General features: G+C 68.6%; 57 protein-coding genes and 1 pseudogene (1 of these 58 cut by a window edge). 21 read left to right on the top strand and 37 right to left on the bottom strand.

Features of this window, described 5'->3' with window-relative positions:
• Window positions 1-835 carry the 3' portion of a helix-turn-helix transcriptional regulator gene (locus A5713_RS16120; RefSeq protein WP_082972993.1) on the top strand. The gene continues 260 nt to the left of window position 1, outside the view, so the window shows 835 of its 1,095 coding nt (coding positions 261-1,095); the start codon falls outside the window, past its left edge; it ends in the stop codon at window positions 833-835.
• A 304-nt stretch (window positions 836-1,139) separates the two neighbouring features.
• Entirely contained in the window at window positions 1,140-1,655 is a 516-nt protein-coding gene (locus tag A5713_RS16115; protein ID WP_082972992.1) for an STAS domain-containing protein, read from the top strand.
• On the opposite strand, the gene A5713_RS16110 is transcribed toward A5713_RS16115, so the two are convergent.
• Window positions 1,652-3,010, bottom strand: coding sequence for an FAD-dependent oxidoreductase (locus tag A5713_RS16110; protein ID WP_068097061.1), 1,359 nt, complete (start codon window positions 3,008-3,010; stop codon window positions 1,652-1,654). The genes A5713_RS16115 and A5713_RS16110 overlap by 4 nt on opposite strands.
• A gap of 131 nt (window positions 3,011-3,141) precedes the next feature.
• On the opposite strand from A5713_RS16110, the gene A5713_RS16105 reads away from it, so the two are divergent.
• The gene (locus A5713_RS16105) at window positions 3,142-4,098 is read left to right on the top strand and encodes an alpha/beta fold hydrolase (RefSeq protein WP_068096996.1); all 957 of its coding nucleotides are present in this window, start codon (window positions 3,142-3,144) and stop codon (window positions 4,096-4,098) included.
• Here A5713_RS16105 and A5713_RS16100 read toward each other — a convergent pair.
• A complete protein-coding gene (locus tag A5713_RS16100; RefSeq protein WP_068097059.1) occupies window positions 4,093-5,439 on the bottom strand; it encodes a flavin monoamine oxidase family protein in 1,347 nt (448 codons plus the stop codon). The genes A5713_RS16105 and A5713_RS16100 overlap by 6 nt on opposite strands.
• Before the next feature lie 198 nt (window positions 5,440-5,637).
• On the opposite strand from A5713_RS16100, the gene A5713_RS16095 reads away from it, so the two are divergent.
• Both A5713_RS16095 and A5713_RS16090 read left to right on the top strand, forming a co-directional pair.
• Window positions 5,638-6,876 carry an MFS transporter gene (locus A5713_RS16095; protein WP_082972995.1) on the top strand — a complete coding sequence of 413 codons (1,239 nt, stop codon included), beginning with the start codon at window positions 5,638-5,640 and terminating at the stop codon, window positions 6,874-6,876.
• Between the two features lie 4 nt (window positions 6,877-6,880).
• The gene (locus A5713_RS16090; RefSeq protein ID WP_068096993.1) at window positions 6,881-8,239 is read left to right on the top strand and encodes an LLM class flavin-dependent oxidoreductase; all 1,359 of its coding nucleotides are present in this window, start codon (window positions 6,881-6,883) and stop codon (window positions 8,237-8,239) included.
• A gap of 189 nt (window positions 8,240-8,428) precedes the next feature.
• Here the strand turns inward: A5713_RS16090 and A5713_RS16085 are convergent, their stop codons facing one another.
• Window positions 8,429-9,079: a TetR/AcrR family transcriptional regulator gene (locus A5713_RS16085; protein WP_068096990.1), complete on the bottom strand. Its 651-nt coding sequence runs from the start codon at window positions 9,077-9,079 to the stop codon at window positions 8,429-8,431.
• 213 nt (window positions 9,080-9,292) lie between these two features.
• Here A5713_RS16085 and A5713_RS28345 point away from each other — a divergent pair, with 213 nt between their 5' ends.
• Complete coding sequence (locus A5713_RS28345) at window positions 9,293-9,454, top strand: hypothetical protein (protein ID WP_197516388.1); 162 nt, start codon at window positions 9,293-9,295, stop codon at window positions 9,452-9,454.
• A 377-nt stretch (window positions 9,455-9,831) separates the two neighbouring features.
• Here A5713_RS28345 and A5713_RS16080 read toward each other — a convergent pair whose 3' ends face one another.
• From A5713_RS16080 to A5713_RS16070, 3 genes are all read right to left on the bottom strand, one after another.
• A complete protein-coding gene (locus A5713_RS16080; protein WP_068097056.1) occupies window positions 9,832-10,977 on the bottom strand; it encodes an LLM class flavin-dependent oxidoreductase in 1,146 nt (381 codons plus the stop codon).
• 19 nt (window positions 10,978-10,996) lie between these two features.
• The gene (locus A5713_RS16075) at window positions 10,997-12,244 is read right to left on the bottom strand and encodes a cytochrome P450 (protein WP_369804475.1); all 1,248 of its coding nucleotides are present in this window, start codon (window positions 12,242-12,244) and stop codon (window positions 10,997-10,999) included.
• A gap of 72 nt (window positions 12,245-12,316) precedes the next feature.
• The gene (locus tag A5713_RS16070; protein ID WP_068096984.1) at window positions 12,317-12,985 is read right to left on the bottom strand and encodes a TetR/AcrR family transcriptional regulator; all 669 of its coding nucleotides are present in this window, start codon (window positions 12,983-12,985) and stop codon (window positions 12,317-12,319) included.
• Window positions 12,986-13,192: 207 nt separating this feature from the next.
• Between A5713_RS16070 and A5713_RS16065 the strand changes: the two genes are divergently transcribed.
• The 7 genes from A5713_RS16065 (at window position 13,193) to A5713_RS16035 (ending at window position 20,177) form a co-directional block, all read left to right on the top strand.
• On the top strand, window positions 13,193-14,380 hold the full coding sequence (locus tag A5713_RS16065) for a cytochrome P450 (protein ID WP_068096981.1): 1,188 nt from the start codon (window positions 13,193-13,195) through the stop codon (window positions 14,378-14,380).
• A 52-nt stretch (window positions 14,381-14,432) separates the two neighbouring features.
• Entirely contained in the window at window positions 14,433-15,269 is an 837-nt protein-coding gene (locus A5713_RS16060; RefSeq protein WP_068096977.1) for a mycofactocin-coupled SDR family oxidoreductase, read from the top strand.
• 31 nt (window positions 15,270-15,300) lie between these two features.
• Window positions 15,301-16,467: a zinc-binding dehydrogenase gene (locus tag A5713_RS16055; RefSeq protein ID WP_082972990.1), complete on the top strand. Its 1,167-nt coding sequence runs from the start codon at window positions 15,301-15,303 to the stop codon at window positions 16,465-16,467.
• A 56-nt stretch (window positions 16,468-16,523) separates the two neighbouring features.
• Window positions 16,524-17,075, top strand: coding sequence for a nuclear transport factor 2 family protein (locus A5713_RS28790; protein WP_197516387.1), 552 nt, complete (start codon window positions 16,524-16,526; stop codon window positions 17,073-17,075).
• The gene (locus tag A5713_RS29245) at window positions 17,072-17,674 is read left to right on the top strand and encodes a nuclear transport factor 2 family protein (RefSeq protein ID WP_068096971.1); all 603 of its coding nucleotides are present in this window, start codon (window positions 17,072-17,074) and stop codon (window positions 17,672-17,674) included. Before A5713_RS28790 ends, A5713_RS29245 begins: the two co-directional genes overlap by 4 nt.
• Window positions 17,675-17,684: 10 nt before the next feature.
• Complete coding sequence (locus A5713_RS16040; RefSeq protein ID WP_068096969.1) at window positions 17,685-18,626, top strand: alcohol dehydrogenase catalytic domain-containing protein; 942 nt, start codon at window positions 17,685-17,687, stop codon at window positions 18,624-18,626.
• A gap of 102 nt (window positions 18,627-18,728) precedes the next feature.
• The gene (locus A5713_RS16035; RefSeq protein WP_068096967.1) at window positions 18,729-20,177 is read left to right on the top strand and encodes an aldehyde dehydrogenase family protein; all 1,449 of its coding nucleotides are present in this window, start codon (window positions 18,729-18,731) and stop codon (window positions 20,175-20,177) included.
• A gap of 87 nt (window positions 20,178-20,264) precedes the next feature.
• Here A5713_RS16035 and A5713_RS16030 read toward each other — a convergent pair whose 3' ends face one another.
• The gene (locus tag A5713_RS16030) at window positions 20,265-21,380 is read right to left on the bottom strand and encodes a hypothetical protein (protein WP_068096964.1); all 1,116 of its coding nucleotides are present in this window, start codon (window positions 21,378-21,380) and stop codon (window positions 20,265-20,267) included.
• Entirely contained in the window at window positions 21,380-22,516 is a 1,137-nt protein-coding gene (locus A5713_RS16025; RefSeq protein WP_068097050.1) for a phosphotransferase family protein, read from the bottom strand. Before A5713_RS16025 ends, A5713_RS16030 begins: the two co-directional genes overlap by 1 nt.
• A gap of 73 nt (window positions 22,517-22,589) precedes the next feature.
• On the opposite strand from A5713_RS16025, the gene A5713_RS16020 reads away from it, so the two are divergent.
• Window positions 22,590-23,192 (top strand): TetR/AcrR family transcriptional regulator, encoded by a 603-nt coding sequence (locus A5713_RS16020; RefSeq protein ID WP_068096961.1) that lies wholly within the window; start codon window positions 22,590-22,592, stop codon window positions 23,190-23,192.
• Complete coding sequence (locus tag A5713_RS16015) at window positions 23,189-24,079, top strand: SDR family NAD(P)-dependent oxidoreductase (protein ID WP_068096957.1); 891 nt, start codon at window positions 23,189-23,191, stop codon at window positions 24,077-24,079. Before A5713_RS16020 ends, A5713_RS16015 begins: the two co-directional genes overlap by 4 nt.
• On the opposite strand, the gene A5713_RS16010 is transcribed toward A5713_RS16015, so the two are convergent.
• Window positions 24,076-24,681 carry a class I SAM-dependent methyltransferase gene (locus A5713_RS16010; RefSeq protein ID WP_068096954.1) on the bottom strand — a complete coding sequence of 202 codons (606 nt, stop codon included), beginning with the start codon at window positions 24,679-24,681 and terminating at the stop codon, window positions 24,076-24,078. The two genes, A5713_RS16015 and A5713_RS16010, sit on opposite strands and share 4 nt — an antisense overlap.
• Before the next feature lie 194 nt (window positions 24,682-24,875).
• Here A5713_RS16010 and A5713_RS16005 point away from each other — a divergent pair, with 194 nt between their 5' ends.
• From A5713_RS16005 to A5713_RS15985, 5 genes are read left to right on the top strand one after another with little or no spacing between them, the layout of a single operon-like run.
• Window positions 24,876-25,817 carry a DUF4129 domain-containing protein gene (locus A5713_RS16005; RefSeq protein WP_068096951.1) on the top strand — a complete coding sequence of 314 codons (942 nt, stop codon included), beginning with the start codon at window positions 24,876-24,878 and terminating at the stop codon, window positions 25,815-25,817.
• Window positions 25,814-26,296: a hypothetical protein gene (locus tag A5713_RS16000; RefSeq protein ID WP_068096948.1), complete on the top strand. Its 483-nt coding sequence runs from the start codon at window positions 25,814-25,816 to the stop codon at window positions 26,294-26,296. Before A5713_RS16005 ends, A5713_RS16000 begins: the two co-directional genes overlap by 4 nt.
• Entirely contained in the window at window positions 26,293-27,267 is a 975-nt protein-coding gene (locus A5713_RS15995; RefSeq protein ID WP_068062272.1) for a MoxR family ATPase, read from the top strand. Before A5713_RS16000 ends, A5713_RS15995 begins: the two co-directional genes overlap by 4 nt.
• 7 nt (window positions 27,268-27,274) lie before the next feature.
• The gene (locus A5713_RS15990; RefSeq protein ID WP_068096944.1) at window positions 27,275-28,540 is read left to right on the top strand and encodes a DUF58 domain-containing protein; all 1,266 of its coding nucleotides are present in this window, start codon (window positions 27,275-27,277) and stop codon (window positions 28,538-28,540) included.
• On the top strand, window positions 28,533-28,997 hold the full coding sequence (locus A5713_RS15985; protein ID WP_197516385.1) for a hypothetical protein: 465 nt from the start codon (window positions 28,533-28,535) through the stop codon (window positions 28,995-28,997). The genes A5713_RS15990 and A5713_RS15985 overlap by 8 nt, the downstream gene beginning before the upstream one ends.
• Before the next feature lie 2 nt (window positions 28,998-28,999).
• Here A5713_RS15985 and nuoN read toward each other — a convergent pair whose 3' ends face one another.
• From nuoN to A5713_RS15850, 27 genes and pseudogenes are all read right to left on the bottom strand, one after another.
• Window positions 29,000-30,589: an NADH-quinone oxidoreductase subunit NuoN gene (gene nuoN / locus A5713_RS15980; protein ID WP_068096938.1), complete on the bottom strand. Its 1,590-nt coding sequence runs from the start codon at window positions 30,587-30,589 to the stop codon at window positions 29,000-29,002.
• Window positions 30,586-32,217: an NADH-quinone oxidoreductase subunit M gene (locus A5713_RS15975; protein WP_197516384.1), complete on the bottom strand. Its 1,632-nt coding sequence runs from the start codon at window positions 32,215-32,217 to the stop codon at window positions 30,586-30,588. The genes nuoN and A5713_RS15975 overlap by 4 nt, the downstream gene beginning before the upstream one ends.
• Complete coding sequence (gene nuoL, locus A5713_RS15970) at window positions 32,214-34,100, bottom strand: NADH-quinone oxidoreductase subunit L (RefSeq protein WP_068096932.1); 1,887 nt, start codon at window positions 34,098-34,100, stop codon at window positions 32,214-32,216. The genes A5713_RS15975 and nuoL overlap by 4 nt, the downstream gene beginning before the upstream one ends.
• 21 nt (window positions 34,101-34,121) lie before the next feature.
• Window positions 34,122-34,421: an NADH-quinone oxidoreductase subunit NuoK gene (nuoK, locus tag A5713_RS15965; RefSeq protein ID WP_007168303.1), complete on the bottom strand. Its 300-nt coding sequence runs from the start codon at window positions 34,419-34,421 to the stop codon at window positions 34,122-34,124.
• Window positions 34,418-35,206: an NADH-quinone oxidoreductase subunit J gene (locus A5713_RS15960; RefSeq protein ID WP_067920080.1), complete on the bottom strand. Its 789-nt coding sequence runs from the start codon at window positions 35,204-35,206 to the stop codon at window positions 34,418-34,420. The genes nuoK and A5713_RS15960 overlap by 4 nt, the downstream gene beginning before the upstream one ends.
• A gap of 20 nt (window positions 35,207-35,226) precedes the next feature.
• A pseudogene (gene nuoI, locus A5713_RS15955) lies at window positions 35,227-35,790 on the bottom strand (NADH-quinone oxidoreductase subunit NuoI); the annotation flags it as partial.
• On the bottom strand, window positions 35,765-37,027 hold the full coding sequence (gene nuoH, locus A5713_RS15950) for an NADH-quinone oxidoreductase subunit NuoH (RefSeq protein WP_067920082.1): 1,263 nt from the start codon (window positions 37,025-37,027) through the stop codon (window positions 35,765-35,767). The pseudogene nuoI and the gene nuoH, both read right to left, overlap by 26 nt.
• A 5-nt stretch (window positions 37,028-37,032) precedes the next feature.
• Window positions 37,033-39,459, bottom strand: a complete 2,427-nt coding sequence (locus A5713_RS15945) for an NADH-quinone oxidoreductase subunit G (protein WP_068096930.1) — start codon at window positions 39,457-39,459, stop codon at window positions 37,033-37,035.
• Between the two features lie 7 nt (window positions 39,460-39,466).
• Entirely contained in the window at window positions 39,467-40,795 is a 1,329-nt protein-coding gene (gene nuoF / locus A5713_RS15940; protein WP_067920050.1) for an NADH-quinone oxidoreductase subunit NuoF, read from the bottom strand.
• A complete protein-coding gene (gene nuoE / locus A5713_RS15935) occupies window positions 40,792-41,550 on the bottom strand; it encodes an NADH-quinone oxidoreductase subunit NuoE (RefSeq protein WP_068096927.1) in 759 nt (252 codons plus the stop codon). The genes nuoF and nuoE overlap by 4 nt, the downstream gene beginning before the upstream one ends.
• Window positions 41,547-42,884: an NADH dehydrogenase (quinone) subunit D gene (gene nuoD / locus A5713_RS15930; protein ID WP_067920054.1), complete on the bottom strand. Its 1,338-nt coding sequence runs from the start codon at window positions 42,882-42,884 to the stop codon at window positions 41,547-41,549. Before nuoD ends, nuoE begins: the two co-directional genes overlap by 4 nt.
• The gene (locus tag A5713_RS15925) at window positions 42,884-43,633 is read right to left on the bottom strand and encodes an NADH-quinone oxidoreductase subunit C (protein ID WP_068096924.1); all 750 of its coding nucleotides are present in this window, start codon (window positions 43,631-43,633) and stop codon (window positions 42,884-42,886) included. The genes nuoD and A5713_RS15925 overlap by 1 nt, the downstream gene beginning before the upstream one ends.
• Window positions 43,630-44,184, bottom strand: a complete 555-nt coding sequence (locus A5713_RS15920) for an NADH-quinone oxidoreductase subunit B family protein (RefSeq protein ID WP_066989771.1) — start codon at window positions 44,182-44,184, stop codon at window positions 43,630-43,632. Before A5713_RS15920 ends, A5713_RS15925 begins: the two co-directional genes overlap by 4 nt.
• 7 nt (window positions 44,185-44,191) lie before the next feature.
• Window positions 44,192-44,569, bottom strand: coding sequence for an NADH-quinone oxidoreductase subunit A (locus A5713_RS15915; protein WP_007168313.1), 378 nt, complete (start codon window positions 44,567-44,569; stop codon window positions 44,192-44,194).
• A gap of 272 nt (window positions 44,570-44,841) precedes the next feature.
• Window positions 44,842-45,255: a response regulator transcription factor gene (locus A5713_RS15910; protein WP_068062302.1), complete on the bottom strand. Its 414-nt coding sequence runs from the start codon at window positions 45,253-45,255 to the stop codon at window positions 44,842-44,844.
• A gap of 30 nt (window positions 45,256-45,285) precedes the next feature.
• A complete protein-coding gene (locus A5713_RS15905) occupies window positions 45,286-45,822 on the bottom strand; it encodes a YceI family protein (RefSeq protein ID WP_068097047.1) in 537 nt (178 codons plus the stop codon).
• A 33-nt stretch (window positions 45,823-45,855) separates the two neighbouring features.
• Window positions 45,856-46,245: a nuclear transport factor 2 family protein gene (locus tag A5713_RS15900; RefSeq protein ID WP_068096920.1), complete on the bottom strand. Its 390-nt coding sequence runs from the start codon at window positions 46,243-46,245 to the stop codon at window positions 45,856-45,858.
• Window positions 46,246-46,272: 27 nt separating this feature from the next.
• Window positions 46,273-46,620 (bottom strand): DUF6285 domain-containing protein, encoded by a 348-nt coding sequence (locus tag A5713_RS15895; RefSeq protein WP_068096916.1) that lies wholly within the window; start codon window positions 46,618-46,620, stop codon window positions 46,273-46,275.
• Entirely contained in the window at window positions 46,617-47,606 is a 990-nt protein-coding gene (locus A5713_RS15890) for a phosphotransferase family protein (RefSeq protein WP_068096905.1), read from the bottom strand. Before A5713_RS15890 ends, A5713_RS15895 begins: the two co-directional genes overlap by 4 nt.
• Window positions 47,603-48,838 (bottom strand): acyl-CoA dehydrogenase family protein, encoded by a 1,236-nt coding sequence (locus A5713_RS15885; protein WP_068096902.1) that lies wholly within the window; start codon window positions 48,836-48,838, stop codon window positions 47,603-47,605. Before A5713_RS15885 ends, A5713_RS15890 begins: the two co-directional genes overlap by 4 nt.
• Before the next feature lie 17 nt (window positions 48,839-48,855).
• Complete coding sequence (locus tag A5713_RS15880) at window positions 48,856-49,470, bottom strand: TetR/AcrR family transcriptional regulator (protein WP_068096899.1); 615 nt, start codon at window positions 49,468-49,470, stop codon at window positions 48,856-48,858.
• Window positions 49,470-50,366, bottom strand: a complete 897-nt coding sequence (locus A5713_RS15875) for a hydroxymethylglutaryl-CoA lyase (RefSeq protein WP_068096895.1) — start codon at window positions 50,364-50,366, stop codon at window positions 49,470-49,472. Before A5713_RS15875 ends, A5713_RS15880 begins: the two co-directional genes overlap by 1 nt.
• Window positions 50,363-51,568, bottom strand: a complete 1,206-nt coding sequence (locus A5713_RS15870) for a CaiB/BaiF CoA-transferase family protein (RefSeq protein WP_068096890.1) — start codon at window positions 51,566-51,568, stop codon at window positions 50,363-50,365. The genes A5713_RS15875 and A5713_RS15870 overlap by 4 nt, the downstream gene beginning before the upstream one ends.
• The gene (locus tag A5713_RS15865; RefSeq protein WP_068096888.1) at window positions 51,565-52,746 is read right to left on the bottom strand and encodes a S9 family peptidase; all 1,182 of its coding nucleotides are present in this window, start codon (window positions 52,744-52,746) and stop codon (window positions 51,565-51,567) included. Before A5713_RS15865 ends, A5713_RS15870 begins: the two co-directional genes overlap by 4 nt.
• 2 nt (window positions 52,747-52,748) lie before the next feature.
• Window positions 52,749-53,840 carry a homogentisate 1,2-dioxygenase gene (locus tag A5713_RS15860; protein WP_067920076.1) on the bottom strand — a complete coding sequence of 364 codons (1,092 nt, stop codon included), beginning with the start codon at window positions 53,838-53,840 and terminating at the stop codon, window positions 52,749-52,751.
• 180 nt (window positions 53,841-54,020) lie between these two features.
• A complete protein-coding gene (locus A5713_RS15855; RefSeq protein WP_068096885.1) occupies window positions 54,021-54,992 on the bottom strand; it encodes an NADPH:quinone oxidoreductase family protein in 972 nt (323 codons plus the stop codon).
• 22 nt (window positions 54,993-55,014) lie between these two features.
• Entirely contained in the window at window positions 55,015-56,013 is a 999-nt protein-coding gene (locus A5713_RS15850; protein WP_067919648.1) for an acryloyl-CoA reductase, read from the bottom strand.
• Between the two features lie 22 nt (window positions 56,014-56,035).
• On the opposite strand from A5713_RS15850, the gene A5713_RS15845 reads away from it, so the two are divergent.
• The gene (locus A5713_RS15845) at window positions 56,036-56,749 is read left to right on the top strand and encodes an aldo/keto reductase (protein WP_082972985.1); all 714 of its coding nucleotides are present in this window, start codon (window positions 56,036-56,038) and stop codon (window positions 56,747-56,749) included.
• 80 nt (window positions 56,750-56,829) lie between these two features.
• Here the strand turns inward: A5713_RS15845 and A5713_RS15840 are convergent.
• Window positions 56,830-57,091 (bottom strand): aldo/keto reductase (locus A5713_RS15840; protein WP_197509241.1); only part of this gene is annotated, 262 nt, incomplete at its 5' end.

The raw sequence follows: 57,091 nt of genomic DNA, 5'->3' as shown, positions 1-57,091 counted from the left end.
GTCCCACCGCCGCTGCGAGGCCGGCTCGATGACGCTGGACGACGTGACGATTCAGGGGCGCGTCGCGCTGGAGATCCCCGCCTCCGCGGGCGTCGTCGTGATCCAGCCCCGCGCGGGGTCGACGAGCGTTGCCGGCGGCCCCCTCGCGTCGGTGGACTTGCCGGTGCTCGTCGCCGGCGGGATGCCGTGCGTGCTGCAGTGCAACGGGTCACGGTTCGATGTGGTCAGCATCCCCGGGGACGTGCTGCACCGGGCCGCCGCGGATTGGCGCGCGCCGTTACCCCGGCAGATCCACTTCCGGGACTGGCGGCCACGCTCGCGCGCGGCCGCGCGGGCGTGGCAGCGGGCGCTGGACTATGTGGTGGGGACCTTGGCCGGGCCGGACACGGCGCATCAGCCGCTGATCGTGGCGGGGTTGGCTCCGTTGCTGGCCGGCGCGCTGCTGGAGTGTTTCCCGTCCAACGTCACCGAACAGGATCTGGCTGACGAGCCGGCGTTGCCCGAAACGCTCAGGGAAGCAGTGTCTTTCATCCATCGTCACGCCGCCGCCGACGTCAGCATCAACGACGTCGCCGCGAAGGTTCATCTGACGCCCAGGGCGGTGCAGTACCTCTTCCGCCGCCAGCTCGCCACCACGCCAACGGAATACATTCGCCGCGTGCGCCTCAACCGCGCCCATCAAGAGCTGCTGGCGGGCGCGCCGTCCGACACCACCGTCACCGAAATCGCCCAGCGGTGGGGGTTCGCGCACACCGGCAGGTTCGCGGTGCTGTATCGGCAGACGTACGGCCAGAGCCCGCACACCACCCTGCGGCACATGACCCCGCAGCCGTAGCGACACGCCGCCAACGCGCAGGTCAGGCCCGTCGCGTCCCCTCGCGCGTCACCTTCGCGCCATGGTTGCGATGTGAACACGACGAAAGTTGTTTTTTCCCGCCCCGTGTCGTCGGTGTAACCCCTGGTCGGCCGCCGATTGCGGGCCGAACGGCGGGCGGGCCGGGCCGCCGATGTCCGCCGGCGGCCGCCGTAGCCGGTAGGCTTTGGTCAGGTTGAGTCCCCAGCTGCCGTTATCTACGGGCGCCACTTGGACACCGTCGTCGCTCGCCCTGCTCACTCTCAAGCCTGAAGGGCGCACAACCATGACCGCTTCACCCGATCTACGCACACCCCAGACGCATCCGCCCGCGCTGCTCGGCCAGCCGCGCAGCCGTTATCAAATCGATTGCGCCGGAGCGCAAATCCATGTTCACGCACGCAGCGTGGCCACCGTCTTGCGCATCGACGGTGAGGTCGACGCATCGAACGTCGACCTGATCACCGAGGCCGTTCGCCGGTTTTCGCGGCTGAAGGCCCCGCTGGTGCTCGACCTCGGCGGCCTGGATTTCCTTGCCGGCTCGGGCCTGCGCGCGCTGCTGGTCCTCAACGAGGAGCATCGCCGGGCCCAGCTGCGGTCCGTCGTCGTCGGCGGCGCGGCGCTGCGCCGGCTCACCCGGATCGTCACCGACCACGGGCTGCCGATCGCCGACTCGGTCGCCGTGGCCCTCGCGCACATCGAAGGCGCGACGACGGCCCGCCGTCGGCTGGTTTCGGGCCCCGCCCGGCAACACGAACCGCAAGGGGACACGTCGGCGCGGCTTCGGGGGCTGGCTTCCTAGCGGCCCAACCGGTGCATCAGCTGCTCGGCGGCGTAGCGCCCGCTGGCCAGAGCGCCGTGCACGGTGGCCGGATTGTCGACGCCGACGGCCTCGCCCGCCAGGTAGAGCCGGTCGCTGACCGGATCCTGCAGCCGGCGGCGGTCGTCGAGGCCCGAACCGGGAGCGTGAAAGGAGTAGGCACCCAACGCATACGGGTCCGCGCTCCAGTTCGACGTCTTGACGCCCACCGGCGAGACATCGCCGAACAGGCGGCGAGCGACGGGCAGCGCGGTGGCCATCAGGTCGCGCGGTGAGGCGGCCTCCGCGGTACGGCCGCGGTCACCGGCGTTGAACGCCAACACGATTGGACCCGCCGCGGCCGGCAGGGTGAACCACTGGGCCCAAGGGCCCCCGTCAGCGGCGAGGTATTCGTAGAAGGCGCTGTCCGCCGTCCACCCGCGCCGGTCGAACCGGAAGAAACTCTTGGACAGCACCCCGAAGCCCAGAGCGTCGATTGCGCGGCTGTGTTGGTCGGGCAGGGGCGGATCAAACGCGATGGCACCGGCTTTGAGCACGCCGAGGGGAACCGTGACGATGGCGGCGGGTCCCCGGAACGACCGATTCCTTGCCCGCACGACGACGGAGTCGCCCCGGTGCGCGATCGCGGTCACCGGCGTGTTCAGCTCGAGCCGCAGGCCATTGGCGAGCAGCCTGGGCAGGGCGTCGTAACCGTTCGTGACGACAACCTGATCGCCGCCGGTGTAGTCGCCCTCGTCAAAGGTGATGGCGGACAGCCGATCCGCGTCGGCGGCGAACTCATTCTCGATTTCGGTGGTGAGGTAGAAGGCCAGCTGCGCGCGATCGGAGGTGGACAGTGCCCGGCCGCCGACCGCGGCGTCGATGGCGGCGGCCAGGGAGCCGCCGTCGACTTGGTACCGCGCCCGTTCCACAAAGGCGCGCCACAGTGTCGGGTCGTAGTCGAGCGGGGCGAGTTCGGGGTCGATCACGAGCTTGGCCCAGCTGTAATAGTCGGTCGTGACCAGCTGCGCTTGCGCTTGCCGCGCCAGCGGCACCAGCGGGTTGTCGGTCGTTCCGTGGATCCACGACGCGCCCATTTCCAGCGGGGTGCCCCAGTCGCGGTCGGTGTGGACGCGTCCGCCGATGCGGTCGCGGGCTTCGATCACCCGAACCGGCCATCCCGCGTCGGCCAGACTGCGGGCGGCGGACAGGCCGGCCATCCCCGCGCCGACGATCAGGACCGACCGGGTTTCCGGCCACGGCGGTTGCGCCGGCGGGGGGCGTCGCGGTGAGCAGGCGGCCAGCAGCCCGCTGCCGACCACGCCCGTGGTTGCCGCGATGAATTCCCGACGGGACATCGGGTACACGGGTCTTAGCGTCTCACATCAGAATCGTTTGCCGGATTTACCGAATCCGAACGGACCTTAGGGATAAACTTGCGGGCGTCCTTAACTGCGGCGACGGGGCCGTGTTGGAGGGGGGTGCGGCGATGAGCGCTCGACGAACGGCTCGCGCAATCGATCCGTACCCCCACGTGCTGCCCCCCAGCCAGACGGTGGCCGTCCGGGCGACCGACGGCACCCGGTTGCACGCCGAGGTGTTCGGGCCGCCCGACGGCTACCCGATCGTGCTGACGCACGGCATCACGTGTGCCATCCGGGCCTGGGCCTACCAGATCGCCGATCTGTCCAACGATTACCGGGTGATCGCCTTCGATCACCGCGGCCATGGGCGCAGCGGCATGCCCCGGCGCAACGGATACAGCCTGAAACACCTTGCCTCCGACCTGAATTCGGTGCTCGATGCGACGTTGGCGCCGCACGAGCGCGCGGTGCTGGCCGGACATTCGATGGGCGGCATCACCATCGCCGCGTGGTCCGCACGGTACCGGCACATGGTTCGTCGGCGCGCCGACGCGGTCGCGCTGATCAACACCACCACCGGGGACCTGGTCCGCAAGGTGCAACTGCTGTCGGTGCCACACGGGCTGTCGCCGGCCCGGGTGGCCGCCGCCCGCGCCCTGATCCACGCGTTCGGCGGGTTCCCGATCCCGAGCGCCGCCCGCATCCCGAGCCGCTACTTCGTCGGAATGCTGGCGGTGGGCCGGGACGCCGACCCCAGCGTGGCCAGGATCGTGCACCAGTTCTTCGAACAGACCTCGCCCGCGGGGCGCGCCGGCTGCGCACGGATGCTGGTCGCGGCGTTGGGGTCGCGGTACCTCGAGCTGGACGGTTTGACGGTGCCGACCCTGGTGATCGGCAGCGAACGCGACCGGCTCACCCCGATCGGCCAGGCCCGCAGGATCGCGGGCACCGCGCCCAACGTGGTCGGCCTGGTCGAGCTGCCCGGCGGTCATTGCTCGATGCTCGAACACCCGCGTGAGGTCAACCGCCATTTGCGGGCGCTCGCCGAATCGGTGACCCAGGACGTGCGGATCAGCTCATAGCAGGGCGGTGATCTCGGCGGCCGCCCGCTGGCCGGACCTGACAGCGCCGTCGAGGAACCCGGTCCATTCGTCCGCGGTCTCGGTGCCGGCCCAGTGGATGGGGCCGACCGGCTCGCGCAGCCAGCGCCCGAACCGGGTCCACGATCCGGGCGGGACCGCGGCGGTGGGCCCGCCGGGCGCGAATTCCTCTGCGCCCCAACAGTGGTCGACGTAGTCGAGCGGCTTGAGCGCGTCGTCGCCGAACAGCGTCGCAAAGCAGCGCAGCGTCTCGTCGCGGCGCTGCTCCGGGGACAGCGAGTCGAACGCGCGCGCATCGACGAAGCCCATCAGCACACCGGGCCCGTCGGCGTGCGGGCTGACGTCGAAGGTGATGAACACCGGTCCGGCGTCGGACAGCGCCTGGCCGGAGAAGCCGTTGGCCCGCCAAAAGGGCGTGGAATACGCGGCGTACGCCTTGCTGAGCCGGCCCTGCGGCCAATGCCGGGCGAGTTCGTGGTACTCGGCGGGCAGCGGGGGCGCGAACTCGATCGATGCGCGATGTGCGGGCGGCACCGCGACGACCACGAACCCCGCCTCGGCCTGGCCGACGTCGGTGGTGACCGTCACCCCGGCGCCGTGCCGGTCGATGCGCCGGACCGGCGCGCCCAGCACGACCCGGGTGCCCAGCTCGGCGGCCGCGGCCTCGGCGATCTGCTGGGTGCCGCCCGGGAAACGGTCCTGTTGGGCGCCGTTCTCGACATCGAGCAGCCGGTCCAGGCCACCGGCGGCGTGCGTGTAGCGGGCCGCGTGCAGCATCGACACGTCGTCCGGTTCGCATCCCCAGGTCACCCGCGCCACGATCGCCAGTAGGTCGCGCGACGAGGCGGTGGCGTGCACGGCCCGCAGCCAGCCGCCGAGCGACACGTCGTCGAGCTCGCGCGCACGGCGCGCGTCCCACGGGGCCGACAACGGGACGCTGCGGGCGATCCGGTCGAATTGCCAACGCAGCCGGCCGATGTCCAGCAGCCCGGTCAGCGAGAGCTTGGGGATGGTGCCGCGGTAGGAATGCGTCCAGCCGCGCCAGTGGATCACGTTCTTGCCGTCGTGGTGAGTCGGGATGGTCGAGACGTCGAGTTCGGCCGCCAGCTCGAGGACCGCGTCCTGGGTCGGCCCGACGAAGGTGCCCCCGAGATCGGCGGGCAACCCCGCCACGCTGCCGGTGAAGGATCGACCCCCGACGCGGTCGCGGCCCTCGAACACCACCACGTCATGCCCCTGGCGGGCCAGCTCGCGCGCCGCGGCAAGCCCCGCAAAGCCCGCGCCGACCACGACGACGTCGACGATCCACGGCGGATTTGGCACGCGCACCAGTCAACAACACTTTCCGCGGTTCCGTGCGGCAAACGCCGGCGCCGGTTTCGCGCGTTCGCATCACGGCGAGGGCAAACATACGTTGACGTCGGGACTTTGGTTAGCGTGCGTCTACGTGATCGCCACGTGATTACCACCGCACCGGCAGCCGACGTCAGGCCGGACCTGCGAACCGTCGCCCTGGGCAGCATGGTCGGCACCACCATCGAGTGGTACGACTTCTACCTGTACGCGACCGCATCCGCGCTCGTCTTCAAGCCGCTGTTCTTCCCGCACGTTTCCCCCACCGCGGGGACGCTGGCCACCTTCGCGACCTACGCCGCCGGCTTCGGGGCACGCCCGATCGGCGCCGTCGTCTCCGGCCATTTCGGGGACCGGCTGGGCCGCAAGGCGGTTTTGGTGGCCGCGCTGCTGGTGATGGGTCTGGTCACCACCGCGATCGGCCTGCTGCCGACCTATGCGACGGCCGGGCTGCTTGCGCCGGTCCTGTTGGCGACGCTGCGGGTGCTGCAGGGGCTTGCCGTGGGCGCCGAGTGGGGCGGCGCGGCGGTGTTGTCGGTGGAGCATGCGCCGCCCGGCCGCCGCGGTTTGTTCGGCAGCTTCACCCAGCTCGGTTCCCCGGCAGGCATGTTGCTGGCGACGTCGGTCTTCTACGTGACCCGCAGCGCGACCGGCCCGGCAGCCTTTCTCGCGTTCGGCTGGCGAATTCCGTTTCTGTTCAGCGCGGTTCTGGTCGGCATCGGATTGTTTCTGCGACTGCGGCTCACCGACGCCGACGTCTTCGGCCGGCTGCGGGAGCGCGACGAGCTCTCGCGTCTGCCGGTGTTCGAGGCGCTGCGCCGCCAGCCGCGCAACGTGCTGATCACCACGGGGTTGCGCCTGTCGCAGATCGCACTGTTCGTCCTGCTGACCACGTATTCGCTTACCTACCTGCAGGATTCGTTCGGTAAGGGCAATAGCGTCGGGTTGATCGCGGTGTCGATATCGTCGGCTCTGGGTTTCGTGAGCACTCCGGGCTGGGCGCTGCTGTCGGACCGCGTGGGCCGGCGACCGCCGTACCTGTTCGGCGCGCTGGCCGGCGTCGTGGCCCTCGCGCTGTTCTTCATCGCGGCTTCAAGCGGCTCGGCGGTCGCGGTCGTCGCGTCAATCGTGTTCGGCGTCAACGTCGTTCACGACGCCATGTACGGCCCGCAGGCGGCATGGTTCGCCGAGCTGTTCGACACCCGGATACGCTACAGCGGCTCGTCGCTCGGGTACCAGATCGGCGCGGTCCTGTCGGGAGGGTTCGCGCCCTTGATCGCCGCGGCCCTGTTGGCGGTCGGCGGCGGCAGCCCATGGCTGATCGTGGGCTATTTCGGCGTGCTCGCGGCGATCACTTTCGCGGCGGCCTTTGCGGCGCGGGAGACGCGCGCGGACGAGATCGGGTGAGCTGATGAGCAGGATCTTTCTCAATGCCTTCGACATGGCCTGCGTGGGCCACCAATCCGCGGGGCTGTGGCGCCATCCCGAGGACCAGGGCTACCGGTATCGCGAACTCGGATACTGGACGGAGTTGGCCCGCATCCTGGAAGACGGCGGCTTCGACGCCCTGTTCCTCGCCGACGTGCCGGGCGTCTACGACGTGTACGGCGCCTCGCGGGACGCGGCGGTCATCGATGCCGCGCAGTTCCCGGTCAACGACCCGACCGCGGCGGTGTCGGCGATGGCGGCGGTGACCCAGACCCTGGGCTTCGGCATCACGCTGTCGCTGACGTACGAACAGCCCTACGCGTTGGCGCGCCGGCTCTCGACCCTCGATCACCTGACCGGTGGACGGGTGGCGTGGAACATCGTCACGTCGTATCTGGACAGCGCCGCACGCAACCTCGGGCTGGACACGCAGATCCCGCACGACCAGCGCTACGAGATCGCCGACGAGTATCTCGAGGTCTGCTACAAGCTGTGGGAAGCGTCGTGGGAGGCCGGCGCGGTCGTGCGCGACCGGGAGCGGGGAGTGTTCACCGATCCGGCGAAGGTGCACGACATCGAGCACAAAGGCCGGTACTTCTCTGTTCCCGGCCCGTTCCTGTGCGAACCCTCGCCGCAGCGCACCCCGGTGCTGTTTCAGGCCGGCGCCTCGCCGCGCGGTGTCCGGTTCGCCGCGGCGCACGCGGAGGCGGTTTTCGTGTCCGGCCCGACGCCGCAGATCGTGCGCGGCCCCGTACGCGCCCTGCGGCAGGCCGCCGCCGAGCTGGGCCGCGATCCCCGGTCCATCAAGGTCTTCACCATGGTCACCCCGGTGGTCGCCGCAACCCATGAGGAAGCCGTCGCCAAACTCGCCGACTACCGGCGCTTTGTCAGCCCCACCGGGGCGCTGGCCCTGTTCGGCGGCTGGACCGGGGTCGACCTGGCCGAGCTCGAGCCCGACGAGCCGCTGCGCTACGTCCAAACCGAGGCCAACCGATCCGCGCTGGCCTCGTTCACCACCGCGGATCCCGATCGCGCCTGGACCGTTCGTGAACTCGCCGACGAGATCGGCCTCGGTGGCCGCGGCCCGGTGCTGCCCGGGTCGCCGGGGGAGGTGGCCGACGAACTCGAACGCTGGGTCGAGGAGGCCGACGTCGACGGGTTCAACCTGGCCTACGTGACCACCCCCGGGACCTTCGTCGACTTCGCCGAGCTTGTAGTGCCCGAGCTGCGTCGTCGCGGCCGGGTGCCGGCACACCGGGCGAGCGGCACCCTGCGGGAGCGGCTCGGGGGAGCGGGACCGCTCCTTCCGGACGACCACCCGGGCGCGGGCTACCGGCGCTGAACGGCCGGCTAGGGGGCGACGGTGAGCCAGTCGGAGAACCCGGACGGGTCATGGCGGCCCAGCGCGCCGTGTTCCTACAGGATTCCAGCTTGGGCTCCACGTCGAAGTGCACCGACGTGCCGTCGGGAGCGGACGGCGGGGTCGACGGACGACCGGCCCGCGTCTTGGTGTTTTCTCGACAGCTGTGACTTACCAGTCCCGCGGGGTGACGGGCGCGAGCCATAAGCCAACAATGGTGTCGACAAGGGCGGTTCCCACCGACTGCCAGTCCTTACGTCGCGATTGCATTGCGGCGAAGTCGGATTCGTAGTCGGCGCAGGTGTGGTTGAGCAAGATCCGGGCCATGGTTCGGCGTTCGAACAGTGTGTCCGCGGGGTGGTCAGGTAGCCGCTCGGAGATTTGGGAGATGACGTATCGAAGTGGACTCGACGATAGGGCGGTGCGGGTCAGCACGGGGCCGTAGGTCGGATCGGTGAGCGTGCGCGCGCAGAAACGTGCGTACCACGATGGAATGGTCAGCGAGCCAAGGTGATCGGTGTAGGAGTGGACGAGACATGAGATCCACGCGGTCAGATCGTCGGAGCGGGACCGATCGTCGATCCGGCTTTGTAGGCGTCTGTCAATGTCTGTTCGATGCAGATTCTCTATCGCCGTGACAAGCTGGGTCTTGGTGCCGAAGTGATAGCCGACCGCAGCATGATTGCGTTGACGCGTGGCTGCCACGATCTGGCGATGTGAGACGGCTGTGACGCCGTAGGTGCCGAAGAGCATTTCAGCGGCGGCGAGAATCGAGTTTCGTGTCGAGTCAGCCCGCCCGTGTCGGTTAGTTGCCGTTGTCATGACCTACTCCTTGCTCGGCTGCTGTCGATCGTCTCGCCGTTCCGGATGGCCACCGGGCGGCGGAGAGCACCGTGCGACAGGGACTCCGCGGAGCCGTGGCAAAGGTAGGACTGGATTGATCGAGTCGGCGGTTGGGTCGAGGCGGAAAAACGGTTCGACACTCCTTGGCAGGTTATCCATCTGCAGTTCTCGTAGCGCGTGTTCTTTGAATGCGTGCGCGGCGATGCTCAGCTCGTGATCGGCGTTGGTGAAATCGAATTGATCATCGAAGATCAGCACGTCGGCTCGCCGGTCGCCATGGGCGTCGTAGGCGTGCTCGTTCAGGACGTATTGGTCGGTGAGAAGGGCTGCGGCTATGACGATTTGGTGCCGTAGATGAGGAGTTGTTCGAGCGGATAGTGGCGTAGTGAGCAGGTGTCGACAGCCCAGGATCCGCAGCGCTTGTTGCTCTTGGCGTGTACATGGCTGGACTGTGGTGACGGTGACCGTCCATCCGGCCAGGGATCGATCGCAGATGAGACCACCGGCGTGACGTATTGCCTCGGCGCCGGACTGGGCCACGATGTCGAGGCGGTGAGGCGTGTCCTCGAGGTCGGCAAGGGCCTCCGCATTGGGTGGTGGGCCGTGCACCGGGCGCGCCGCGACGCGCCCGTCGCGAGAAACCATGGCTGACGGTTTTGTGGTGGACGCCCCTGCGTCCGGCGCGGGTTCCAGGTGTGCGGCGGGTACGTCGGCGGAGCTGCGGGCGGAGATCATAGTTTCCTGATCCCCCGGACGACCTGAAGATACGGGCGGGTGGTGGCCATTCCCTTGGCCGCGCTGGGCTGGATGGCGCTGGCGTTGCCGACGACGAGGTAGCGCAGTCCGTGGTCGCGCCACTCGGCGATCTGATCGATGACTTCGTCGGGGGTGCCGACGGCGAATTGTTCTTGCAGAAGGCTTTTGGGCACGGTGGCTGCGTAGCGCAGCGCGGTGGCTTCGTCGATGGTCTGGGGGACGAGGTCTTGCACGCCGGTGAAGTTGGCGCCCATGGGGTGTTCGGCGCCGTGGCGGGCCCATGCTTCCGCCGGGGAGGCGAGCATGAAAATTTTGGCGATGTTGGAGTCCAGCACCTCGTCGATGTCGTCCCAGGATCGACCGGTGATGATGAACCGTATTGCGGCCGGGGTGATGTCGTCGGGATTGCGGCCGGCATCAGAGGCGGCGCTGCGGAGCGCGGTCAGCTTCTCGCCGTACACCTTGGGTTGGGTGATGCTGGCGGGAAACCAGCCGTCGGCGTAGCGGCCGGCGGCGCGGATCATCCGGGGGCCGTTGGCGGCGACCCAGATCGGTGGCCACTTTCCTTTGTAGGGCGGGACGTTGAAGGTGGCGTTGTGCAAGGGGAAGAACGCCGAGTCGCGGTTGACCAGGTTTCCGTTGGAGTCCCACAGGGCGCGGATCGTGGCCAGTGCTTCCTCGAAGCGAGCCACCGGTTTGGACCAGTCGACACCGTAGGGTTCGTTGCCCTCGCGTTCCCCGGTGCCGATGCCGAGGATGGCGCGGCCCTTGGTGAGCAGGTTGAGGGTGGCAACGGCTTGGGCGGTGACGGCGGGGTTGCGCCGTCCGGGGTCGGTGACCGAAATGCCCAGGCGCAGTTTGCCGATCCTGCTGGAGGACGCGAGATGGCCGAGCATCGTCCAGGGTTCCAGGTGCGCGTCGATCTGGGGCACGATCTTGGCCAAGCCGATGTGTTTGGTGGTCCACATCGAGCGGGGCAGCACCCCGTTGAGGTGATCGCCGACCCACAGTGAGTCCGCCCGGCAGGCCAATGCCATGAGGTGGTCGGCGCGGGCCAGTGGGGCGGGGCCGAAGCGGGAGTTGATGGTGTTGTGCAGGACACCGATTTTGAATCCGGTCATGGTCATCCCCTCTTCCGGGTCACCAGGTCACGGGTAGTTCGTAGGCGCCGAAGGCGAGGCGATCGTGTTTGAGTGGAACGTGATCGGCCGGTATGGCCAGCTCCAGGGTGGGGATGCGTTTGAGCAGCGTGGAGAACACGATCTGCAGTTCGACCCGCGCCAGGCTCTGTCCGATGCATTGATGCCGGCCGAAGCCAAACGCCAAGTGCTGGTTGACTTCTGGTCGTTGTAGATCGAGCCGCTCCGGTTCGTGGAACACGGAGGGATCCCAGTTGGCGGGAACGAGGTCGATGATGATGCCGTCGCCGGCGCGGATGGTTTCGCCGGCGATGTCGATGTCTTCGGTGGCGATGCGCCGCTGCCCGTTGTGAATGATCGACAGGTAGCGCAGCAGTTCTTCGACGGCCCGCGCGATCGCCTTCTCATCGTCGGTGTCGCGGAGAAACGTCATTTGGTCGGGGTTCTCGAGCAGCGCGAAAACACCGAGACTGATCATGTTGCCGGTGGTTTCGTGTCCACCGATGAGCAGCGTGTTGGCCGCTTGGGCGGCCTCCTTGACCGTCAGTTCGCCAGTTTTGACCCGTTCGGCGATGTCGGACACCGCGTCCTCGGCGGGCTGCTCCATCTTGGTTTCCACCAGCTGCAGCAGATATTTGAACAGGCTGCGCCCGCTCTGGGCGGCGTCACCGGCGGTGGCGAAGCGGGCTAATCCCTTGGTGGCCGATTCCTGGAAAAATTCCGCGTCTTCGTAGGGCACGCCGAGCAGGTTGCTGATCACCAGCGACGGAATTGGCAATGCCAGCGTGGCCACAATGTCGGCAGGTTTGGGTCCGGCCAGCATGGCGTCGATGTGGTCGTCGGTGATCTTCTGGATCACTGGTCGCATGGCTTCGACGCGTTTGAAGGTGAACGGCTTGGATAACATGCGGCGAAACCGTGTGTGGTCTTCCCCGTCGGCGGTGACCAGCGAGGGCGCGCGTTTCTTGGCCATGATTTCCATGCCCTCGTTCCAGTACGGAAACCCTTCGCGGTGGTCCCCGACGCTGACTCGGGGGTCGGCGTAGAGTGCGCGCGCCTCGGCGTGGCCGGTGACCAGCCAGGGTGTGGTGTCGTTCCAGATCCGGACCCGGTGCAGCGGCTTATCGGCGTTAAGGTCTCGCAACGCTTGCGGCGGGTCGAATGGGCATCGGCCGTCTCGGGTCATCGGATAGTGCGGAACGGTGTCGGCCGTGCGCTCGGAGGTCTCGGTCATTGAGAGTCCTTTCAGAATCGACACGTGACGACGAACGGCTGCGCGGGTGCGGCAGCAGAGGAGCCTGGGGGCCAGGGACACGGGCTCCTACCCGGTGCCGGCGGTTGCCGCCATCACCGGAGCGCGCCACAACCCGGTAGTCGCCTCGACGATCGCCGCCCCGACGCCAGCCCAGTTGGTCCGCGGAACTGGTCGGCCCTCGGCGAAGGCGGCTTCGTATTCGGCGCAAGTGTGGTTGAGCAGCAGCCGCGCCATCATCGCCCGCTCGGCGCGCACCGCTGCCGGAATTTCGGGCAGGCAGCGTTTGATTCCGTCGAGCACTGTGCCCAATTCCGGTGAGGACAGCGCACTTCGGGTGACCACCTTCGAGTAGACCGGGTCGGCCATCATCTGTGCGCAGAACCGGGCGTACCACGTCGGAGTGCCCAGCGCGTCGAGGTGATCGGTGAGCGGCCGCACGAGACACGCGATCCAGTCCTGCAGATCGGCGGAGTCCCCGACGTCGAGCAGGCGCTGGGCGAGCAGCTGGTCGATGTGTTCGGCGTGCTTACGCTCGATTGCCCGCACTACGTCTTCCTTGGTGCCGAAGTGGTAAGCGACCGCGGCATTGTTGCCTTGCCCGGCGGCTTCCACGATGCGGCGGTGGGTGACATCGGCGATGCCGTGCTCGGCGAAAAGTCGCTCGGCGGCGGTCAAAATGGCCTCGCGCGTCGCGTCAGCGCGTGCCGACCGTGGACTGCGCCTGGCCTCGGCCACGTCGACCTCCTGCCTGCCATCAACCGATTTTCGGGACGCCCTGAGCGACCCCTCGCGGTTCCGAGTCAACCGCATACCCTTGCACTAAGTCAAACATTTTACTTAAATGGCGTTGATGCGCTTCGCAGCCCCACCCTCAGGAGCACTTCGCGGCACGACACAGGTGCGGGCTAAGCAGCACGCCGTTCAGCTCCGAAAGGCCCCTTGATGACCCGCAGTGCGACCAGCGCGATTTACTACGACCCGTACGACGTCGAGCTGAACACCGACCCGTTCGCCATGTTTCGGCGGTTACGTGAAGAGGCACCGCTGTATTACAACGCGCAGTACGACTTCTATGCCTTGAGTCGGTACGACGACGTCAGCGCTGCCTTGGTCGATCACCGCACCTATAGTTCGGCGCGCGGAGCGATCCTAGAAATCATCCGGGCCAACATGGAGATCCCGTCGGGGCTGTTGATCTTCGAAGATCCGCCAGTTCACGACATCCATCGCACACTGCTGTCACGGGTGTTCACGCCCCGCCGTGTCGGTGCTCTCGAACCCCAGATCCGTCAGATTTGCGCGAACATCCTCGACTCTGCAGGCGAGCGCGGGGAGTTCGATTTCGTCACCGATCTCGGTCTGCTTCTGCCGGTTCGTGTCGTCGGAAAGTTGTTCGGCATCCCGGAAGGTGAGCAGGACCAGCTGTTTCAGCAGAGCCTGTCCACGCTCGACAGCGAGCCGGGGCAACCCCTGGTTGGGCTCGCGAGCGGGGAAGTGTTCTCTGACTACTTGGATTGGCGCATCCAAAATCCCTCTGATGACCTTCTGACAGAGATGCTCACGGCGGAATTCACCGACGAGCACGGGACGGTTCGCAGATTGTCACGCGATGAGGTGTTGCTCTACCTCACCGTCGTGGCCACCGCGGGCGCCGATACGACGACCCGAATGATCGGCGCCGCAGGAAAACTCCTCGCCGACCACCCCGACCAAAGACGCGACTTGGTCTCCGACAGGTCGCTGTTGGGGCCGGCTGTGGAAGAGATCGTTCGATTCGAGCCGCCGGCGGTGCACGTCGCCCGCTACGTCACCCGCGACGTCGACATCCACGGACAAACCGTCCCCGAGGGCAGCGTGGTGATCGCCCTGCTCGCGTCAGCCAACCGCGACGATCGACGCTTTCCTGACGCAGACACCTTCAACATTCACCGAAAACCTTGTCAGAACCTGTGTTTTGGAGTCGGCACCCATTACTGCATGGGCAACGCCCTAGCCCGGCTTGAAGGACGCCTTGCGCTCGACGAGGTGCTTAGCCGATTCCCCGAATGGCATGTCGACGAGTCTCGCGCCCGATACACCACCACCTCACTGGCCCGTGGATGGTCTTCGCTACCGGTCACCGTGGCATAGACCTACTCGACAAATACATCGGAGACGACCAGATCTGTAGGAGTGATCAAGAATGACTGGACGTGTCGAAGGCAAAGTCGCCTTCATCACCGGCGCCGCCCGCGGCCAAGGCCGCAGCCACGCGCTACGGCTGGCCGAGGAGGGCGCCGACATCATCGCTGTCGACATCTGCAAGCAGGTCGACACCGTCACAATCCCGCTGGCCACACCGGAAGATCTCGCCGAGACCGCGGACCTGGTGAAGAACCTCGGCCGACGCATCGTCACTGCCGAGGTCGACGTCCGCGACTACGACGCGCTCAAAGCCGCCGTTGACGCCGGTGTGCAGCAACTGGGCGGTCTAGACATCATCGTGGCCAACGCCGGCATCGGCAACGGCGGTCAAACCCTGGACCACACCAGCGAAGCCGACTGGACCGACATGATCGACATCAACCTCACCGGAGTTTGGAAGACCGTGAAAGCCAGTGCGCCACATATCATTGCGGGCGGCAAAGGCGGTTCGATCATCCTCACGAGCTCGGTCGGCGGCCTGAAGGCCTACCCGCACACCGGGCACTACGTCGCCGCCAAACACGGCGTGGTCGGCTTGATGCGCGCCTTCGCCGTCGAACTCGGCGCGCGCAACATCAGGGTCAACTCGGTGCACCCCACCAACGTCAACACTCCGCTGTTCATGAACGAACCCACGATGAAATTGTTCCGGCCCGATCTGGACAACCCGGGTCCCGACGACATGTTGGTGGTCGGCCAGCTCATGCACACCCTGCCGATCGGCTGGGTGGAGCCCAGAGACATCAGCAACGCCGTGTTATTCCTGGCCTCCGACGAATCCCGATTCATCACCGGAATCACCCTGCCCGTCGACGGTGGCAGCTGCCTCAAATAGCGCGGCTGCTCGCTCACACAGTAAGGACGCCATGGTCGACCACGACCCCCCCACCGCGCTGCTCGACAATCGAGCGGCCTATCCGGCGCGCGCGCTGGCCATCACCTCGTCGACGAATGACGACACCGTCGAACTCAGCATCGAGGATGTCGTCGTTGCCGATCCGTCGCCACGGCAGGTCGTCGTGCGCATCGAGGCCGCCCCGATCAACCCCTCCGACCTCATGGCGATGCTCGGCGACTCCGACGTCGACCAGGCACGCTTCACAGGCTCGGCCGAGCACCCGCGCGTCCAGATCCCGCTGCCGCGCACACGTCCGCGCAACCCCAGACCGCAGGCTCTGCGTGTCGGTCAGGAGGGATCCGGCGTGGTGGTCGCCACCGGCGCGGCCGCCCGTGACCTACTGGGCCGCAAAGTCGCTGTGGCGCCGCGAGCGGCCGGGATGTTTGCGCAATATCAGACCGTGTCGGCGCGAGAGTGCACCGTATTGCCCGACGACGCCAACCTCACAGCGGCCGCGTCCATGTCGGTGAACCCTTTGACCGCCCTGGCCATCACCGAAACGGTACGCCTGGACGGACACACCGGACTCATCCACACCGCCGCCGCCTCCACGGTCGGGCAGATGCTGGTCAAGATCTGCCTGGCCGACGACCTCCCCTTGGTCAACGTGGTGCGCTCGCCACAACAGGCGTCGCTCTTGCGTTCCCTGGGCGCCCAACACGTCTGTGATTCCAGCCAGCCGACGTTCACCCATGACCTGCTGGCCGCAGTCACCGTCACCGGCGCCACCGTCGCCTTCGACGCGATCGGAGGTTCGACGATGGCCGGCGATCTGCTCACCGCGATGGAGGCCGCCGCGCGATCCCGCCAATCGACCTACAGTCCCTTCGGCTCTCCCGAGCGCACACACGTCTACCTCTACGGCCACCTGGATCGATCCCCCACGGTCCTGCACCACGACAACTACGGGATGTTCTGGGGAGTGAGCGGCTGGGTCATGCCCGACATCCTGGCCCGCGCCGGCACCGAACGCACCGCTGTGCTGCGACAACGCGTGATCGACGAAATTTTCACCACGTTCAGCACCGCCCACCACCGAAGCGTCACCCTCACCGGTGCGCTGGAGCGAGAGGCGATGCTGGGCTACAGCCGACAAACTACCGGCGGCAAATATGTGATCACCCCAAACCCGTGATCGCAGAATCCTTTTCCCGCAACCGCGAGCGCCAGACCACGCAAGGAGAACCCCACGTGAGCAACGACGCCACGAACGCCATCATCACGACCATCAATCTCTACGCGCTGGCTGTCGACACCCAGCAATGGGACCTTTTCGACGACGTGTTCACCCCCGACGCCGTCGTGGACTTCGGCGGCGGCACCCGCTGGACCGACTTGTCCACGCTGACAACGGCGTTCGCCAAAATTCACACCCCCTACCTGGCGACCTGCCACACCACCACCAACCACGTCGTGACGGCAACGGCCGAGCACGCGCACTGCCTGAGTTACGTGCACGGCCGCTTCTTCGCCGACCAGCCCGAAGGCAGCATCTTCGAGTCCGGCGGCTGGTACGACGACCGACTCACCTGCACCCCCCAGGGATGGAGGATCAGCCACCGCACATGCCGCACCATCTGGTCCGCGGGCAACCCGAAGGTCATGGGCCTCGACGCCGAGCCCGCCCCGCCGCGCGCCACCAACTCCCTGCACCGCGCCGCGGCGAACAACAAACTCGCCATCCTGTCGGCGTTGCGCGGCGGCGGCCAGGGCTCGACACCGCCGCACGAGTCGCCCCAATGAGCGCCCCCGCTTCCTCCGGCAATACCGCCGACCGGTGGATCACCACCTGCGAACTCACCGACCTGGTGGCGCGCCTGTGCCGAGCCATGGACCGCCTCGATGAAGCTGCCATCGCCGCCTGCTACTCGGATCCCTCCTTCGACGACCACGGCGCCTTCAAGGGCAGCGGCCAAGACTTCGCCGCCTACCTGTGCGCCAGCCCCATCCCACCCACGCACCACCTCCTCGGCCAATCGGTGGTGGACATCGACGGCGACCAAGCCTGGGGCGAAACATATTTCGTGATGCACGGCCTGGGCGCCCACCCGGCCTACGGCCGCTACATCGACTACTTCCAGCGATCCGGTGCCACTTGGAAGCTCACCTATAGGCGTGTCGTGCCCGATGCCACGGTCCCCGGCGACGCGTCCACCTACTGGCGAGCAACCCGAAACCGCGACGACCCCGCCTATGACCGGCTTCGCTGGCCGCCCCAGCAGACATGGGAAGAGGCACCCGGCGGTGCCTCCGGCATCAGCAAGGCCACCACCGAACGCCTCGATCAGTCCGGAGCCGGCGGTACTAATCGCCGACCGCACGACGCCTCCGCACGCCCATGAAAGGATCGCTATGAAAGCCTGGCAACTCACCGCAGTCAACGAACCGCTGCGATACGTCGAGCGCGACGACCCGACACCCGGTCCTGGACAGGTCGTCATCGACGTCCGCGCGGCCGGCATCTGCCACAGCGACGTCGGCTTCATCGACGGCACCTTGACCGCGCTGCTCCCGCACTTACCGATGATTCTGGGCCACGAGGTCGCTGGCGTGGTTGGCGAGATCGGGCCCGACGTGAGCGAGGTCAAAGCCGGCGACCGGGTCGTCATCGGCGGACCGGAAAGTTTCGCACCGGGCTGGGCGACCGATGGAGGCTTCGCCACGAAATGCCTTGCCGAAGCCCGCGGCCTGATAATCCTGCCCGACACTGTCGACTTCAGCCAGGGCGCCACCGCCACCGACGCCGGCCAAACCGCTTACGGCGCAGTCATGGACGTCGGAAAACTGCAGGCCGGCGAACGTGTCGGCATCATCGGACTCGGCGGGCTCGGCATGACCGGCGCACGCCTTGCCGTGCTGGCCGGCGCGCAGGTGTACGGCGCGGAACCCAACCGCAAGGCCTGGGACCCCGCGTGGGAGCGCGGGCTTCTCGACATCGTCGAGGACGCTAAGGATCTCGCACAGTACAACCTCGACATCATCGTCGACTTCGCCGGCTTCGGGACCACAACCGCCGCCGCAATCAGCGCCGTGCGCCTTGGCGGCCGCGTCGTGCAAGTCGGACTGGGCCGCACCGAAGCTACCCTTCCCATCGCCGAACTGGTCTACAAGGAAGTCTCGATTCACGGCGCCCGCGGTGGCCATCCCGGCACCATCGAACCCGTCCTCAACCATATGGCCACCGGCGATCTCGAAATCTTGGCCACCACAATCACATTCGACGATATCCCGGACGCTCTGGAGCGGCTCAAGAACGGTGATGCCGTCGGCCGCTTTGTCGCAGCGATGGACTAAAAGCAGTTCCGACAATAACCATCCGCACCGCCCCTTCGATCCGCAGGCCAACGACCCGAGCTTGTTGACGCCGGGATGGTGCAAACGAAAGGAAGAACGCCGATGAGTAACGCCAGCGACACCAAATCCACGGTCGGGAGTCCCACCTCGGCGACCATCCCGGTCTTCAACCCGTCCACCGAGGAACAGATCGCCGAAATCCGGGACTTTGACGAGGCGGCCGTCGACGCGGCGGTCGCCCGAGCGCGCGAGACATTCGAATCGGTGGCGTGGCGCAAGCTGCCCGCCGCGCACCGGGCGCAGGTGCTCTTCCGCGCCGCCGACATCATCAGAGAGCGCACCGATGAGTTGGCCGAACTCGAGTCTCGCGACAACGGTATGACCGCGGCGGCGGCGAAGCAGATCATCAAGGTGTCACTCGACGTATTGGTCTACTACGCCGGCTGGGTCGGCAAGATCCACGGCGAGTCGGCCAATCTCGTGTCCGACGGCCTGCTCGGACACTTCGAGAACTACCACACCTTCACACAGCTGGAACCGGTCGGCGTCGTGGGCCTGATCATTCCCTGGAATGGACCCTTTCACGTCGCGATGGTCAAGGTCGCACCGGCACTCGCCGCGGGCTGCAGCGCGGTCCTCAAGCCTGCCGAGGAGACCCCGCTCACCGCACTTAAGCTCGAAGAGATCTTCCGGGAGGCTGGGCTGCCCGACGGTGTCCTCAATGTCATTACCGGCTACGGCGAGACCACCGGCGCGGCACTAACCGCCCATCCCGACGTCGATAAAATTTCGTTCACCGGATCCACGGAAGTCGGCCGGCTAATCGTCCAGGCGGCGGCAGGCAACCTCAAACGCCTCACCCTCGAACTTGGCGGCAAGTCGCCGTTGATCATGTTTGACGACGCCAACCTCGACAAGGCCATCGTGGGCGCAGGCATGGGTCTGCTCGCCGGCTCCGGGCAGAACTGCTCCTGCACGTCGCGCATGTACGTTCAACGCGGCATCTACGACCAGGTCGTCGACGGCCTGGCCGCGTTTGCCAGAATGTTGCCGATGGGAGGCAGCGACGATCCCAATTCCGTTCTCGGACCGCTGATCAGCGAGAAACAGCGCTCACGAGTGAAAGGCATCGTCGACGACGGTGTGGCCGGCGGCGCGCAGGTCATCACCGGCGGCAAGCCGATGGACCGCAAGGGCTACTTCTACGAGGCGACGATCGTCACCAACACCACCCCCGACATGCGGCTGATCAAGGAGGAGATCTTCGGGCCGGTCGGCTGTGTGATTCCGTTCGACGACGAGGACGAGGTGCTCGCCGCCGCTAACGACACCCGCTACGGGCTGGCCGGCGCCATATGGACCGAAAACCTCGGCCGCGCGCACCGCATCGTCAACGAGCTTCGCGGCGGCCAGATCTGGGTGAATTGCGCTCTCGGAGCAGACCCCTCAATGCCGATCTGCGGGCACAAAGAATCCGGATGGGGCGCCGAGCGTGGTCGCAAGGGTCTCGAAGCGTACTTCAACACCAAGGCCGTCTACATCAGCCACTGACTTCCGCTAGTCCGACACGGCCGATCCGAGCCGGTCCTTTCACGTCGAGAGTGCCTTAACGCGGCTAGGCGTACCCCGGCGGGCCGGCTAGGGGGCGACGGTGAGCCAGTCGGAGAACCCGGACGGGTCGTGGCGGCCCAGCGCGCCGTGCTCGTAGAGGCCCCAACCCTCTTTGGGTTCGCCGTCGCCGTCCCGGCACACGGCGCGCCCGACATGGTCGATGACCCCGAAGCCGGACCTCGCGACGATCGCCGGGTCGGTCATGTCGTAGGTCCGGCGTTCGACGAACTTCTCGCCCTTCCACATTCCGTGCAGCCAGTCCGAGTCGCCGCCGTAGCCGCCGCCGACGTGGATGGGCACCGGCAGCTTGGACTCCACGTCGAAGCGCACCGGCGTCCCGTCGGGGGCGGTGGCGTCGATCGTCGCCCCGGTGGGGATCCGGGTGCCCGACCGGTAGTGGATCTTGACCCGCGGCCAGCCCAGCTGCTCGACGCGTCCGTCGCGCCAGATCCGGGTGCAGTCGTTGAGCGATCGGAAGCCGTCGGGCGCTTCCTGGATGATCAGCACGATGGCGAAGTCGTCGAACGCCATCGGCACGTACAGCCACCACATGCCCTCGAACGGCGGGGCGGCCGGCCGGCCCGCGGGCTCGGGCTCGCCGATCGGCCGGATGCCCCAGGACCGGTCGCGGCTGCCGAGCCAGACCGCGGGGTCGACGGCGATCTCCTCGCCGTCGACGGCGATGCGGCCGCTCCAGCTGCCGAGCTGGGCGAACCGCTGGGCGTCCAGCGTCACCCGGTTGCCGGACCGCATGAGGTGCGGCTGCTCCTGCACGACGTCGAACAGGCCTTCCCAGGTGAGATCGGCTGCGATGCCTTCGGTTTCGTCCAGGACCAACCGTAGTTTGCGCAGCGGCTCGATGACCTCGATCCGGTAGCCGTTGACGTGCTGGTTGAGCCGGTCCTGGTCGATCGCGTCGCACAGGTGCACCGCGGTCTGGGTGTCTCCGCGCCGAACCAGGAAGAACGCGTCCTTGACGCCCAGGTTGGGGTAGTAGCCGATGCCGCTGATGACGAAGATGTCGCCCGTGCGGTCGTGGGCGTTGAAGTAGGAGCGGTCGTAGAAGTTGCGGTCCGAGGAGCCCGGCCAGGCGATCGGCTGCGGAACCTGATGAACCGGGAACTCGTCGAGCGGTCCGAGCATTAGTGGTCCTCTCCGATCAAACTGCGCATCAACCCGGCGTGGTAGAACAGCGACTCGACGTTGTCGGGTTTCTCGGTTTCCCCGAAGTGCACCCGGCGCGCGCCGGTGCGCATGAACACGCAGGCCCACATGACGCCGGAGTAGACGTAGAACCAGCGCAGGTCACCGACTTCCACGCCGCTCAGCCGCCGATAGGTGGCGCGGACGTCGTCCTCGCGCATCACCTCGGGCAGGCCCGGCAGCCCGGCCAGCCCGGTCAGCTCCTGAAACACCATGTGCGCGTAGATCATCCACGCCACGTCGAGCTCGCGCGGGCCGAGGGTGACCATCTCCCAGTCCAGCACCGCCACCGGCTCGAAGTCGCGGTACAACACGTTGCCCACCCGTGCGTCGCCCCACAGCAGCACGGGTTCACGCGCGGCCGCGTCGGCCGGCCAATGGTCCTCCAGCCAGGCGAAGGTCCGCTCCAGCAGCGGCGAGCGGCCGATGTCGGGCACCGCGAAGTCGTACCACGACCGCACCCAGTTGAAGTGCCGGCGCAGCGCGGTGTCGCCGGCTTGGTCGTCGGTCAGGAAGCCGAACGCGTTCTCCGCGTTGGGGATCGAATGCAACTTGGCCAGCACCCCGACGGTCGCGTCCTGCAGTTCCCGCTGGCGCTCGGCCGGCGCGTCGGCGAACCAGTTGTTGCCGAAGGTGTAAGGCATCACGTCCGGGGGCACCACACCTTCGACGTAGTCCATCACGAAGAAGGGGGTGCCAAGCACGTCGCCGGTGGGCTCGAGCCAGCGCACCGGCGGGACGGGGACGTCGGTGAGTTCGCCGACCTTCCGGATGACCTCGAATTGGTGGTCCAGCCGGTAGGTCGGGAACACCTGGACGTCTTCGGCGGCCGGGGCCACCCTGGTCACCAGCTTCTGCTCGGTGGGCTTGCCGTCCTGGCGCCAACGGGCCGTCAGGATGATGGTCTCCGAGGACATTCCCGTCGAGTCGACGCCGCTTTCGACGGTCACCTCCGGCTCCGCGCCGGGGGGCAGGACGGTCGAGAGCCAGTTCGACATCACCGCGGGTAGCGTCGTGACGTCTCGGCTGGAACGCTGAAGCCGGTCGACCTTGTCGAGCACGGGTTCGTTGGCCACCGGGGCCTCCATTCTTTGAGCCTTCAACTCGTCGAGACGTCGGCGCGGCAATTACGATACGGTAGGTAGCGTTATGAAAGCAGACCCGTCCGCCATTGACAAGGCCCCCGGCGCCGGCCGCCCGCGGGACCCGCGTATCGACTCGGCCATCCTATCGGCCACCGCGGAACTGCTTGTCCAAATGGGCTATTCCAACCTCAGCCTGGCGGCGGTCGCCGAGCGCGCCGGAACCACCAAATCGGCGCTCTACCGCCGGTGGTCCAGCAAGGCCGAACTGGTACACGAGGCGGCCTTCCCGGTGGCGCCCACCGCGCTGCAGGCGCCCGCCGGGGACTTCGCGGCCGACATCCGCATGATGATCGGGGCCACCCGCGACGTCTTCACCACGCCGGTCGTCCGCGCCGCCCTGCCGGGCCTGGTGGCCGACATGACCGCCGACCCCGCCCTCAACGCCCGGGTGATGTCCCGGTTCGCGGACCTGTTCGCGACGGTGCGGGTGCGGCTCAGTGACGCCGTCGACCGGGGTGAGGCGCATCCCGATGTGGATCCGGACCGGTTGATCGAGTTGATCGGGGGAGCCACGATGCTGCGCATGCTGCTGCGCCCGGAGGACGCGCTCGACGATGCGTGGGTGGAGCAGACCGCCGCCATCGTGGTGCACGGGGTGACGCGGTGACGGCGCGGCTGGCCGGACGGGCCGCGATCGTCACCGGCGCAAGCCGCGGACTGGGCCGGGCGATCGCGCTGGCCCTCGCCGCGGAAGGCGCCGCCGTCGCGGTCGCGGGACGCACAGAGCAGGTGTGGGACGAGCGGTTGCCCGGAACCATCGGCGAGACGGTCGCCGCCATCGAGGCCGCGGGCGGACGGGCTGTGGCGATCCGGGCCGACCTGACCGAACGCGAGGACGTCGCCCGGTTGGTGGGCGCGGCGCGAGAAGCCCTGGGGCCCATCACGATTCTGGTGAACAACGCGGCCTTCACCGCGCCCGGCCGGCCCCGCCCTCCCGGCGGCGAACCTCGCGCCCAGTCCGCCAAGCCGGGAGGCGCCGCCAAGCCGGCAAGCGGTGCCGCCAAGCCGGGCTGGCCGGGATTCCTCAGCGTCCCGCTGACGGCGTATCGCCGGCATTTCGACATCGCCGTCTTTGCCGCCTACGAGCTGATGCAGCTGGTCTGCCCCGACATGATCCAGGCGGGCCGCGGGTCGATCGTCAACATCAGCTCGGTGGCATCGAGGCTGCCCGGAAACGGGCCGTACCCGGACCGCAGCGGCGGCGTGCTACCCGGCTACGGCGGATCCAAGGCGGCGCTCGAGCATCTGACCCAGTGCGCGGCATTCGATCTCGCCGATCACCACATCGCGGTGAATGCCCTGTCGCCGTCGAAACCGATCCTCACCCCCGGGCTGGCCTACTACGCCCGGGAGTTCGACGATACCGCCGAGGCGGACGAATTCGCCCGGGCCGCAGTGGAATTGACGGTGGTCGATCCCGCGAAGGTCACCGGACGCACGATCGGTCATCTGCAGGTGCTCGACGGCTCTTTCCGGCCGTTCGAGCCCGACTAAGCCGGTCTCGTCGCCGTGACCGCGTTGATGGTCCCGGCATGCAGCCGTTGCCATTTCGGCGACCGGAATCCCGCCTGCAGCAGCAGGCGCTCGGCGCGCCGCCGGGTGCGGGCCTTGCCGCGGCGGGTGATGGCCAGCGTCGGCACCAGCCACAGCGAGAACCGGTCGACGAGCACCAGGCTTCCACCCGGCCGCAGCACCCGGGCGCACTCCAGCAGACCCACCAGCTGATCGGACCAGTGATCGAATGACGTGGTGCTGACGACCAGGTCGAAGGCGCGGTCGGCGTAGTTGAGCTCCTCGGCCACGCCGCGGGTGAAGCTCAATCGCGGGTCGCGGGCAAGACCGGTTGCGATGGAGACCATCTGGGGGGCCGGGTCGATCCCGCACAGATGTTTGGCCCCCGGGTAGCGGCGGGCCAGCAGCCCCAACAGGTAGCCGGTGCCGCATCCGACGTCGAGCACATACTCGGGGGCGGTGACGGTCGCCACGGCCAGCTGCGCGGTGCGCTCGGCGATTTCGTGGTGCAGCCGACCGCGAAAGCCCTGGTCGTAGCGGGGGGCGCGGTCGTCGTACGCGGCGACGTCCCGATGCGGTGGCACGCGCTGAGTGTCTCACCGGGCGGGCCGCTTGGCGAGGATTTCAACGCGGGGTCCCGGGTCTCCAGCCGATCGGCGACCGCGACGCGAAGTCGCGGTGGATGAACCGCCGACTGTGGATAACTTCCCGCCTGACGTGCCAGGATGAGGCAAAGCAGTGCCGCAACAACCGGTCGGGTGGTATGCCGATGCCCGGTATGGACAAGCCCACGGGGCGAGCCGTCGCCCTGGTCGTGCTGCTGCTTGTCCTCTCCGCCGCCCTGCGCGGCTATCTGCCTTCCCCGCATCCCGCCGCACGTGGGGAGCCAACCGGCAGCCGGGCGGCGCTGATTTTCGTGGTGGCAGCCCTCGGGGTCACGCTCGCCCTGGTGACGATCGCGGTCATCGCGCGGCTGCGCGACCCGCGGGCAGCGGCGCCCCAGGCCGGTCAGCTGTCGGAGATGCTCGGCACCGGCAGAGGCCGGCCGAGCTGGCGGGTGCTGCTGATCGGGCTGGCGGTCATCGTGGCGTGGCTGCTGATCGTGTGGACGGCGTCCCACCTGTTGGCCTCCCACGACGTCGGCCGGGCGCCGCCCCCGCCGGCGAGCGGTGCGCCGTCGTCGGAGAGTGCGAACGCCCGGCCGGCACAGCCCCATCCGCGAAACGGCGATATGTTCGGCATCCTGCTCGCGGCGACCGTGCCGATGCTGTTGGTCATCGTCACCGGGACGGTCGTCGCGTCGCGGCGGCGGTGGCGGGCGGTGGCGACCGGCGCCGGGGCCGCCGCGGACGATCACGCCGAATCCCCGGCGCCACCGTCACGTTCGGAATCGTTGGCGCGCGCGGCCGAACGTGGCCTGGCCGAGATGGCCGACCCCAGCCGTGAACCTCGCGAGGCGATCATCGCCTGCTACGCGGCGATGGAACGCGAGCTGGCCAACGTGCCCGGCGCCGTCCCGCAGGACTTCGACACCCCGACCGAGGTGTTGGCCCGCGCCGTCGAACACCGCGCGCTGCACGCCGACAACGCCGTGCAGTTGGTGAACCTGTTCGCCGAGGCGCGGTTCAGCCCGCACGTGATGACCGAGGCTCACCGCGACATGGCGGTGCGCGTTCTGCAGCTGGTGCTCGACGAGCTGGGCTCACGGAGCGCCGCATGAAAAAGACTCTGGCCCTGGGCGTCTGCTTCATCGTCGGCATCGAGCTGCTCGCACTGCTGCTACCCGATCGTCGGGTGGTGCTGGCCGCCTCCGGCGGCGCACTGGCCCTGGTGCTGCTCACCGTCCGTCGCGTGCTCGGGCGCGGAATGCATCCCGAGGCGGACGCCGAACCCGACGATCTCGGGGATTCATTGCGCCGCTGGCTGTCCACCACCGAGACGACGATCCGGTGGTCGGAGTCCACCCGGGTGGACTGGGACCGGCACCTGCGCCCCATGCTTGCGCGTCGATACGAGATGACGACCGGCCAACGGCGATCCAAAGACCCGGTGGCGTATCAGGCGAGCGGCCAGATGCTGTTCGGGACGGAACTGTGGGAATGGGTCAATCCGAACAACGTCGCGCGCACCGGTGACCGGCGGCCCGGTCCCGGCCGCGCGGCGCTGGAGGAGATTCTGCGAAAGTTGGAACAGGTATGACACTGCCGGCGGCAACAACCACTGCGCACTGCGAGGCGGTGCTCGACGAGATCGAGCGCGTGGTGGTGGGCAAGCGTTCCGCGCTCACCCTCATCCTCATCGCGGTGCTCGCGCGCGGCCACGTCCTGATCGAGGACCTGCCCGGCCTGGGTAAGACGCTCATCGCCAGATCGTTCGCCGCCGCGCTGGGCCTGCAGTTCACCCGCGTGCAGTTCACGCCCGACCTGCTGCCCGCGGACCTGCTCGGCTCCACGATCTACGACATGCAGTCGGGGCGTTTCGCCTTCCGGCCCGGGCCCATCTTCACCAACCTGCTGATGGCCGACGAGATCAACCGCACGCCGCCCAAGACGCAGGCGGCGCTGCTCGAGGCGATGGCCGAGGGTCAGGTGAGCATCGACGGCGAAACGCACCAGTTGCCAAAGCCTTTCATCGTGCTGGCGACCGACAATCCGATCGAGTACGAGGGCACCTACCCGCTGCCGGAGGCGCAGCTCGACCGGTTCGCGATCCGCCTGGAGCTGCGCTACCTCTCCGAGCGCGACGAGACGGCGATGCTGCGCCGGCGCCTCGAGCGCGGGTCGGTCGAGCCGGCCGTCAACCAGGTCGTGGATGCGCACGACCTGCTCGCGATGCGCGAATCGGTCGAGCAGGTGACCGTGCACGAAGACGTTTTGCACTACGTCGTTTCGCTGGCCAACGCCACGAGGCACCATCCGCAGGTCGCCGTCGGCGCCAGCCCCCGCGCCGAACTCGACCTGGTGCAACTGGCCCGCGCCCGTGCGCTGTTGCTCGGCCGGGACTATGTGATCCCCGAAGACGTCAAGGCGCTCGCCGTGCCGGCCGTCGCGCACCGGATCACCCTGCGCCCGGAGATGTGGGTGCGCAAGATCCAAGGCGCCGACGTCGTCGGGGAGCTGCTGCGCCGCCTGCCGGTGCCCCGAACCGGCGAGGGCCACGGGAGCGGATGACAGCGGTGTGACCGGACGTGAGGCCGAATTCCGCTGGCGCGCATCGAACTTGACGCGGGCCGTCGCGACCTGCGCGGGCTTGGTGCTGGCCGTCGCGGTGATCACCGCGCGATGGCAGTTGATCGCCTTCGCTGCGCCCCTGCTCGGCGTGCTCTGCTCGGTCAGCTGGCAACGCCCCGTGCCGACCATTCGCGTACACGGCGATCCCGATGCGCAGCGGTGCTTCGAGAACGACCGCGCGCGGCTGCGCCTCTGGATGACGGAAGAGGGCGGGGCGACCGGGTTTTCGGCGGTCGAGGTCACGGTTCCGGCCGTCGAGGGGATGCAGCTCGAAATCCTGGACCCGGCTTCGACGCACGCCAAGACGGTTGTGGCCACGGCGCAGCGGTGGGGCCGGTACTTCATCCGGGCCCGGGTGGACGCGCTCGCGCGCGGTGGGTTGCTGTCGGGGACGGCCACCGTGGACGCCGCCGAGGTCATCGTGTTTCCCCTGACGCCCCCGCAGTCGACGCCCATCCCGCAGACCGAGCTGCTCGACCGGCTGGGCGCGCACCTGACCCGGCATGTCGGCCCCGGCGTCGAGTACGCCGACATTCGTGCCTACGTGCCCGGAGACCAACTGCGCGCGGTGAATTGGCCGGTGAGCGCGCGGCGCGGCCAGTTGCACGTCACGCAGCGCCTCACCGACCGCGCCGCCGACGTGGTGGTGCTGATCGACACGTATCGGCAACCGGCCGGTCCGGCAACCGAGGCCACCGAGCGCGTCGTCCGCGGTGCCGCGCAGGTCGTGCAGACCGCGTTGCGGCACGGCGACCGCGCCGGGATCGTCGCCCTTGGCGGCAACCACCCGCGCTGGCTGGGCGCCGACATCGGGCAGCGCCAGTTCTATCGCGTGCTCGACACGGTGCTCGCTGCCGGCGACCGATTCGAGGGCACGACGGGGACTTTGGCGCCGCGGGCGGCGATGCCCGCGGGTGCGATCGTCATCGCGTTCTCCACGCTGCTCGACACCGAGTTCGCGCTCGCGTTGATCGATCTGCGCAGGCGCGGCCACCTCGTCATCGCCGTCGACGTCCTCGACAGCTCGCCGTTCGAGGCCCACCAGGATCCCCTGGTGGACCGGATGTGGTCGCTGCAGCGCTCCGCCATGTATCGCGACATGGCCACCGTCGGCGTCGACATCGTGTCGTGGCAAGGGGACAGCGGGCTGGAGCAGTCCATGGGTGTGCTACCGGACCGCCGCCGGCGGGTGCGGGGGCGGCTGCGTGGCTAGCGACCGCGGGACGGCACTGCCGCGGCTCTGGGCCCCGGTGTTCTCCGTCGTGTTCGGGCTGCTGATGGTGGGCCTGGCCGCCGACGGCTCGCACGAACCCGCGGTGGCCGGCTGGGCGGCGGCGCTGGGTGCGGTGGTGGCGGGAACGGTGTTTCGCCCCGCGGCGACGCTTGCCGTGCTGCTGTCGGTGCTCACCATCGTGCTGTCCGAACCGTCGCCCGTGTTCGTCGCGCTCTCCGGGCTGTGCGCCGCCGGGTACCTGGTCTGCCGGCACGCGGCCGGCGCCGGGGCCGGGGCGGTGCTGGGGAGCGTGCCGACCGTCGTCGGCGCCGTCGGATTCACCGTCGCGGGGTGGGTCGCGGCGTCCTCCCCGCTGCAGTTGCCGTGGTTGCCGTTGGTCGCGCCGCTGGTGGCGCTGGCCGCCTACGTGCTGGCCGTGCGCCCGTTCCTGAGCTGATGTCAGTGCAGCAGCTGGGCGGCGTGGTCGGCCAGGTCGAGCAGCGGCTGCGGGAAAATGCCCAGAAGCACTGTGACCAAGGCGCACACCGCGATCGCGGCCTTGCTCAGAATGCCGGGCTCAACCACGTGGGGGGTGTCGTCGGTCGCCTCGGTGAAGAACATCGACACGATCACCCGCACGTAGAAGTAGGCGGCGATCCCGCTCGCGACCACACCGATGATCACCAGGGGCGCCGCGCCGCCCTGCGCCGCGGCCTTGAAAACCGCGAGCTTGCTGACGAAACCGCTCGTCAGCGGGATGCCGGCGAAGGCCAGCAGGAACATCGAAAACATCACGCCCACAATGGGTGAGCGCTGCCCGAGCCCCGCCCAATGGGACAGCGTGGCGTCCTCGACGCCGTCAGCATCGCGAATCAGGCTCACGATGGCGAACGCGCCGACGGTGCTGAAGCTGTAGGCGAGCAGGTAGAACAGCGTGGACGACAGCCCCGCCTGGTTGTCGGCGATGACGCCGGTGAGGATGAACCCGACGTGGGCGACCGACGAGTACGCCAGCATGCGCTTGACGTCGGTCTGGTTCACCGCGGTGATGGTGCCCACCGCCATGGTCAGAATCGAGATCGTCCACAGCACCGGCCGCCATTGATCGTGCAGCGGCGGCAGCGCGACATAGACCACCCGCAGCAGCGCGCCGAAGGCTGCGACCTTGGTGGCCGCGGCCATGAACCCGGTGATCGGGGTGGGGGCGCCCTGGTAGACGTCCGGGATCCACGAATGGAACGGGACCGCACCCACTTTGAACAGCAGGCCGACCGACAGCAGGGCCACGCCGACCAGCGCCATCGACGTGTCTCCGTGCGCCGCCAGCGCGTCGCGGATGCCGGTCAGCAGCAGCGTGCCGGTCGCGCCGTACAGCAGCGCCACGCCGTACAGGAAGAACGCCGAGGAGAACGCGCCCAGCAGGAAGTACTTCATCGCCGCTTCCTGCGACAGCAGCCGCCGATGCCGGGCCAGGCCGCACATCAGGTACAGCGGCAGCGAAAGAACCTCGAGCGCAACGAACATCGTCAGCAGGTCGTTGGAGGCGGGGAAGACCATCATGCCGCCGACCGACAGCATGGCCAGGGGGAACAGCTCCGTCTGCGCGGCCCCGGCCCGTTCGGCGTCACGCTCGGCGTCGCTGCCGGGCACGGCGGACGCCTGCGGGGTGAAGGAGTCCAGGCCGGCCGATCCGGCGGCGCCGACCCCCGCGGCGACCTTGCTCTGGGCCTTGGTCTGCGTGCGTTCGGCCATGAAGATGACGGCCAGCACCGCGACCAGCAGCACGGTGCCCTGCAGGTACAGAGTCGGCCGGTCGATGGCCATCGCCCCCAGCACGGCCGCCTGGCCGGAGGCCGGCAGCGACTCGGCCACCTCCACGGTCGCCACGAATGCCGCGACGAGGCCGGCCAGGGCGAGCGTCACCTGGGCGACGTAGCGAATTCGCCTGGGCAGGAACGCTTCCGCGAGGACGCCGACGACCGCGACGCCGAAGACGATGAGCGTCGGGCAGAGCAGGAAGTACTCGATGCTGGGGGTGGGAAGGGTCATTGGCGCGGTCCTTCGGCTGTCCGGGGTACGCGGTTGACTGCCGGCACGCTCGGCGCGGGATCGTGCTGACCGATGGTGGTCATGGTGTTCTCGACGGCGGGGTTGATGATGTCCAGCACCGGCTTGGGGTAGACGCCGAGAACGAGCAACAGTGCGATCAACGGTGCGACCACCAGCAATTCGCGGGCTCGCAGGTCACCGATCTTCTCGTTGCCGGTGGCCACCGGTCCGGTCATCACGCGCTGGTAGAGCCACAGCATGTAGATGGCGGACAGCACCAGCGCGGTGACACCGAACGCGGCGGCCAGCCAGTAACGGTTGAAAGTGCCCAGCAGGACCAGGAATTCGCTGATGAACGGCGCCAGGCCGGGCAGCGACAGGGTGGCCATGGCCGAGACCAGGAACGTCCCCGCCAGGACGGGCGCCACCTTCTGCACGCCGCCGTAATCGGCGATCGCCCGGCTGCCGTGCCGGGATATCAGGAATCCCGCGATCAGGAACACCGCCGCCGTGGACAGGCCGTGGTTGAGCATGTACAGCGTCGACCCGCTCTGGCCCTGGGTCGTCATCACGAAGATGCCCAGGATGATGAAGCCGAAGTGCGAGATGGAGGTGTAGGCGATCAGCCGCATGATGTCGGTCTGCCCGATCGCCACGACCGCCCCGTAGATGACGCCGATGACGGCCAGCACGACGATCAGGGGGCGGAAATACGTTGAGGCGCCGGGGAAGAGCTGCAGGCAGTAGCGCAGCATGCCGAAGGTGCCGACCTTGTCCATCACCGCCATCATCAGCACCGCGGTCGCCGGGGTGGCCTCCACCGCGGCGTCGGGCAGCCAGCGGTGGAACGGCCACAGCGGCGCCTTGATCGCGAACGCGAACATGAAGCCCAAGAACAGCGCCTTGAACACCGCGGAGTCGGCGCCGTAGCGACCGGAGGCGACGCCGGCGACGATCTCGCGGAAGTCGAACGTGCCCGAACCGTGCTGCGCGGTGACGACGTAGAGCCCGATCACCGCGGCCAGCATGATCAGCCCGCCGAACAGGTTGTACAGCAAGAACTTCACCGCGGCGCGTGACCTGCCCGTCCCGCCGCCGAAGCCGCCGATCAGAAAGTACATCGGGATGAGCATGGCCTCGAAGAACACGTAGAACAGCAGCACGTCCAGCGCCACCACCGAGACCAGCACCATCGACTCGATCGCCAGCGTCAGCGCGACGTAGGCGTGCACACTGCGTGACGATCGCAAGGTCGGCGAAGCCGGGCGAAGCGGGTCGTCACCATTTTCGTGGTTGCGTTCTTCGCCACCGTCGTTCCAGCCGGCCACCTGCAGCACCGGGATCAGCACGGCGGTCAGCAGCACCAGGACCACCGCGATGCCGTCCACGCCGAGGGAGTAGGTGGCGCCGAAGGCCGGTATCCAGGAATGGCTTTCGACGAACTGGTAAGTGCTGCCGCCGGTCTTGAAGCCAACGGTGACGACGACCGCGATCGCCAGCGTCGCGACGCCGAAGACCAGGCCCGTCCACTTGGCGAGCCCGCGCAGCCCGGGCGGCAGCAGGATCACGAGCACCGAGCCCGCCAGCGGCACCAGCCACAGGATGCTCAGCCAGGGAATGCCATTCACCACAGTTTCACCGCCAGGATCAGCGCGACCACCAGGACCGCGCCCGTCAGCATCGACAATGCGTAGTTGCGGGCGAAGCCGGTTTGCAGCCCCCGCAAGCGATTCGAAGTGCGGCTCACCAGCGCGGCCAGCGCGTTGACCGAGCCGTCCACGCCCGCGTTGTCGACGTCGACGAGCGCTTGGGTCAGCTCGGCACCGGGGCGCATGAACACCTCCTCGTTGAAGGCGTCGCCGTAGAAGTCCCTGCGGGCGGCCGTCGTGACCGGTGACACCGAAAGCGGGGCCACCCTCGGGATCTCCGCGGTGGCGTACAGCCGGTAGGCGACCGCGATCCCGATGGCGACGACGCCCAGCGCCAGGGCGGTGCTCACCCAGGCGGGGAACGCATGCGTCACCTCTTCGTGTTTCCCGACCACCGGCTCGAGCCAGCGCTGCAGGGTGCCGCCCCACGCCAGCAGCCCACCGGAGAACACCGAGCCGAAGGCGAGCAGGATCATCGGCCAGGTCATCAGGCTGGGCGCCTCGTGGGGATGCGCACCAGGCGCCCAACGCTTCCGGCCGAAAAAGGTCATCAGCATCACGCGCGTCATGTAGAACGCGGTGACACCCGCGCCCAGCAGCGCGGCCCCGCCCAGCACGTAGCCGCGGACGCCGCCCGCGCCCAGCGCGGCCTCGATGATGGCGTCCTTGGAGAAGAAGCCCGCGAACGGCGGCACGCCGATGATGGCGAGATACCCCAGGCCGAAGGTGGCGAAGGTGATCGGGAGCGCGGCGCGCAGGCCGCCGTAGCGGCGCATGTCCTGTTCCTCGTGCATCGCGTGGATCACCGCGCCGGAGCCGAGGAACAGCCCGGCCTTGAAGAAGCCGTGGGTGAGCAGATGCATGATCGCGAACGCGTAGCCGGCCGGGCCCAGCCCGGCGGCCAGCACCATGTAACCGATCTGGCTCATCGTCGACGCCGCCAGCGCGCGCTTGATGTCGTCCTTGGCGCAGCCGATGAACGCGCCGAGCAGCAACGTGACGGCACCGACGACGACCACGGCGGTCTGCGCGTCGGGGGCCAGGTTGTACAGCGGGTTGGACCGCACGATGAGGTACACGCCGGCGGTCACCATGGTGGCGGCGTGGATCAGCGCGGACACCGGGGTGGGGCCCTCCATGGCGTCACCCAACCAGGCCTGCAGCGGCACCTGCGCGGACTTGGCGCACGCGCCCAGCAACAGCAGCAGCCCCATGGCCGTCAGCGCGCCCCGGCCGGCGGCGGGCGCTCCGGCGAACACCCCGGCATAGGAGAGCGTCCCGAAGGTGCTGAACATCAGGAACATTCCCAGGGCCAGTCCCGCGTCCCCGACGCGGTTCATCACGAACGCCTTCTTGGCCGCCGTGGCCGCCGTGGGCTTGTGGTACCAGAACCCGATCAGCAGGTAGGACGCCAGGCCGACGCCTTCCCAGCCGACGTAGAGCACCACGTAGTTGTCGGCGACCACCAGCAGCAGCATCGAGGCCAGAAACAGGTTGAGGTAGCCGAAAAACCTTCGGCGGTCCGGGTCTTCGGCCATGTACGCGACCGAATAGATGTGGATCAGCGACCCGACCCCGGAGATCAGCAGCACGAAACACACCGACAGCTGGTCGATCTGCAGGCCGAGGTCCACCTGCAGTTGGCCGACGGGGATCCAGGTGAACACCGTCTGGTGGATGACCCGGTCGTCCGCGGTGCGGCCGAGCAGCTCGTTCAGCAGGCTCAGGCCCACGCCGAACGTCGCGAGGGCGGTGGCGCAACCCAGCCAGTGGCCCCACGCATCGGTGCGTCGCCCGCCGAACAGCAGTATCGCGGCACCCGCCAGCGGCAGGGCCACCAGCAGCCAGGTGTAGTGAGTCATGTTGGCCCCATATTGGCGATGTCAGCCTTTGAGTAGGTTCGCGTCGTCGACCGAGGCGGATTTGCGAGCACGGAAAATCGTCATGATGATCGCCAGGCCGACGACGACCTCGCACGCGGCCACCACCATCGTGAAGAACGCGATCATCTGCCCGTCCAGGTGCCCGTGCATCCGCGCGAACGTGACGAATGCCAGGTTGACCGCGTTCAACATCAGCTCGACGCACATGAACATCACGATGGCGTTGCGCCGCAGCAGCACACCGGACGCCCCGATGGTGAACAGCAGGGCCGAAAGGTAAAGGTAATTGGCCGGATTCATGACGCACCGCCTTGTGACAGACTCGGGCTCGCCTGGCGGGAGGGGGTCTGTTTGCCGTCGGCGCCGCGGCTGCGCAGGATCGCCGGCACCGAAAGGTCCGAATACGAGCCGTCCGGCAGCAGCGCGGCCACGTCGACGGCGTTGTGGCGCGCGTACACACCGGGGCTGGGCATCGGGGTCGGGTGTCCGCCCGGCTGGAACCGCTCCTGCGCGAGCTCCCGTTGCGTCTTGCGGCGTTCGAAGCGCTCGCGGTGCGCCAGCACCATCGCCCCGATGGCCGCGGTGATCAGCAGGGCGCTGGTGAGTTCGAACGCCCAGACGTAGCGGGAGAAGATCAGCGCCGCAAGGCCTTCGACGTTGCCGTTGGCGTTGGCGGTGGTCAGTCCCGCGAAGCCGCCGGTCGCGCCGGTGCCGATGGCGGCGATCAGCAGGACGCCGAATCCGACACCGGCGAGCACCGCGGCGATGCGCTGCCCGTGCAGCGTCTCCTTCAGGGATTCCGCGGAGTCCACGCCGATCAGCATCAACACGAACAAGAACAGCATCATCACCGCGCCGGTGTAGACCACGACTTGGACGACACCCAGAAACAGCGCGTCCTGGATCATGTAGAACACCGCGAGGATGATCATCGTCATCGCCAGGAACATGGCCGAGTACACGGCGTTGACCGCCAGCACCACCCCGATCGCTCCGATCAGCGCCAGCGCGCCCAGCACCCAGAACGCCACCGCTTCGCCGGTGGAGGTGCGGACGATGGTGTCGGAAGCCAGGTTTGCCGCCAGGAGCTGGCCCGTCGCCCCGGTCACCGGGAGTCTCCGGCCTTCTGGCTCTCCCGCAGGCCGTCGGCTGTGACATTGCCCAGGTAGTAATCCTTGTCGGTGGCGCCGGGTGTCCGGGGGTGCGGCGGCGCGGTCATCTCGGGCTGCAGGGGCGCGAGCAGCCGATCTTTCTCGTAGATCAGGTCGGCGCGGTTGTCGTCGGCCAACTCGTAGTCGTTGGTCATGGTCAGCGCCCGGGTCGGGCAGGCCTCGATGCACAGGCCGCAGCCGATGCAGCGCAGGTAGTTGATCTGATAGACCCGGCCGTAGCGTTCACCCGGCGAGTACCGCAGGTCCTCGGTGTTGTCCGCGCCCTCGACGTAGATCGCGTCGGCCGGGCAGGCCCAGGCGCACAGCTCGCACCCGATGCATTTCTCCAGGCCGTCCGGGTAGCGGTTGAGCTGGTGGCGGCCGTGGTAGCGCGGCGCGACCGGGCCCGGCTTCTCCGGATACTCCTCGGTGACCCTCTTTTTGAACATCGCCGCGAACGTCACGCCGAATCCGGCGACGGCGTCCAGGAATTTAGCCACGTACGTTCTCCTTACTCGCAGCCGCCAGGGACTTCATCGGCAGCGGCGGTGTCGGGAATGCCGGTGCGGCGTTCTCCAGCCCCGGCAATTGTTTCGACTGGTGGCGGAGTTGTTTCTCCAGCGCGCGGATGCCGGGCGTGCTGAACGGTTTTCGCAGTAGCAACACCAGCGCTGTGGCGAACACGATGCTGCTGACCACCAGGATCGGGGTCCAGTGCGCGTAGCCCTGGTTCTGCAGCGTGCGGATCACCGCCGCGATCAACACCCAGACCAGCGAGGCGGGGATCAGCAGCTTCCAGCCCAGCGCCATGAACTGGTCGTAGCGCAGCCGGGGCAGGCTGGCCCGCAACCACATATAGATGAACAGGAAGGTCCACATCTTGGCGGTGAACCACAGCACCGGCCACCAACCGGTGTTGGCGCCCGCCCACATGTTGAGCGGCCAGGGGGCATGCCAGCCGCCGAAGAACAGGACCGTCGCCAGCGACGACACCGTCATCATGTTGACGTACTCGGCCAGCATGAACATCGCGAACTTCAGCGACGAGTACTCGGTGTGGAACCCCGCGACCAGCTCGCCCTCGGCTTCGGGCAGATCGAATGGCGCGCGGTTGGTTTCGCCCACCATCGAGATCAGGTAGATCACGAACGACGGCAGCAGCAGGAACACGTACCAGACCCGGTCCTGGGCGGCGACGATCTGCGACGTCGACATGGTGCCGGCGTAGAGGAACACCGCCGCGAACGACAGCCCCATCGCCACCTCGTAGGAGATGACCTGCGCGGTGGAGCGGACGCCGCCCAGCAGCGGGTAGGTGGACCCGGACGCCCAGCCGCCCAGCACGATGCCGTAAACCCCGATCGCCGAGAGCCCCAGGATGAACAGGACCGCGACCGGAAGGTCGGTGAGCTGAAGCGGTGTGCGGTGGCCGAACACCGACACCACCGGGCCGAACGGGATGAAGGCGAAGGCGGTGAACGCGGGAATGGTGGAGATCACCGGGGCCGCGAAGTAGACGAACTTGTCGACGCCGCCCGGGGTGATGGTCTCTTTGAGCGCCAACTTGATCCCGTCGGCCAGGCTCTGCAGCGCGCCCCACGGTCCCGCCCGGTTGGGCCCCGGCCGCCGCTGCATCCAGCCGAGGATCTTGCGTTCGAGCAGGATCGCGACCAGCACGTTGAGCATCAGGAACACGAAGATGGCGAGCGCCTTGCCCAGCACCAGCCACCAGGTGTCGTGTCCGAAGGCGGTCAGACCGGTCATGAGGCGACTCCGATTTGCACTGTGCTGCCCAGCGTTACGCCCAGCCGCCGGTGCACGGCCGAACCCGGCGAGTTCAGCGGAAGCCACACCACCCGGTCGGGCATGTCGGTGATCACCAGCGGCAGGCTGATCGATCCGCGCGGCGTGCTGACGGTGACCGCGTCGCCGTCGGCGGCACCGATCTCGGCCGCCGTGCCCGGTGACAGCCGCACCACGGGCTTGCGCGCGGTCCCGGCCAGATGCGGCTCGCCGTCCTGCATCCGGCCGTTGTCCAGCAGCATCCGCCAGCCGGCCAGCACCGCCTCCCCAGCACCCGGCTGGGCCGGCTGCGGGGTCGCGACCGCGGGCCCGGCGGCCCAGCCGCCGTCCCAGGTGCCCAGCGAGGACAGTTCGGCGCGGGCCGCCTCGGCGGTCGACAGCCCCAGGTAGACGCCCATCTCGTCGGCCAGCGCGTCGAGCACCTGATGGTCGGATTGGCCGGCCTGCTGGGTGCTGCCGTGCAGCGCCGGCCCGAACGGGCGGTAGCGGCCCTCCCAGTTGACGAAGGCTCCGGCCTTCTGTGTCGTCGGCGCGACCGGGAACACCACGTCGGCGCGCTCGGTCACGGCGCTGTGCCGCAGCTCCAGGCTGACCACGAAGCCCGCGGCATCGAGCGCGGCCAGCACGGCTTCGGGGTCCGCGAAGTCGTCGGGTTCGACACCGCCGACCAGCAGGGCGCCCAGCGTGCCGTCGGTCGCGGCGGCCAGGATGCCGTCCACGTCCCGCCCGGCGCCCGAGGGCAGTTCGGACACGTGCCACGCCGCGGCGATCTGCGCGCGGGCGGTCTCGTCGTCGAGCGGGCGGCCGCCCGGCAGCAGCGCGGGCAGCGCGCCGGCCTCCAGCGCGCCGCGCTCGCCGGCCCGGCGCGGCACCCACGCCAGCCGCGCCCCGGTGGCGTCGGCCAGCCGGGCGGCGGCGGACAACCCGCCGGGCGCCGTGGCCAGCCGTTCGCCGACCATGATGACGGCGCCGGCGGTGGACAGCAGCTCTCCCACCTCACCGGTGGCCAGCCCGTCCAGCGCGGCCGCCTCGGCCCCCGGGGCGGTGGCGATGAGCCGTCCGGACATCTTCTCCAGCGCCCGGGTGGCGAACGGCGCGACCGCGTACACCGGTAGCCCGTGCTTGCGCGCGGCCTTGCGCAGCCGCAGGAACACGATGGGCGACTCGTCTTCCGGTTCGAAGCCGACGAGCAGCACCACCGGCGCCGACTCCAGATCCGCGTAGCTGACGTCACGCCGGCCGGCGATCCGCGAGGCCAGGAAATCGGCCTCCTCGGCCGAATTCGGGCGGGCGCGGAAGTCGATATCGTTGCTGTCCAACACGATTCGCGCGAACTTGGAGTAGGCGTAGGCGTCTTCCAGGGTGGCGCGGCCGCCGACCAGCACACCCGTGCGCCCGCGGGCGGCCTCGAGGCCCCGGATCGCCGTCGCCATCGCGTGCGACCACGAGGCGGGCACCAGCGAACCGTCGGCGTCGCGGATCAGGGGAGTGCTGACGACGTCCGGCTGCGTCGCGTAGCTGAACGCCCACCGGCCCTTGTCACAGTTCCACTCCTCGTTGACCTCGGGGTCGTCGCCGGCCAGCCGGCGCAGCACCTTGCCGCGGCGGTGGTCGGTGCGCTGGGCGCACCCCGACGCGCAGTGCTCGCACACGCTGGGGCTGGACACCAGGTCGAAGGGCCGGGCCCGGAAGCGGTAGGCGGTTCCGGTCAGCGCGCCCACCGGGCAGATCTGCACGGTGTTGCCCGAAAAGTACGAGTCGAACGGCTCATCGGCGTAGATGCCGACCTGCTGCAGGGCGCCGCGCTCCTGCATGTCGATGAAGATGTCCCCGGCGATCTGCTCGGAGAACCGCGTGCAGCGGGCGCACAGGATGCAGCGCTCACGATCCAGCAGCACCTGGGCGGAGATGTTGATCGGCTTGGCGAAGGTGCGCTTGACATCGGTGAAGCGAGAATCGGCACGGCCGTTGGACATCGCCTGGTTCTGCAGCGGGCATTCGCCGCCCTTGTCGCACATCGGGCAGTCCAGCGGGTGGTTGATGAGCAACAGCTCCATCACGCCGTGCTGGGCCTTGTCGGCGGCCTCCGACGTGAGCTGGGTGCGCACGACCATGTCGTCGGTGGCGACGGTGGTGCACGACGCCATCGGCTTGCGCTGCCCTTCGACCTCGACCAGGCACTGCCGGCACGCGCCGACCGGCTCGAGCAGTGGGTGGTCGCAGAACCGGGGGATCTGGACGCCCATCAACTCGGCCGCGCGGATCACCAAAGTCCCCTTGGGAACGCTGATCTCGTTGCCGTCGATGGTCAGCGTCACCATGTCCGGCGGACGCACCTCGCCGTCCTTGGGGTCGCCGGTCTCGGTCTTGGCCGCACTAGTCACGAGCGTGTCATGCCTTTCCGTTGGGCGTCAGCATGGAGTCTCGGGGGTCGAACGGGCACCCACCGTCTTCGACGTGAGCCACGTATTCGTCGCGGAAGTACTTGATCGACGACATCACCGGGCTGGCGGCCCCATCTCCCAACGCGCAGAACGCCTTTCCCAGAATCGAATCCGAGATGTCCAACAGCTTGTCGATGTCCTCTTTGGTGCCCTTGCCGCTTTCCAGCCGCTCGTAGATCTGATCCAGCCAGAAGGTGCCCTCCCGGCAGGGCGTGCACTTGCCGCACGATTCGTGCTTGTAGAAGTACGTCCAGCGCTGCACCGCGCGCACCACGCAGGTGGTCTCGTCGAAGATCTCCAGCGCCTTGGTGCCCAGCATCGACCCGACCCCGCCGACACCCTCGTAGTCCAGCGGAACGTCGAGGTGCTCGTCGGTGAGCAGGGGGGTGGACGACCCGCCGGGCGTCCAGAACTTGAGCCGGTGCCCGGCCCGCACCCCGCCGGCGTAGGCCAGCAGCTCGCGCAGCGTGATACCCAGCGGGGCCTCGTACTGGCCGGGCCTGGCGACGTGCCCGGACAGCGAATACAGCGTGAAGCCGGGGGATTTCTCGCTGCCCATCGACCGGAACCACTCGACGCCGTTGAGGATGATGGACGGCACGCTGGCGATCGTCTCGACGTTGTTGATCACCGTCGGGCAGCCGTAGAGCCCGGCCACCGCGGGGAACGGCGGCCGCAGCCGCGGCTGGCCGCGACGGCCTTCCAGCGAATCCAGCAGCGCCGTCTCCTCGCCGCAGATGTACGCGCCGGCGCCCGCGTGCACCACCAGCTCCAGGTCGAAGCCCGAGCCGTTGATGTCGCGGCCCAGGTATCCGGCCGCGTAGGCCTCGGCCACCGCGTTCTGCAGGCGGCGCAGCACCGGCAGCACTTCACCGCGCACGTAGATGAACGCGTGACTGGCCCGGATCGCATAGGCGGCGATGATGACGCCCTCGATCAGGACGTGCGGCGTCGCCAGCATCAGCGGAATGTCTTTGCACGTACCGGGTTCCGACTCGTCAGCGTTGACCACCAGGTAGTGCGGCTTGGCGGCCGCGCCGGTGTCGCCCTGCGGGATGAACGACCACTTCGTCCCGGTGGAGAAGCCCGCGCCGCCGCGCCCCCGCAGGCCGGAGTCCTTGACGGTGGCGATCACGTCGTCGGGCGCCATGCCCAGCGCCTTCTTCATCGCCTCGTAGCCGTCGTGGCGCCGGTAGGTCTCCAGCGTCCACGACTGCGGGTCGTCCCAGAATCGGCTGATGACCGGGGTCAGCGGCGTGGCCTGTGAGCTGGTCATGACCGGCTCGCCGGGGGAGTGGGGGCGGTCATGCCGTGCTCTTTGGCGACCTTCAGGCCCGCCAGGGTGGCCTCGCCCGCGCCGCCTTGGCCCTGGTCGGGGCGCTGGTCGGGCAGGCCGGCCAGGATGCGCGACGTCTCGCGGAAGGCGCACAGCGGGGCGCCACGGGTGGGCGGTTTGGGCTCCCCGGAACGCAGCGAGTCGACGAGCTCGCGCGCCGACTCCGGCGTCTGGTTGTCGAAGAACTCCCAGTTGACCATCACCACCGGCGCGTAATCGCACGCGGCGTTGCACTCGATGTGTTGCAGGGTGACCGAGCCGTCGGGTGTGGTCTCGTCGTTGCCGATACCGAGGTGTTCCTTGAGGGTGTCGAAGATGGCGTCGCCGCCCATGACGGCGCACAGCGTGTTGGTGCACACCCCGACCAGGTAGTCGCCGGTGGGTCCGCGGCGATACATCGTGTAGAAGCTCGCCACCGCGGACACCTCGGCGCCGGTCAAACCCAGCTGCTCGCCGCAGAATTCGAGCCCGGCGGGGGTGAGGTAGGAGTCCTCGGCCTGCACCAGGTGCAGCAACGGCAGCAGCGCCGAACGCTTGTTGGGGTAGCGGCCCATGATCTCCTTGGCGTCCACCTCGAGCCGCGCCCGCACCTCCGGCGAATACGTCTGCGGCGCACCCTCGGTGACGAACGCGTTGGGTTCCTCGGGCGGCGGACCGAGCCGGACGAAGACCGGCTGGCCCTGCGGGCCGGTCACCGGTCCACCCCGCCCATGACCGGGTCGATGCTGGCGACCGCGGTGATCAGGTCGGCCACCATGCCGCCCTCGCACATCGCGGCCACCGACTGCAGGTTGGTGAACGACGGGTCCCGGTAGTGCACCCGGTAGGGGCGGGTACCGCCGTCGCTCACCATGTGCACGCCAAGCTCACCGCGCGGCGACTCCACCGCGGTGTACACCTGGCCCGCGGGAACCCTGATGCCCTCGGTGACCAGCTTGAAGTGGTGGATCAAGGCCTCCATCGAGCCGCCCATGATCTTGGCGATGTGCTCCGGTGAGTTGCCCATGCCGTCCGGGCCCACCTTCAAATCGGCCGGCCAGGCGATCTTGCGGTCGGAGACCATGATCGGGCCCGGCTTCAGCTTGTCCAGACACTGCTCAACGATCTTGATCGACTCCCACATCTCGTTGACGCGAATCATGTAGCGCCCGTAAGCATCACACGTGTCGGCGGTCATCACGTCGAATTCGTAGTTTTCATATCCGCAGTACGGTTCGCTCTTGCGCAGATCGTGGGGCAACCCGGTGGCGCGCAGGATGGGGCCGGTGATGCCCAGCGCCATGCAGCCGGTCAGATCGAGGTAACCGATGTCCTGGGTGCGGGCCTTCCAGATGGCGTTCTCGTTGAGCAGATCGCCCATTTCGCGCAACACCTCGCGCAGCGGCTTGAGGGCTTCGGCGATGTCGTTCTCCGCGCCCGGCGGCAGGTCTTGGGCGACGCCCCCCGGCCGGATGTAGGCGCTGTTCATCCGCAATCCGGAGATCTTCTCGAACAGGGTCAGGACGATCTCGCGGCCGCGGAACCCGACGAACATCGGCGTCATGGCGCCCAGTTCCATGCCGCCGGTGGCCAGCGCGACCAGATGCGACGAGATCCGGTTGAGCTCCATCATCATCACCCGGATGACGTTGACCCGCTCCGGGATCTGGTCGGTGATGCCTAGCAGTTTCTCCACGCCCAGGCAGTACGCGGTCTCGTTGAAAAACGGTGACAGGTAATCCATTCGGGTGACGAAGGTGACGCCCTGGGTCCAGTACCGGTATTCCAGGTTCTTCTCGATCCCGGTGTGCAGGTAGCCGATTCCGCAGCGCACCTCGGTGACCGTTTCGCCCTCGATCTCGAGGATCAGCCGCAGCACCCCGTGAGTTGACGGGTGCTGGGGACCCATGTTGACGACGATCCGTTCGCCGGGGTCGGCGTTGCGGGCGGCGTCGACGATCTGGTCCCAGTCCTGGCCGCCGGCGACCAACACGGTCTCGGGCCCTTCCGAGGCGCCGCCGTTGTGCGTCGAATCGGTGATTGTGCTCATCAGTTGTACGCTCTCCGCTCGTCGGGCGGGGGTATCTGCGCTCCCTTGTACTCCACCGGGATGCCGCCCAGGGGATAGTCCTTGCGCTGCGGGTGGCCGTGCCAGTCGTCGGGCATCTCGATGCGGGTCAGCGACGGGTGTCCGTCGAAGATGATGCCGAAGAAGTCGTAGGTTTCGCGCTCGTGCCAGTCGCACGTCGGGTAGACGCCGAACAGCGACGGGATGTGCGGATCACCGTCCGGCGCAGCAACTTCCAGCCGGACACGGCGGTTGTGGGTGATCGACTGCAGCGGGTACACCGCGTGCAGTTCGCGCCCTGTCTCGTTGGGGTAGTGCACCCCGCTGACGCCCAGGCACATCTCGAACCGCAGCTCCGGTTCGTCGCGGAGGCGCTGGGCGACGGCCACCAGCTTCTCGCGGCGAACGTGCAGTGTCAGTTCGTCACGGTAAACCACGACTTTCTCTACCGCGTCGGAGAATTCGACACCGCTGCCCTGCAGCGCCCCGGCCAACCGGTCCACCACGTCGTCGAAGTAGCCGCCGTAGGGCCGGGGGCTGCTGCCCGGGAGGGTGATCGGCCGCACCAGCCGGCCGTAGCCGCTGGTGTCGCCGGAATCGGAGATGCCGAACATGCCGCGGCGCACGCCGATCACCTCGCCGTCGGCGGGAGGTGCCCCCACGCCGTCGGCGCGGGCCGGGCCCCCGCCTTCGGTTGTCGCTTCCTTCGGGTCGTGGTTCGGCGAGCTCATCGCAGCAGCCCGCGCATCTCGATCGTCGGCCGGGCCGACAGCGCCGCCTGCTCGGCTTCGGCGATGGCGGTCTCCCGGTTGACGCCCAGCGGCATCTCTTGAATCTTCTCGTGCAGCTTGAGGATTGCGTACAGCAGCATCTCCGGCCGGGGCGGGCAGCCGGGCAGGTAGATGTCCACCGGGACCACGTGGTCCACGCCCTGCACGATCGCGTAGTTGTTGAACATGCCGCCGGACGAGGCGCAGACGCCCATGGCGAGCACCCACTTGGGTTCGGCCATCTGGTCGTAGATCTGCCGCAGCACCGGCGCCATCTTCTGGCTCACCCGCCCGGCCACGATCATCAGGTCGGCCTGTCGCGGCGTCGCCGAGAACCGCTCCATGCCGAACCGGGCGATGTCGAATCTTGGCCCGGCGGTTGCCATCATCTCGATGGCGCAGCAGGCCAGCCCGAACGTCGCCGGCCACAAGGAGTTCTTGCGGACATAGCCGGCCACCTTCTCGACCGTCGACAGCAGAATCCCACCGGGCAGCTGTTCCTCGAGACCCACGTCTACCTCAATCCCACGTCAGGCCGCCGCGGCGCCACACATAGGCGTACGCCACGAAGACCGTGAGCATGAACACCACCATCTCGACCAACGCGAACGTTCCCAGCGCGTCGTAACTGACCGCCCAGGGATACAAGAACACGATTTCGATGTCGAAGACGATAAAAAGCATTGCGGTCAGGTAATACTTCACCGGGAACCGCTGGCCGGGCGTCGCATGCGGGCCACTGACCGACGTTTCGGTGGGCTCGATGCCGCATTCGTAGGGGGCCATCTTCGACTTGTTGTAACGCGACGGGCCGGCCAGGCTCGCGATCACCACCGACCCCACGGCGAAGGCCGCGGCGATCGCTCCGAGCACCAGGATGGGTATGTAGACGTTCAACTCGCTCCAAGATCTCCTCGTACGGGTCGCCGGTGCGGCGGCCGGGCGGGGGGCCGGGCTGCTGTGACGTACCCGGGCTGCGGGATATCACAGTGACCTTCACAACATAGCGTCGTGAAGGCGAGTGTGTTTTGTCGGGGTGGGGGTATTCGCCTCGTTTTTGTGTCGCCGCAACCGGGCGGCTCGGCGCCGCGGGCGGTCCGCGTCGCGTCCGCGCGGACTTCGCGGCCGCCGGTGGGCCGGCGGTCGCGGTATCTACGCAGGTGAAAGCGCTAGCGGGTGGGGGTGCGGAGCAGTCCGAGCACCGTGCGGCCCAGCACGATCGGATCGATGGGATGCGGCACGGCGGCCTCGGCCCGCGACCAGTTCGCCAGCCACGCGTCGTCCGGCCGGCCGGTGAGCACCAGGATCGGCGGGCACGTCGCGAGTTCGTCCTTGAGTTGCTTGGCGATTCCCATCCCCCCGGTGGGGGTGGCCTCGCCGTCCAGGATGGCCAAGTCGATGCCGCCCTCGTCCATCTGCCGCACTACCATCGGCGCGGTCGCCACCTCGACGTACGTCAGCTCGGGCAGGTCCGGATGCAGATGCCTGCCCAATGCCCGTATCACTTGTTCGCGGGTTCTGGCGTTATCGCTGTAGACCAGGATCCGCAGGGCGACGCTGGATTCGGGGGTGGAGTCCGACACGGTGCAGATGCTACTGGTGTCGCACCGGGTTCACTGGGCAGCCCGCGTGAAGACGGCTTCGGCCGCCGCGGTGGCCGTCTTGCCGATCATGCCGAGCCGGTTCCAGCCCAGGTCGAACTGGGTGCGGTCGACCCTGGCCTCCGCCGCGATCCGAATCGACCCGTCCTCGAGCTCGGTGATCGTCGCGGGCAGGGGCAGCGGCGCGGTGACGCCTTTGATGGTGAAGGCCGCCCGGAGGTCGGCGGCCTTGCCTTTGGTCGGCTGCACCCCGGTGACGACGACGCTGATCTCACCGAAACGGTCGACGTCGAAGAAGTCGGCCGAGCGCAGATGCCTGTCGCGGCGGCCGATCCCGGTGTCCAGGGAGGCGGCGCGGATGTCGAGGCGGCCGAAAACCGCGCCTTTGCCCGTCAGTTGGCCGTCGCCGCTGAACTCGGTGAACCGGCCCTTGACGCGCAGCAGGCCCCACATGTTGGCGATCTTGAAGGTGATGGTTGACCGGTCCGGGACGAGGTTCCACACGCCGGCCAGGTCGGGATCGTTCAGCAGTGTTTCCAGAGTCGTCATCGTCACCCCCATCTCTCGTGGCGAATCTAGCGTCTAATCCAGCAACGGCGCGATCTCGGCGGGGTCGAAGTACTCGTCGATCCGCTCCAGCCGGCCGTCGCCGCCCACCCTGATCACGATGCAGACCCGCATCGAGATCGATTGGCCGGCACGGCCCGTGGCGTGCAGGAGGTGCTGCTGGACGAAGCCGCCGTCGAAGAACCGCCGGTCGAGAACCTCGTAGTGGCGCTCGGTGGTCGCGGAGATGAACCAGTCGATGACCCGCAGCGCCCGGGCCTTGCCGTCATCGCGGCGGGCGCCGACGCGCCAGACCGCGATGTCGTCGCTCCACATCCGCTCCACCGCCGCGAAGTCACCCTTTTCGATCGCCGCGAACAGGCGATCGGCGGCGTCGGCGATGGTATCCCTGCTCGCAGCGGGCATGACCTCGCTCCTCTCCCGATGACCCGGCTATTCGCTGTCGTCGCTGTCATATCCGGGGTGGGCGGCCGCCACCCGGCGCCGCACCAGCGTGCGCAGGCAGGCGGTGACCTCCCGGGCCCGGTCGTCCAGCTCGCCCGCCCGTATCGCGGCGGCCAGCTCCTCCTCGTCGGCGAACCCCAGGTCGGCCAGCGCGGCGAGGGACTCGGACTCGCTCTCGTCGAGCAGTTCGCGCTCGACGATGCGCAGCGCGTTGGCGGCCACCCGGGCGTGGAAGTTGACCTGCCCACTGGTCGCCGCCCGCACGTCGGTCTCCAGGAATTCGGCCACCGCGGCCACCAGCTCGGCCGCGAGCGGGCGACCGTACGGGCCGATCACTCCGGCACCTCTTCGAGGAGGTCGAGCAGGTCCCACTCGGTCTCGCACACGCGGCGACCGATCGCGGCCAGCTCCACCGAGCGGAACTGGCCGGTCAGATGCCGCTCCGCCTGGTAGCGACAGATGACGCCCCAACGCAGCGTGGCCAGCACCAGCCACCAGTGAAACGCCACCCGGTCGACGCTAGTCCCGCCGGCCTGCTCATAGGAGCGGAGGAAGCTCTCGACGCTGCCGAGGCCGCCGGCGCCGAGGCTGGCGGGGGCGCCGAAGCGCCAGGCGCGGATGCAGAACCAGGCGAGGTCGTCGTACGGGTCGCCGCGGTGCACCAGCTCCCAGTCGAGGACCGCGGCCAGGCGGGCGCCGTCGACGATGAGGTTGCCCATCCGGTAGTCGCCGTGCACCAGAACGTCCGCCGACGGCTCCGGACGGCGGGCCTCGAGCCAGCGAAACGCCCATTCGAAGGTGGCGGTGGTGTCACCCATGGCGTCGAGCCGCTCGCGCCACTGCGTGAGCGGGTCCTCATGGGCCAGACCGGGGATGCGCGGGTCGGCGCGGTGGATGGCCGCCAGGGCGCGCGCGCACTCCCGCATCAGCCCCGCGCGCGCCGCCTGGCCGCCCGCGGCGTCGAGCTGACGCTGAATGCGCCGGACGATGGTTTCGCCGGCGACGTGGTCGCAGATCAGAAACGGATTGCCCAGTGCGGCAGGGGAATCGTCGGCGATCAGGACGTGGGGGACCGGGGCGCCGGCGGCGGCCGCCGCGGCCTGGGCGCGCGCCTCCAGCTCCATGCCGGCGTGCATGTCGTCGGGCGCGCCGATGCGCAGGATCAGCGCTCGGCGCCGGTCGCCGGTGACGGCGTCGAACGCCCACGTGGAGCGGCTCGCGCCGCCGGTCAGGGCGCGCAGGTTCTCCACCGCGACGTCGGCGCCCAGGACGGGCGTCAGTTCGGCGGCGAGTCGAGAGGCCAGGTCCTCGTTCGGCGTCACTTGCCAAACTTAAACAGCCGCTGCGCCACCCGGCGAATCTGGATCTCCTCGGCGCCCTCGGTGATCCGGTAGCGACGGTGGTGCCGATAGATGTGCTCGAACGGCTCGTGCCGGCTGTAGCCCTGGCCACCGAAGATCTGCATGGCCCGGTCCGCGGCGTCGCACACGAGCCGGTTGGCGCGGTAGTTGGCCATCGACACCTTGTCCGAGACCTCCATGTGGTGGTCCCGGTCCAGGTGCCAGGCGGCGTAGGCCACCAGCAGCCGCACCATCTGGGCCTCGGTCTGCAATTCGGCCAGCGGCCACTGCACGGCCTGGTTGACCGACAGCGGCTTGCCGAAGACCGTCCGCTGACCGGCGTATTCGGCGGCGCGGTCGATGCAGTACTGGGCCGCGCCCAGGCTGCTGGCCGCCTGCCGAATCCTGTTCTCGTGCAGGAACGTCTGCGCGACCTCCAGGCCGCGGTCCACCTCGCCGAGCACCGCGTCGCCGGGCACCCGGACGTCGGTGAGCCGGACTTCGCCGTGATCGGTCGGCATGTTGAAGGTCCACCAGTAGTAGGGGACGTCGAAGCCGGGCGCGTCCGTGGGCACCAGGAACGCCGTGATGCCCCGCGCCTGCCCCGGCTCACCGGACGTGCGGGCGAACACCAGGTCGTGGGTGGCGCGGTGGACGCCGGTGTTGAACCGCTTGGCGCCGTTGATCACCCAGCCGTCTCCGTCGGCCTGCGCGCGCGTCGTTAGCCACGTGGCGTCCGAGCCGTGCTCCGGCTCGGTCAGGCCGAACGCCATGGAGCGCTCCCCGGTGATCAGCGCTTCGGACCACAGCCGTCGCTGCTCGGAGGTGCCGAAGCGCTCCATCATGATCACCTGCGGGAAATTCCCGACGATCGAGGACTCGTTCTGCAGGTCGTTGTGCAGGCCAAGGCCTTTGTGCGCCAAGTGTTCCCGGATGACGGCCATGTCGACGTTGGTGCCGTCCCGCCCGCCCAGGGCGGCCGGGAGCCCGTAGCGCAGCCAGCCCGCCTCATCGGCGCGCCTGCGCATCTCGGCGAGCAGGTCCTCCCACTCGCGTGTGGGGATGCCGTCGTTGTCCCAGTCGGTGCGGGCGTGTTCGCGGCGCTTGTCGAAGTACTGGATGTGTTCGCGTTCCAGGGGTTTGATCTCGGCCTCGATGAACGCGTCCATCTCGGCGAGCAGACCCGGAAGGTGTTCGGGGAGCGTGAAATCCACAGTTGTCTCCTAAAGGCTCAAGCGCCGTACAGGGTTTTCTTCCAGATCGTCGACAGGGTGGCGATGGCGTCCTGGTCGCTGATCTTGATGCCCAGGTTGGAGGGCCCGACGAACACGGTGGTGAAGTTCTCGAACAGCAGGGCGATGGCGGCCGCGGTGTGTTGCGGGTCGAGCTCGGTCCCATAGCCCTGCTCCTGGGCGCGGCGCACCGAGGCGGCGACGATGTCCATGCCGAAGCGGCGGAATTCGTTCTGCACGGCCGCGAAGCGGCGCTGGGCGGCGGCCAGCTGCGCCACGGCGATCATGATGCCGATGTTCTGCTTGAACATGTTCCAGTACCCGGTGACCACCGAGGTGAAGAAGGCGTCGTCGTCGGGCGATCCCGTTAGCTCGACGCTCAACCCGGACGGTGTCACGACGTCGTGCAGGAACGACTCCGCCAGGGCGGCGAGCAGATCCTCCTTGTCGGCGAAATACCGGTAGAACACCGCGGGCGACTTGCCCGCCGCCGAGGTGATGTCGGCCAGTGTCGTGCCGTGGAAGCCGCGCTCGGCGAACAGTTTGCGGGCGGCCTGCTCGATGGCCTGCCTGGTCTGGCGGCCCTTGGCGGTCGGCGCGTCCTGAGCGGGCATCAGGTGCGCATCCGGTCGCCGGCGCGCAGCAGCGCGCTCGGCAGGTCATGACCGACAACGGATCTCGCGACGCCGGCGGCGGCGATGGCGGCCTGCAGGTCGACGTCGACGTCGATGCCGCTGTCGCGCAGCAGGTACACCAGGTCCTCGGTGGCGATGTTGCCGGTGGCCCCCGGCGCGAACGGGCAGCCGCCCAGCCCCCCGACCGAGGCGTCCAGCCGGGTCACCCCGGAGCTGACCGCGGCGTAGGCGCTGGCCAGCCCGGAGCCGCGGGTGTTGTGGAAGTGACCGCCCAGCGGCAGGTCGCCGATCACCGGACGCAGTTGTGCGATGAGCGAACTCACGCGCCCCGGGGTGGTGGTGCCGATCGTGTCGGCGATCGAGAGGCGGTCGACGCCGCGGTCGCGGGCGGCCGCGGCGATGTCGAGCACCCGCTGCGGCGGGGTCGGGCCTTCGAACGGTGAGTCCCACGCGGTAGCGACGATGACTTCTACCGTGACGCCGGCATCGTGCGCGATGGCGACGATCTCGTCGATCTGCCGGGTGGCCTCGGCGCTGGTCCGCCCGACGTTGGCCTGGCTGAAGGTGTCGTCGGCGGCGACCACGTATTCGATCGAGCGCAGCCCCGCCGCGACGGCCCGCTTGGCTCCGTTCGGGCTGGCGACCAGGGCGGAGAACTCGATGTCGGGGTAGTCGCGCAGGTGGGCGTCGACCTCGGCGGCGTCGGCCATCGACGGCACCTTCGACGGCGAGACGAACGCGGTGGCCTCCACCTCGCGCACCCCGGTGGCGGCGATCGCGGCCAGCAGTTCGAGCTTGGCCGACAACGGAATCGGCGCTTCGATCTGCAGGCCGTCGCGCAGCGCCACCTCGCGGATATCGACGTGGGCGTTCACAGCACCCCCTCGGCCCGCAGCGCCTCGAGCTCCTCGGCGGTCTTGCCCAGCAGCCCGATGTAGACGTCGTCGTTGTGCTGACCGGGGCGGGCGGGCCCGGCGCTGCGGACCCGGCCCGGGGACTCCGAAAGCACCGGCACGACGCCCGGGCCCAGCACGGTGCGCCGCACCCGCTCGTCGTAGTGCTCGACCAGCATGCCGCGGGCCCGCAACTGCGGGTCGTTGACCACCTCCGCGACAGTGTTGATCGGCCCGGCGATCACCCCTGCGGCGCTGAGGGTTTCGATGATGTCCCCGGGCTGGCGCTCCGCGGCCCACGCCCCGATGATCTCGTCGAGTGCGTCCTGGTTGCGCCCGCGCGCGACGTGGGTGGCGAACCGGTCGTCGACGGCCAGCTCCGGGCGCCCCATCGCCTTGCACAGCCGGGCGAACACGGTGTCCTGGTTGGCGGCGATCACCACCCACGAGCCGTCGGCGCTGCGGTAGATGTTCGACGGGGCGATGCCGTCGAGCCGGGTGCCCGACGGTCCGCGCACCACGCCGCCCACGTCGTAGTCGGGGATGGTGGATTCCTGAACCGCCAAACAGGATTCGGTCAGCGCGACGTCCACCACCTGGCCGCGCCCCGTGACGCCGCGGCGGTACAGCGCGGCCAGCGCGCCCTGGGCGCCGAACATTCCGGCCAGGGTGTCGCCGAGCGACAGCGCCAACCGGGGAGGCGGGCCGCCGGGGAAGCCGTTGAGGTATCGCAGTCCGCTGGCTGCCTCGGCCACCGAGGCGTAGCCGGCCTTGTGGGCGTCGGGCCCGGTCTGCCCATAGCCGGACACCCGAACCAGGATGATGCCCGGGTTGCGGTGGCTGAGCACGTCGTAACCGAGGTCCCATTTCTCCAGCGTGCCGGGCCGGAAGTTCTCCACGACGATGTCGGACTTCGCGACGAGGTCACAGAACAGCTCGCGGCCGCGCGGGCGGCGCAGGTCGAGCGTGATCGCCCTCTTGTTGCGGGCGTGCACCGTCCAGAAGACGTGCTCCCCCTCGACTTCGGCCTGGCCCCAGGTGCGCAGCGGGTCCGGGGCGCCGGGGGGTTCCACCTTGATGACGTCGGCGCCCAGGTCGCCCAGCAGCCGGCCGGCGAAAGGCCCGGCGATCAACGTGCCGAGTTCGAGCACCCGGATACCGTCCAGCGGCCCGGTGGGCGTCACTGCGCCGCCGCGAAGTCGTGGCGGACCAGCCAATCGGTGACGACGTCGACCGCCGCGCGCAGCTTGTCGCGCTGGTCGGCTCCCGCGTAATAGTGGGTGGCGCCGGGGATTTCGTGCATCTCCTTGTCATGATGGCCGATCGCGTCGAAGAGCCGCCGGGTGTGGCTGGGCGTGCAGGCGTCGTCGGCCAGGTTACCGATCACCAGTGCCGGGATCGCGATGTCGGCACCGCAGGCCACGCCATCGCCGCGGGCGTCGTCGTAGCTCCATTGCGAGAGCCAGCCGCGCAACGTGGAGAAGCGCGCCAGCCCGACCGGGCTCATGTTCACCACCTGAGGATCCCCGAGGTAGCAGGTCCCCGGGGTGCGTTCGTTGGGATCCACGGTCGGGTCCAGCCACCGCGGGTCGGCCATGGTGCCGTGCACCACGAAACAGAACTCGTCGTCCGGACGTCCGGCCGCCTTCAGCTCGGCGAGCTTGCCCTTGACCCACGCGGTGATGCGCCGGTTGCGCATCACCTGGGCGCTGCGATACCGGCCCAGGAATTCCTGGGTGTAGGGCGGCTGGTTCGGGTTGTCCGGGTTGTACAGGTCCAGCTCGGGATCACGCTTGGTGGGGTCGGATTCGTCGAGGATCGACGCATCCAGCCATTCGGTCAGCGTGCCGTGCCTGCTGATGTGCGCCGCCAGCAGCATGATGCCGTCGGCCGGGGTGAGGTCCAGGGCGGTCAGGTCGGGACCGTCGCCCGAAGGGCTCGACGTGATGGTCGGCTGCTGGGCCTGCTGCTGGTAGAACACCGACAGCGAGCCGCCGCCACTCCACCCCGCCAGCACCACCTTCTGGTAACCCAGCCGCTTCTTGGCGTCCTTGATGCACTCGCCGAGGTCCTCGACCACCTTCTCCATCAGCAGCGCGGAGTCGGTACCGCGGAACCGGCTGTTGCAGTAGATGACATGGTGGCCGGCCCGGGCCAGCGCGTTGATCATCGGCAGGTACGCGCCGCCGCCGATCGGGTGCATGAACACCAGCACGGTCTCCGACGGCCTGTCCGTCGGCCTGAGCAGGTAGCTCTCCAGCACGGTGATCTCGGCCAGGCCACCGTACACGTCGCGGACGCCGGAATTGTTCTGGAAGGCAACGAGATAAGGGATGCGCTCGTATTCGTGGCGGGTCGTCATGGTCAGTGTTGTCCTAGGTCGTGCGCCAGCACCTCGGCCGACGGGGTCAGTCGCCGGCGGGTGTCGACGGCGATCACTTGCCAATCGACGCGGGAGTAGTCGTCGAACTTGCGGCGCGCCCGTTCCCGCGCCTTCTCCGGTGCGCCGTGGTGAACGCCTTGCGGCGCATGGGAAATCAGGCCGGGCGGCATCGGGATGCCGTAGAGCGAGCCGCCATGGAAGAAGGCGATCTCGTCGTAGTCGACATTGCGGTGATACCACGGCGTGCGCTCGGTCCCCGGGACGCCTTCGGCCGGCTTCGGCAGAAAGTTCATCACGTAGACCCCGGTGGCCTGCATGAACAGGTGCACCGTCGGGGGCAGGTGCACGCTGTCGGACGTGACGACGTTGTAGTCGGCGATGTTGAAGCTGAACGCGAAATTGTCGCCGCGCCAGCCCTCGACGTCGAGCGGATTGTGTTGGTAGAAAAGCGTTGTCGGCCCGCCCTCGTGGACGAGCCGCACCTCGTATTCGTCGCGTCCGTCGTCGTCGATGGGCGCCGGGTCGGGGATGGTGGCCTGCGACGGGTCGAACGGGAAGTGGCGGCCCAGCGGCCCGGGCGGCGGCACGCGGAACTCGTCGGTCGCCTCGACCATGAGCAGCGTCGTCTCGCCATCGGGCACCTGGCGCCAGGTGCACGCCTTCGGCAGGTAGACCCAGTCGCCCTCGCAGTAGCGCAGCGGGCCGAACTCGGTTTCGAGCAGACCCGCGCCCCGGTGCACGAAGCACAGCAGGTCGCCGTCGACATGGCGGGTGTAGAACGGCATCGGCTCGTGGCGGCGGCTCAACAGGATTCGGCAGTCGGCGTTGCTGAACATCAGCAGGGGACCGCCGCGGGCGTCGGTGGCGTCTGCGGACTTGAGCTGGTCCGCGAGCACGTCGACGGGGCGCAGCGGGCCGACCGACCGGTAGGCGGTGGGGTCGTGGCGGCGGTAGAGGTTCGCGGTGCGGCCGGTGAATCCGCCGCGGCCCAGCTCGTCGTCCTTGAGCCCGTCGAGATCGGCGTGCAGGCGCCGCGGTGTCCGGCCTCTGCGCAGGTGGACGAAGGATTCCATGGCTCACTCCCGGCTCGGGCGACAGGACAAAACTGAAAGTGACATTACTTTTTGTTCCGGGCATACACAAGGGCGGCGGATCCGCCGACCATGTCCGGCTTCCCGGATTTGATAGCGCCCGCGCTATCAAATCCTGCGCATGCCACATGACCGAGAGCGGGCCGGTGCGGCCCCATCCCGTCAGTCGCGGACCCGCACCACGACCTTCCCCTTGGCGGTGCGGTTCTCCAGGGATGCCACCGCGGCGGCGGCCTCCTCCAGGGGGTAGACCTCCGGGATGGGGGCGGCCAGCCGGCCCGAGCTGAGCAGCTCCTCGAGCCCGGCCCACTGCTCGGCCAGCGCGTTCGGATGCGTCGCGGTCCACGCCCCCCAACCCACGCCCACCACGTCAATGTTGTTGAACAGCAAGCGGTTCACCTTGACCGTCGGGATGTCCCCGCCGGTGAAGCCGACCACCAGCAGCCGACCGCCCGGGGCGAGCGAGCGCAGCGAATCCGTGAACCGATCGCCGCCGACCGGGTCGAGCACGATGTCCACGCCGCGCCCGCCGGTCAGCTCCTTGACCGTGTCTTTGAACCCCTCGGCCAACACCACATCGGTGGCCCCGGCGGCGCTCGCGACGTCCGCCTTGGCGCCGGTGCTGACGACCGCGATCGTGCGCGACGCCCCGAGCAGCCCCGCCAGCCGCAGCGTCGACGTCCCGATGCCTCCCGCCGCACCGTGCACCAGCACCGTCTCGCCCCGGGCCAGCCGTCCGCGCACGGTCAGGGCGAAGTACACCGTCAGGTCGTTGAACAGCAGGCCGGCGCCCGCCTCGAAGCTCACGTTGTCGGGGAGCTTGAACACCCGGTCGGGTTGCAGGATCGCGACCTCGGCCATCCCGCCGGACAGCATCGTCAGCCCGACGACCCGGTCGCCGGCCGAAACGTGCGCGCCCTCCGGCGCCGAGCGCACCACGCCGGCGATCTCGGCCCCCAGCACGAACGGCGGTTCGGGCCGGTATTGATAGAGGCCCCGGGTCAGCAGCGCGTCGGGGAACGCGGCGCCCGCGGCGTGCACGTCGACCACCACGCCGTCCCCGGACGGCTCGTCGACCTCGGCCACCTCTATCGCGTCCGGCCCGTCCAGCCGGGTCACCCGTGCAGCTCGCATGGTCGGACAGCCTACTGCCGACTCAAAATCCGTCGGCCACCCGCACCACCGCACGCCCGGTGAACTTGCCGGCGCGCACCTGGTCCAGCACATCGACCACGTCCTTGACGTCGACGTCGCTGGTGAGCGACTCCAGATGGCGCGGTCGCAGCGAATCACCCAGCAGCGCCCACAGTTTGCGGCGCCGGTCGATCGGCATCTGCACCGAGTCCATTCCCAACAGCGCGATGCCGCGCAGGATGAACGGCATCACCGTGGTGTGCAACGCCGGGCCACCCGTCAGGCCGCTGCAGGCGACCGCCCCGCCGTAGTCGACGGCGCTGAGCACGTCGGCCAGCGTCGCGCCGCCCACGCAATCCACCGCGGCCGCCCAGCGCGCCTTGGCCAGCGGGCGCGGCTTGGCGTCGGGATCCTCCGGCAGCCGGCCGATGATATCCGCGGCACCAAGCTCTTTCAGCAGCCCCGCAGCCGACTCCTTGCCCGTCGAGGCGACCACCCGATAGCCCGCGGCCGCCAACAGGTCCACGCTCACCGAGCCGACTCCGCCGGAGGCGCCGGTGACGACCACCGACCCGGCGCCGGGCTGGACGCCCCAGTCGATCAGCGCCTGCACGCTCATCGCGGCGGTGAAGCCGGCGGTGCCGATCGCGGCGCCGTCCCGTGGGCTCAACGCGCCGAGCGCGACGACCTGGTCGGCCGGCAGCCGTGCGTATTCGGCGTAGCCGCCGTGGTGGCCGGTGCCGATCTGGTACCCGTGGGCCACCACCGTGTCACCGACGGCGAAGTCGGGCGACGCGGACTCGACGACCTCGCCGGTCAGGTCGATGCCCGGCACCACCGGGTAGCTGCGCACCACGCCGCCGCGCGGGGTCAGCGCCAGCGCGTCCTTGTAGTTGACGCTCGAATAGAGCACCCGGATCGTCACCTCACCGGGTGGCAGGTCCGAGGGGCTCAAAGTCTCGACCGAGGCGGTTATCCGGTCACCATCTTCGCGGGCGACGAGCGCCTGAAACGTGTCCATCCCTCGACGCTAACCTCACCGTATGGATTCCTTTCCACTCGGTCGCTTTTCGGTTTCCCGGGTGGGCTTCGGCGCGATGCAGCTGCCGGGCCCCAACGTGTTCGGCCCGCCCCGGGACCGCGACGAGGCGCTGGCCGTGTTGCGGCGGGCGGTCGAACTCGGCGTCGACCACATCGACACCGCGCAGTTCTACGGCCCCGACGTGGCCAACGAGCTGATTCGCGAGGCGCTGCATCCCTACCCGGAGAACCTGGCGCTGGTGAGCAAGGTCGGAGGGTGTCGCGACGACAGCGGCGGCTGGCTTCCGGTCGACGAGCCGGCCGACCTGCGCCACGACATCGAGACCAACCTGCGCGCGCTCGGCGTCGACCAACTGGCCGCCGTCAACCTGCGCGTGTTCGAGAGCGACGGTCCGGATCAGCTGTTCGACGAGCAGCTCTCGGTCATGATCCAAGCACGCGACGACGGGCTGATCGGCGGTATCGGGCTGAGCAACGTCAACCGCGAACACCTACTGCGCGCGTGCGGGCGCACCGAAATCGCCTGTGTGCAAAACGCTTTCAATCTCGTTGACCGATCATCGCAGCCGGTTCTCGACGAGTGCGCGGCGCGCGGCATCGCGTTCGTTCCGTTCTTCCCGCTGGGGGCCGCCTTCGTGCGGCCCAACCCCGTGCTCACCCACGAACTAGTGGTCGCCCGCCGCCTGCTGGGCCTGTCGTCCGCCGAACTCAAGTAGCCCCGGTCCGCGCCGCGCCGAACGTGTAACCACGGCGGAAAATCGGCGATTTCATCGCCCTGAGTGCACGTTCGGCGTAACTATCCGCCGAGCGCGTCCAGCCGCTCGCGGGTGTCCGCGTCGAGTTCGATGGACGCGACGTCGAGGTTCTCCTCCAGGTGGCGCACCGACGAGGTGCCCGGGATCAGCAGCACGTTGGGTGCCACGCCCAGCGTCCACGCCAACGCGACCTGCGCCGGCGTCCGCCCGAGCCGCTCGGCGACGTCGACCACTAGTTCGTGGGTGAGCACGGGGTTGGGCCGCACGAAGGCGGCCCCCAGCGGGAAGAACGGAACGAACGCG

Origin of the sequence: Mycobacterium sp. E2497, from assembly GCF_001668695.1 — a bacterium.
GTDB lineage: Bacteria > Actinomycetota > Actinomycetes > Mycobacteriales > Mycobacteriaceae > Mycobacterium.
Note: the sequence above shows the minus strand (reverse complement) of the source record. Positions and strands in the feature narration are given on the sequence as shown.

Bases quoted from the DNA above. Each gene is read 5' to 3' on its own strand.
- A5713_RS16115 (WP_082972992.1), top strand. From the start codon at position 1,140: ATGACCGCTTCACCCGATCTACGCACACCCCAGACGCATCCGCCCGCG.
- A5713_RS16110 (WP_068097061.1), bottom strand. From the start codon at position 3,010: ATGTCCCGTCGGGAATTCATCGCGGCAACCACGGGCGTGGTCGGCAGC.
- A5713_RS16105 (WP_068096996.1), top strand. From the start codon at position 3,142: ATGAGCGCTCGACGAACGGCTCGCGCAATCGATCCGTACCCCCACGTG.
- A5713_RS16095 (WP_082972995.1), top strand. From the start codon at position 5,638: ATGGTCGGCACCACCATCGAGTGGTACGACTTCTACCTGTACGCGACC.
- A5713_RS16090 (WP_068096993.1), top strand. From the start codon at position 6,881: ATGAGCAGGATCTTTCTCAATGCCTTCGACATGGCCTGCGTGGGCCAC.
- A5713_RS16085 (WP_068096990.1), bottom strand. From the start codon at position 9,079: ATGACAACGGCAACTAACCGACACGGGCGGGCTGACTCGACACGAAAC.
- A5713_RS16080 (WP_068097056.1), bottom strand. From the start codon at position 10,977: ATGACCGGATTCAAAATCGGTGTCCTGCACAACACCATCAACTCCCGC.
- A5713_RS16065 (WP_068096981.1), top strand. From the start codon at position 13,193: ATGACCCGCAGTGCGACCAGCGCGATTTACTACGACCCGTACGACGTC.
- A5713_RS16060 (WP_068096977.1), top strand. From the start codon at position 14,433: ATGACTGGACGTGTCGAAGGCAAAGTCGCCTTCATCACCGGCGCCGCC.
- A5713_RS16055 (WP_082972990.1), top strand. From the start codon at position 15,301: ATGGTCGACCACGACCCCCCCACCGCGCTGCTCGACAATCGAGCGGCC.
- A5713_RS29245 (WP_068096971.1), top strand. From the start codon at position 17,072: ATGAGCGCCCCCGCTTCCTCCGGCAATACCGCCGACCGGTGGATCACC.
- A5713_RS16040 (WP_068096969.1), top strand. From the start codon at position 17,685: ATGAAAGCCTGGCAACTCACCGCAGTCAACGAACCGCTGCGATACGTC.
- A5713_RS16035 (WP_068096967.1), top strand. From the start codon at position 18,729: ATGAGTAACGCCAGCGACACCAAATCCACGGTCGGGAGTCCCACCTCG.
- A5713_RS16030 (WP_068096964.1), bottom strand. From the start codon at position 21,380: ATGCTCGGACCGCTCGACGAGTTCCCGGTTCATCAGGTTCCGCAGCCG.
- A5713_RS16020 (WP_068096961.1), top strand. From the start codon at position 22,590: ATGAAAGCAGACCCGTCCGCCATTGACAAGGCCCCCGGCGCCGGCCGC.
- A5713_RS16005 (WP_068096951.1), top strand. From the start codon at position 24,876: ATGGACAAGCCCACGGGGCGAGCCGTCGCCCTGGTCGTGCTGCTGCTT.
- A5713_RS16000 (WP_068096948.1), top strand. From the start codon at position 25,814: ATGAAAAAGACTCTGGCCCTGGGCGTCTGCTTCATCGTCGGCATCGAG.
- A5713_RS15995 (WP_068062272.1), top strand. From the start codon at position 26,293: ATGACACTGCCGGCGGCAACAACCACTGCGCACTGCGAGGCGGTGCTC.
- nuoN (WP_068096938.1), bottom strand. From the start codon at position 30,589: ATGACCCTTCCCACCCCCAGCATCGAGTACTTCCTGCTCTGCCCGACG.
- nuoL (WP_068096932.1), bottom strand. From the start codon at position 34,100: ATGACTCACTACACCTGGCTGCTGGTGGCCCTGCCGCTGGCGGGTGCC.
- nuoK (WP_007168303.1), bottom strand. From the start codon at position 34,421: ATGAATCCGGCCAATTACCTTTACCTTTCGGCCCTGCTGTTCACCATC.
- nuoF (WP_067920050.1), bottom strand. From the start codon at position 40,795: ATGACCAGCTCACAGGCCACGCCGCTGACCCCGGTCATCAGCCGATTC.
- nuoD (WP_067920054.1), bottom strand. From the start codon at position 42,884: ATGAGCACAATCACCGATTCGACGCACAACGGCGGCGCCTCGGAAGGG.
- A5713_RS15925 (WP_068096924.1), bottom strand. From the start codon at position 43,633: ATGAGCTCGCCGAACCACGACCCGAAGGAAGCGACAACCGAAGGCGGG.
- A5713_RS15905 (WP_068097047.1), bottom strand. From the start codon at position 45,822: ATGACGACTCTGGAAACACTGCTGAACGATCCCGACCTGGCCGGCGTG.
- A5713_RS15900 (WP_068096920.1), bottom strand. From the start codon at position 46,245: ATGCCCGCTGCGAGCAGGGATACCATCGCCGACGCCGCCGATCGCCTG.
- A5713_RS15880 (WP_068096899.1), bottom strand. From the start codon at position 49,470: ATGCCCGCTCAGGACGCGCCGACCGCCAAGGGCCGCCAGACCAGGCAG.
- A5713_RS15865 (WP_068096888.1), bottom strand. From the start codon at position 52,746: ATGACGACCCGCCACGAATACGAGCGCATCCCTTATCTCGTTGCCTTC.
- A5713_RS15860 (WP_067920076.1), bottom strand. From the start codon at position 53,840: ATGGAATCCTTCGTCCACCTGCGCAGAGGCCGGACACCGCGGCGCCTG.
- A5713_RS15855 (WP_068096885.1), bottom strand. From the start codon at position 54,992: ATGCGAGCTGCACGGGTGACCCGGCTGGACGGGCCGGACGCGATAGAG.
- A5713_RS15850 (WP_067919648.1), bottom strand. From the start codon at position 56,013: ATGGACACGTTTCAGGCGCTCGTCGCCCGCGAAGATGGTGACCGGATA.
- A5713_RS15845 (WP_082972985.1), top strand. From the start codon at position 56,036: ATGGATTCCTTTCCACTCGGTCGCTTTTCGGTTTCCCGGGTGGGCTTC.